This is a genomic window from Candidatus Krumholzibacteriia bacterium, from assembly GCA_030748535.1.
Taxonomy (GTDB): domain Bacteria; phylum Krumholzibacteriota; class Krumholzibacteriia; order JACNKJ01; family JACNKJ01; genus JASMLU01.
Genome location: JASMLU010000009.1, coordinates 1 through 57671 on the forward strand (window position 1 = coordinate 1; position 57671 = coordinate 57671).

A 57671-nucleotide genomic window follows, 5' to 3' on the forward strand; every position below is an offset into this window, starting at 1 on the left:
TGCCAGATTATGCCCTTGCCCACACCAGGCACAACGCCTTCACCCACATCTCCCTGTAGCGAGTCACAGGGAAGACCCCAGGTAAGACCACCGTTCGTGCTGGCTTCCATCCAGACGCGAAGCGTGTCGCCGTCGGCATCCGTGGCATCGAAAAACACAGCGACATTGCCGTTACCGTCTGGAAACTGCTGAAAACTGACATTGTCCACCACGGGTTCGGCCGCCCAAAGGGGGAGGGCCAGAAGCAGAAAGAGGATCGTCTTTTTCATGGCCGCCTCCTATTTGAGCAGCACGAGTTTAGTGCTGCGGATTTCGGTGTTTGTTTTTAGAAGAGCCAGATACACGCCACTGGCCTGGCCCTCTGCCTTCCAGAGAAACTCCTGCCAGCCACGCTCCAGAGTGCCCCGAAAGAGGCTCTCCACATGGCGGCCCGAAAGGTCGTAGATCTCCAGGCTCACGGGGCCGCTCTCGGGAATCGAGAAGCGAAGCTGTGTTGTGGGATTGAAGGGATTGGGCCAGGCGTTCCCGAGCGTCAGGCTTGCGGGAATGTCCAGGCTCTCCGGCCCGTCCGTAGAATCAAAGACGGCGCCATCTGCGCGGGAGAAATTGCCAAAGGCGTCCCGAGCTTCCACCCGCCAAAAGGTGCCGCTGGGCAAAGCGCCGGGAACCGTCCAGTGGTGAAGATAATTACCCGAGGGCAGCATCGGCGTGGAAAACTCATAGAGGACCGTAACCGAGTCCGCCTCCAGCACAAAGAGCTGCACAGCTTCGGGAGCCAGGGAAAGAGAGTCTTCGCTGATCGTCCACTCGAAGTCCACCTCGCCCTCGTACTCGTCGCCTTCTGCTGGTGAGATCGGGGTGATCTCCGGCGGACGGGTGTCCACCGTGCCCGGGGCGCTGACCCCGAATCCCACGGCGGCAAGAGCAAATACAGGAAAGAGCAAACACAGAAAGAGCAGGCGCATGGATCCCCCTTGACACAGCGGTCCCATCCGCATATCCGCTGGTCAGCGAAATAAGTGATAAGGGGATTGTAGCAGAAGCGGGCGGGGGGCTCAAGGGGCTCAGGGGCCAAGAAGGGCAGCCGGGATCACTGCAATTCCGTCCTTACGGCGGTAGGCCTGTGGGCCGCTACGGTTCCGCTCGGCTTGCAGGGCGAGCCCTGGGATACCATTTCGCCATTGTATCGCTTGGTAAAATCTGTCGAGTGCAAGAATTTATCGCGCCGTAACCGCGGCCAGCATATCAGGAAAGAGCTGTTACCCTTTTCAATTACGCATCGTGCGTAACGCACGATGCGTACACGGCGGTTCGTTCTAAGCCCAAATCCACTACTTCCCGATGCAAAAAGAGGAGAAGATGTCGGCCAGAACTTCTTCGCTGATCTCTTGACCGCTCAGTTCATCCAGCTCGGCGACAGCCTCCCGCAGAGAGCGGGCCAGAAGCTCGGACTCGACATCCAGGGCCGCGCCGGTGTCAAGAAGCTCGGAGAGAATCTCCCGACATCGAAGCAGGCGACCTTCCTGCCGCCGGTTCAGGGAGTATTCCACCTCGAGGGACTCCTGTCCCCCAGTGCCCAGCGCCAGTTGATAGAGTTTGTCCTGAAGTTTCTCCATTCCCGAACCGTTCAGGGCTGAAAGTTCCAACACATCCAGACCCGGGGGAAGGGAGCGGGAAAACCGGGAGGGGTCGAAGTCGGGAAGATCGGATTTGTTGATTACTATAAGATCGTTTCCGGGGCGCAGGGCAGACAACTGCGTCAGCGTAGACTTGCTCGCAGGCAGACAGCCGTCCAGCACCCAGACACGGATGCGAGAAAACTCCAGCAACTCCTCGCTGCGGCGCACCCCTTCCTTCTCAACGGGGTCGCTCACTTCACGAAGCCCGGCCGTGTCGTGCAGTCGCAGGGGCAATCCACGCAGGAGCCAGTATTCCCGCAAACTGTCCCGGGTGGTGCCGGCCTCGGAGGTCACAATGGCGCGCTCTTCTCCGAGAAGCGTATTGAAGATCGTGCTCTTGCCGCCGTTCGGCTCCCCGGCAAGAACGACATCCACGCCTTCCAACAGAAGCCTGCTTCCCTCTGCGCCCCCAAGGATTCGGTCCAGTTCTCTGGAAACCCGAAGCAGTTCGCCCTGAAGCTTCTCGCGGGACAGCAGTTCCACGGGGTCTTCCGGAAAATCGATTTCCGCCTCCAGGTCACGCAAAAGCGAAAAGAGGCGACGGCGGCAAGTGAGAAGAGCCGCACTCAGGCCGCCTTGTACCTGGGAAAGAGAAAGCCGCCGCGCTTCCCGACTTTGTCCCGCGATCAGTTCCGACACGGCCTCTGCCTGAAGCAGATCCATCTTGCCGTTGAGAAAAGCACGATAGCTGAACTCGCCGGGCGAGGCTTCGCGAACTCCCATCTCCTGGAGAACACGCAGAAGAACCTGTGCTCCCGCCTGACCGCCATGGATATGAATTTCCAGCATGTCTTCGCCGGTGTAGCTGTCGGGAGCGGGAAAACGCACGAGAAGTGCCTGGTCCATGGCGCGGCCCTCTGTGTCGTGCAAGACCGTGAGGCAGAGCTTGCGCGGAGGAAAATCGGAAAGCTGCCGGGCGGAGCCTGCCAGAGAAAGGAGTGCTTTCTCTGACAGGGATCCACTAAGCCGAATTATGGCGAGCGCACCCTCGCCGGGAGGAGTGGCAAGAGCCGCAATGCTCGTGCCCGGCTCGTTCATGGCCTAGCGATAGCGACGACGACGCGCGGGGGTCGCCGGCTTTTCAGAGGGCTTGTCACCATCTCCTCCACCCGAGAAGGGGCGAGCCATCTGCGCTTCGGGAATGGCGATTTTCTCCAGCGGTCCCTTCATGGGAGCCCCACCCTGGCTGTCCCGGGGAGCGCTGTCGCGCTCATCCCTGCGCGGACGACGGTCCTCGCGGCCCGAAGATCTCCGTTCGCCCGAACGCTCCTCCCGGGGACGATCATTCCTGCGGGAGCGATTCTCGCCGCGGGAACGGTCATTGCCGCCAGAGCGATTGTCACTCCGGGAGCGCTCGCGACCCTCGCCACGACGACCCCGTGAATCACGGGAACGGCCACCCTGATCAGGCTGGTTTCCCTCGGAGGAAACCCGTGTCGATTGAAAACCGGGGTCGGGAATACCATCGTAGGCCGAAGACTCCTCGCCCTCTTCGCCGAAGGCGATCACCACGCGGCGGCGATTGCCATCGCCCACGGTGTAGGTGCGAAGCTGTTCGGAATCGGAGACCTCCATGTGAACCACGCGGCGATCCTGGGCACTCATGGGTTCGAGGGAAATGCTCTTGTGCTTTTCGAGAACTTCCTGGGCCGCCTCGCGAGCCCTTTCCTTCAGAGCCTCTTCGCGACGCTCACGATAGTCGCCTACCTCGATCTCAATCGACATATTCTGGTTGGCGCGAGCCGTCAGGACCCTCTGCGTCAGGTGCTTGAGTGCGTCGAGAGTCTGTCCCCGGCGACCAATCAGAAGACCCTCGCCGTCCTCGGAGTTGATCTGGAAACGGATACGGTCCTCTTCCTGCTTGGTCTCCAGCTTGTACTGGATTCCCAGGAAGTCGACGAACTGGCGAAGGACTCCCTCGGCCTCGGCAAGATCGATCTCGCTCGTGGCCTCAAGAGAGCTGACACGAACCTGAACCTTGCTTCCCCCCAGTCCGAAAATACCGCTCTTGCCCTCATCCAAAACCACGATGCGGGTGTCCTCGCGAGCCAGACCCAGTTCCTTGAGACCCTGTTCAATGGCCTCTTTACGATTTTTTGCGCTAACAACGATGCTATCCATGTTTACCTCGAATCTGCGGTGATTACGGTGCCGCTGTCGTCCGAACCCCGGTGAATGTAGTATTGCTGGGCAACGGTCAGGATGTTGTTCACCAGCCAGTAGAGAACCAGGCCGGAGGGCATCCTGTAGAAAATAAATGTCATGAAGAAGGGCATGATCTTGTTCATGGCCTGTGCCTGTGTAGGCTGACCCACGCCGCCTCCCATTCCCGAGCCGCCGAGCTTCATCTGAAGAACCATGGACAGGCCCATGAGAATCGGGAGAAGGCTGATGGAGTTGTCGATGAAACTGCCAAGAAGGGGAATGTCGAAGGGAAGCCTATAGAGAACATCCATGTTCGACAGGTCGTCAATCCAGGCGACAAAGCCCGCGCCCCGAAGCTCTACCGCGCCCCTCAAGACACGGAAAAGAGCGAAGAAGACCGGCATCTGAAAGAGCAGAGGCAGGCAGCCACCCAGCGGGTTTACGCCATGCTCCTTGTAAAGCTCCATCGTCGCCTTTTGCAGTTTCTGTTTGTCGTTCTTGTACTTCTCCTGAAGCTTCTTCAGTTCGGGCTGAATTGCCTGCATATCCTTCATCGACTTGAAGCTCTTGTGCGAAAGCCGATAGAAGAGAAGCTTCGTGAAAACCGAAAGCAGGATGATGACCAGCCCGTAATTGGGAATGTAGTGGTAGAGCCAGCCCATGAGCCACTTGATGGCGAGAGAGATCGGGCGGATCCACTTACCGAGATCCACCATGTCTTCCAGCCCGTTGCCATAGGCCTTGAGCGGTTCCATCAGGATGGGACCAGCATAGACCTGAAAACCCTGGCTGATCCGGTTCTGCCCACCGCGAAGGTGGATGTCGGCGCGGAAGCCCAGTTTTTCCTCTTCGGAGCTTCCGGTCAAGGTTCCCCAGCCCGTGGGAGAGGCGTCGGGAATCAGGGCCGCCAGGAAGTACTTGTTCTTCGTGGCCACCCAACGAAGACTTCCCTCGGGAGACGGAATCCTTCGATCTCCCTTGAAGCTCCGCAGTCCCTTCTTCTCCAGCTTGTCGCCAAGAAGATAGAAGTTGTGGAAGGAGCGAAGGTCATCCTTGCGGTTCTTCTCCGTGGACTGGATTCCGGCATCCCAGGAAAGCCCGTAACTGCGAACTTCCGTGAAATTTCCCGCAAGTTCCGCATCCACCATCAGGCCAAAATCATAGCGGTCGGCATGGAAGGTGTAGGTCTTGAAGATCATCCCGCCGGAACCGTCCTCAAAGAGGAAGCGGATCGTGGCCTCTTCTCCCGGGGCCAGATACAGGGAATCCTGACCGGCGGGAAGCTCACAGGCAAAGGGAATGCTGCCGGTGTTGAGGCTTCCCCCGGAAAACTCCAGTTCCAGATCCAGAACAGGAGTCGCATCGGGGGCCAGAAGCTGAACATTACCCTCGGCATCGTTGTTCTCGTTATAGGCGTCAAACTCCAGCAGTTCGACCTGTTGGAGAACGGCTCCCGCGCCACTCAGGGTGTAGCGGCTCTTTGGAGTCTCCACAATGATCCTGCGGGCGGCCTCCTGGGGGAAGCTTGAGAAGTCGCTGGCAAACTCCCGGGGAGCTTCGATTGGGGGAATGCTTGATTCCCGTGTCTCCGGATAAGTCTCCGGAAGCGTCTGCTCCGTGGGGACGGGATTCTCTGGAGGGTCGGGAGAATGGCGGCTCAGCCAACCATAGTAGGCAATGAGCAAGAGGAAGATCAGCCCAAAGGCGATCCGGCTCTGTTTGTCCATGCGGGTCCTTTATGCGCCCCGGTCCATATCCTGTGGCTTTGGCACCGGGTCGTACCCTCCCTCTCGGAAGGGGTGGCATCGAAGGACGCGTTTCGTAGCGAGCGTGGAACCTCGAAGGAACCCGTGGGTAGCGACCGCCTCTTCCGCATAGGCAGAACAACTGGGAGTGTGGCGGCAGGAGGCGGGAAGCAATGGCGAAATGAGTGCCCGGTACGCTCGGATCATGGAGAGCAAAAGTCTGGCAATCATCTTCAAGCGGTCCCGGCCTCTTTCTGATACAGGTCCATTCGGGTTAGCAATTCTCTCAGTTCCCCGGTCATTCGGGATAGTTCCCGGTTTCCGGTTCTGGCGCGGGCAACGAGCACATAGGCTCCCGGTCGGTGAATCTGCTCCGCGCAGGCTCGAAAAGCTTCCCTCATCAATCTCTTGATGCGATTCCTCTGAACCGCATTTCCGGTCTTCCGGCTCGCAACGACGGCAAAGTGGAAAGTGTCTTTGCGTTCACTATAGAAAAAAATGAACTCTTTGCCGACGGACTTGCGTCCGGATCGGTATACAGCCTGAAAATCTCGGCTTGGCAGCTTCAGGAATTCTCGGGCGCCGCGCATTACCGGCTCCAGGCTGTCGTCAAACTAAACGGAAACTCGCTTGCGGCCCTTTGCACGCCGCGAGTTTAACACTGCACGCCCGGCCTTGGTGCTCATGCGCTTGCGGAAGCCGTGCTTGCGCTTGCGCTTGAGATTGCTGGGCTGGAAGGTACGTTTCAAAGCTAACCCCCTGAATTGGAAGTCATTAAAGCTAATGAAGGTAGGGGGGAATGTCAAGGCGGGAGAAAGAAATCCACAATCAGGAGGGGGGTTTTCGTCAAAAAAGGGGTTTCGGGCTGCTAAACCATCTGTAATCTATTGAAAACAGATGTTTTGTGATTTTTTCCACATTTTTTCGCCGGAGGTCTTGAAAGCCGGAATCGACTGTGCTAGCTTCGCCTTCTCCTGATTTTTCAGGGGGTTCCAAGGCCTTGGAATCGAGATTTTCCCTTCCGACACCCTGGTTTGACACCCTTGGGCCCCTGTCCTCTGTGGATAAGTCTGCCTAAAATGTGGATAATCTCTTGGAAGTCATTGGAATAAATAGAGTTTTACAGTTTTCCACATTTGGGGAAAATAAGGGGGTGTTCCTTGGCATTGAGTCCCAGTGAGTCCCGGATTCAGCCGTTGGGCAAGGCCGAGGTCTGGAAGCGGGTGCAATCCATTGTGGGTAGCAAGATTCACAGCCAGAGTTATGCGACCTGGATTGCCCCGACCCGCCTGGCAGATCTGAACGAAGACACGATTACGATTGAAGGTCCCAACCAGTTTTTTGCAGACTGGCTGACCCACCATCATCTCGATACCCTGCTCGACGCGGTTCAGGAGACGATCGGCTACCGCCCGGATGTGGAGTTTACTTTCCGGGAAGATTCCGGAGAGCGGGAATCCCGGCTCGATGCCAGTCGCAAGGACATGTTCCTTCGCCGCTACACCCATGATCCCCGGGCCAGTAAAGTGCTGAACCAGCGCTACTCCTTTGACAACTTCATCGTCGGGGGAAGTAACCGGATGGCTCATGCGGCCAGCCGGGCTGTCGCCGAGAGTCTGGCCAGAATCTACAACCCTCTCTTTATCTATGGGGGCGTGGGTCTGGGAAAAACCCACCTGGCCCAGGCGATCGGGCATGCCGTTCTCACAGAAGACCCCAAAAGACGGGTTCACTATGCCTCCAGCGAAAGCTTCATGAATGAGTTGATTTTTGCGATCCGCCGGGGAACAACTCTGGAGTTCAAGGACAAGTACCGAAGCACGGATCTTCTGATCATCGACGATATCCAGTTTCTTGCGGGGCGGGAAAGCACGCAGGAGGAGTTTTTTCACACCTTCAATGCCCTCTACGACAACAACAAGCAAATCGTTGTCACCAGCGATCGACCTCCGAAAGACATCAAGGAACTTGAGGAACGCCTGATCAGCCGTTTTGAGTGGGGACTGATTGCCGACATTCAGCGCCCGGATCTCGAGACCCGGATTGCCATTCTTCGCAACAAGGCCGACAAGGACAAACTCTCGATCCCCGAGCCAGTACTCACCCTGATCGCAGAAAACGTAAAACACAGCATTCGGGAACTGGAGGGAAGCCTGATTCGCCTTCTCGCCTTTTCCAACCTGACCGGACATCCGATCAATGAAGACCTGGTCAAGGAGACCCTCCACGAGTACGTGCGGAATCCGGCCCGGGAAATCAGCCTGTCGGAAATTCAGAAACAGGTTGGAAAGCGCTACGGAATTACCGTTGAGCAAATGAAGTCGGAAAAGCGGAGCAGCAAGATCGTCTTCCCCCGGCAGGTGGCGATCTATCTAAGCCGGGAACTAACCGGCGAAAGTCTGGTGAATATCGGTCGCTCTTTCGGTGGCCGGGATCACACGACCATCATACATGCCTGCCGGAAGATCGATCAATCACTCAAGAGTGATCCCGACCTGTTCCGGGATCTGAATGAACTGAAACAGGGTTTTCGCAGGCTTGGATAAATCCACAATGCAATGTGGATAGACTGTGCATAACATGGAAAAAGGTAGGGGCTGTGGATTTTGGTGGAAAAACGGGCGTACTTATCCACCAAAATCAGAGCTTCTGTGGAAAAGAAAAAAAGCGTAGGTCCCTGTGAAATCGAAGCTTGTCTTTCTTTCCCCAGCGTTTTACACATTATGCACAGGGCCTATTACTACTACTGTTTTCTTTCTTAGAAAAACAAGAAGAAGGAAGACCCGATTTCTGTGGAAAAGGGATCTTCCAGGAGGTAAGGCGTGAAAGTCTCTCTCTCTCAACCCGAGTTGAACCGTATCGCTTCCCTGGCCGGAAACGTGGTTCCTACAAAGTCCACCCTGCCGATTCTCTCTTCCATGCTCCTTCGGGCTGAGGGCGACAAGGTGACTCTTTCTGCGACCGACCTGGATCTGTCTATCACTCTGGTCGTGGACGCGGAAGTAAGTGAAAAAGGCGTGGTGGCCATTCCTGCCAAGAAGTTTTCAGAAATCGTCCGCAAGCTCGACAGCGTAGGCGTGAAAATAGGACTCCAGGAGAGCAAGCTGTCGATAGACTGCGGCCCCAGCCACTTCGTAATGGCCACTCAGGACGCAGGAGACTTTCCCACGCTTCCTGATGCCAAGGGCTTCGAGGCTTTTGCGGCCGATGCCGGTGTTTTTAAGGGGATGATCCGGCGCACCCGCTATGCGGTTTCCACAGACCTTGCGCGTCCGTCCATGAATGGCATCCTCATGGAAATCAGCAAGGAAAAGGTGAGGATGGTGGCAACGGACGGTCATCGTTTGGCCTCTGTTCAGCGCAAGGAAGTTCTTCCGGTCAGCGAAAAGCGCGAAGTGATTCTTCCAACCAAGGCTCTGGATCAACTCCTGCGTCTTCTGCCCGATGATGGAGAAATCCAGATGGGCTTCACCGAGAAGCAGGCATTTTTTCAGATGGACGGAGTTACGCTCTTTACCCGCCTGGTGGAAGGTCCCTATCCGAATTACAAGCAGGTGGTTCCCAAGGGAAATGACAAGGCGATGGTGGTCAACACGGAAAGCATTCTCGTTGCGACTGACCGGGTGTCTACGCTGGCAACCAGCCTTACAACCCGCCAGGTCAAGCTGAGTCTGGACACGGACAAGGTGGGACTGGAAGTCAACAGCCCGGACTACGGACGCGCCCACGAGGAAATTGAATCCGAATACCAGGGTGATTCCATGGCTGTGGGCTACAATTCCGTCTACCTTCTGGATGCCCTGAAAAACATAGGAAGTTCGGAGGTCCGTTTTCTTCTGGATCGATCCGACAATGCCGGGATTCTGGAGCCGGTGGAGGATCAGGACGAAGAACAATATTTTTGTCTTTTGATGCCCCTGAAACTCAGCGAGTAGTTTTCCGGTGAGATTTTCTCGACTCAGGGTGGAGGGATTCAGAAACCTTCAGCCCGATGAACTGACTTTTCACCCGGGGATCAACTGGATTTACGGCGACAATGGACAGGGCAAAACCAACTTTTTGGAAGCCCTGTCCTATGTTGTTTCCGGCCGTAGCTTTCGTCGCTCCCGCGACGAGGAACTTCCCGCTTTCGGGCAGGATCACTTTTTTCTTCAACTCCATCTGGAAGAAGACAATGGAGAAGTTTTCAGTCTGACTTCCTCCTGGAGCCGGACAGAGGGGAGAAGGCTTCGGAATAACGAGCAGACGATCAAGAACTTGTCTGATCTTGTTTCCCTTGTCGGCACGGTCATCTTCGGTCCCGATGATGTGGAACTTGTCAAGGGTGAGCCGGAACACCGTCGTCGCTACCTGGACTTCACCCTTTCAAAAACTGACCCTGCCTATCTTCGTGACCTTATGGCCTACCGAAGAGTGCTTCGTCAAAGAAACCAGCTTCTGAAGGTCAGGGGAAGTGAAGAAGAAATTAGTATATGGACAGAGAAACTAGTGGAACACGGAAGTCGGATACTGGCACGAAGGAAGAGTCATCTACCGGCTCTTGCAGAGATTCTGTCCAGGTCTTACCGTGAAATTGACGGCAATAGTCCCACAATCCAACTGAGTTACCGGAGTGAAACAGAGGGTCTGGGCGAGCAAGAGCTGGCTGACTCGATGAGGACACGTCTTGCAGAGCTGAGAAGCTCGGAAACCTTACAGAGACGCACTTTAGCGGGACCTCACAGAGACGATATGCTCATTGACATCAATGGTCGAAATGCCCGAAAATACGCATCACAGGGACAGAAGCGCTCTGTGGCGATTTCCCTGAAGCTGGCGCAGGCTGAGTTTCTTGCCAGGCTCCGGGAGGATCGCCCAATCGTATTTCTTGATGATGTATTTAGCGAACTGGATCCGGGTCGTCGGGAACGGCTTTGCCGTCTTGTAGGTCGACAGTACCAAACATTTCTGGCGACCCCGCGCGCAGACAGCGTGCCACTGGAATTGTTTCCCTCCCTGAAGCGTTTTTCTATTCAGGAAGGCCGACTGAGCCAGGAAACCTGAGCGGAGTATGATGCGCCGACGCAGCACTAAAATGGAAGAACCGGAAGCTCTGGCTTCCATTCTTTCGTCGGTCATGGACCGAATGGGGCTGACTCGTGCCTTTCGGGAAAGGGAAGTGGTGGAGCGGTGGCCCGACCTGGTAGGGGAGGACCTGGCCAGGAACTTCAAGGCTTTGAGAATCCACCAGGGAGTTCTCTACCTGCATTCGGAGAGCTCCGCCTGGAGCCAGGAACTGCACTTTATCAAAGCGAAGTTACTGTCTCGCCTGGAAGAAGAATACGGACCCGGAATGGTGAAAGACATCCGAGTGAGTGCCCGATGAAGAACACGACAAAGGAAAAAGACAAAACAAGCATGGACAAGAAGCAATACGGTTCAGACAGCATTCAGGTTCTCAAGGGACTGGAGGCCGTGAGAAAACGGCCCGCCATGTACATTGGCGGAACCGGCCCCAACGGTCTTCACCATCTCGTCTATGAAGTGATAGACAACTCTGTCGACGAGGCCATGGCCGGTCATTGCACGGAGATTCTTCTGGAGATTCTCGACGACGGTTCCGCGCGCGTTACCGACAATGGTCGCGGGATACCCGTGGACCTGCACCCCACGGAGAAAAAAAGTACACTGGAAGTAGTCATGACCACCCTGCACGCTGGAGGAAAGTTCGACAGCGACTCCTACAAGGTGTCCGGCGGGCTGCATGGCGTGGGAGTCAGCGTAGTCAATGCGCTGAGTGAATGGGCGACGGTTACGGTTCGCCGTGAAAACGAGGTGTGGTTTCAGGAGTATCGGCGCGGGGTTCCCGAAGGAGAGGCTCGCATAATCTCGGCCGGCGAAGGCAGCGATGCAGACGGAACCACGGTTCACTTCATGCCCGACCCGGAGATCTTCGACACCACGGACTTTGAGCTTCATGTGCTGCGCGTCCGGCTTCGCGAACTGGCCTTTCTGAACAAGGGGCTGAAAATCAGGATTCACGACGACCGCAGCTCCGAGAAAGAGGAGTTCTATTTCGAGGGCGGGATCGTCGAGTTTGTGCAGTTCATGAACGAGGGTAAGCACCCGCTCTTTAGTACACCCTTCTATCTGAACTCCGAGCGAGAGGGCGTACAGGTGGAAGTGGCCCTGCAGTACAACGAAGGTTACAACTGCACGATCCAGACCTTTGCGAACAACATTCACACTCTGGAAGGGGGAACCCACCTGGCGGGTTTCCGAAGCGCGCTGACCCGAACCCTGAACAACTACCAGCAACAGATCAGCAAGAACGGAAAGACCATTCTCGGGGGAGATGATGTTCGGGAGGGCTTGACGGCCGTGGTCAGTGTCAAGATTCCCGAACCCCAGTTTGAAGGTCAAACCAAGGCGAAGCTCGGCAATGGAGAGGTTCGGGGAATCGTGGAGAATCTCTTCAACACCCGCTTCCGCGAGTTTCTGGAAGAACACCCCAAGTCTGCAAAGTCCATTACCAGCAAGTGCGTGGCCACCGCACAGACTCGGGAAGCCATGCGCAAGGCCCGCGACATGGCACGAAGAAAGAGCGCTCTCGACAGCGGAAGCCTTCCCGGAAAACTGGCCGACTGCAGCGAGCGGGATCCCGAGAAAACAGAACTCTATCTGGTTGAGGGAGAAAGCGCCGGGGGCAGCGCCAAACAGGGGCGCGACCGCTCCTTCCAGGCCATTCTTCCCTTGAAGGGTAAGATTCTGAATGTGGAGAAAGCCGCGCCGAACAAGGTCTTCTCCAATGAAGAAGTTCGCACGATCATCACGGCCATCGGAGCGGGCATCGGCGAGGATTTCAATCGCGAAAAGACCCGCTACGGCAAGATCATCATCATGACCGATGCCGATGTGGACGGTGCGCACATCCGCACCCTGCTGCTCACTTTTTTCTATCGCAAGATGCCGGAGCTTCTCGAGGGCGGGCAGATCTACATTGCCCAGCCACCTCTTTACCGGCTCAAGAAGGGCAAGACCGAGGTCTATGCCCACGATGAAGAGGAAATGAAGGATAAGATGGAGGCTCTCGGAGGAGATCCCAGTAAGGTCTACCTTCAGCGCTACAAGGGTCTTGGTGAAATGAACCCCGGTCAGCTCTGGGAAACCACGATGGACCCGGCCAGCCGCACCATTCTACAGGTTTGCATTGAGGATGCTCTTGAAGCGGACCGTCTGTTTACCATTCTGATGGGCGATGAGGTCGAGCCTCGTCGTGCCTTTATTGAAACCTATGGCGACTCATCCATCGAACTGGATATCTAAGTAGAAAGAGAAGTCAATGTCTGACGGCGAACGCATTATTCCGGTAGATATCGAACATGAGATGAAACGCTCATACCTGGCGTATTCACTCTCGGTCATTATCTCCCGCGCCATTCCCGATGCACGGGACGGTCTGAAGCCCGTACAGCGGCGCATTCTTACCGCCATGAACGACCTGAACCTGCGCCCCGGCCGCCCATACCGGAAGTGCGCAAAGATCACCGGTGACACGGCCGGCAACTACCATCCACATGGAACCCAGGCAGTCTATGACACTCTGGTTCGTATGGCTCAGGACTTTTCCCTGCGCTATCCGCTCGTGGACGGGCAGGGAAACTTCGGTTCCGTAGACGGCGATTCCGCTGCCGCAGAAAGATACACGGAAGCCCGCATGACGGCGGTGGCAGAAGAGCAACTCCGCGACCTCGACAAGGAGACCGTGGACTTTGTTCCCAATTACGACGACAGCCGCATGATGCCGTCGGTGTTACCCTCTTCTGTTCCCAATCTTCTGATGAACGGGGCCTCCGGCATTGCCGTGGGTATGGCGACCAACATCCCCCCACACAATCTGGTGGAACTGGTGGACGGCTTGATGGCCTGTTTGTCCGATCCTGAAATCAGCACCCGGGAACTGATGACCCATGTAAAGGGGCCGGACTTTCCGACAGGTTCCATTATCTATGGTACTGGCGGAATCCGTCAGGCCTATGAAACCGGCCGTGGCAGGATTCTCGTAAGAGGTCGTGCGGAACTGGAGCCGGACGGCAAGAGTGGACGCGAGCGCATTATCGTCACCGAGATTCCCTATCAGGTGAACAAGGCCAGCCTGATCGAGAAGATCGCAGAGTTGGTCAAGGCCGGGAAGGTTCAGGGAATCCGGGACATCCGCGATGAATCGGATCGCAACGGCATGCGTGTGGTAATCGAGCTGAAGAAGGATGCTCAGGGGCAGGTAATCCTGAACCGGCTTTTCAAGCTGACCCCCCTGCAACAGTCATTCAGTGCGAACATGCTGGCGCTGGTCGATGGACAGCCGAAACAGTGTGGCATTCGCGAACTGATGAACACCTTTCTCGGACACCGCGAGGAAGTCATTGTTCGCCGTACCCGCTTCGAACTGAACAAGGCGGAGGAGAGGGCGCACATCGTTCAGGGCTTGCTGGTGGCCGTCGAGAACATTGACGAAGTGATCAAGGTCATTAAGTCCAGCGCCGATGTGGACGAAGCCCGCACCCAACTGATGAAGCAGTTCACTCTTAGTGAGGCTCAGGCTCGTGCGATTCTCGATATGCGCCTTGCCAGGCTGACAGGCCTGGAACGGGACAAGCTGGAAAACGAGTACCGGGAGCTTCAGGAGACCATCGACCGACTTCGCTCCATCCTGGGCGATCGCGAAGAGGTGCTGAATCTGATTAGGGAAGACCTCGGCAAACTCAAGGATCGCTTCAACAGTCCGCGTCGCACGGAGATCGCTCCGGGTCTGGAAGACTTCGAGGACGAGGACCTGATTCCCGACGAAGAGATGGCGATCACGATTTCCCATTCCGGCTATGTGAAGCGCACCCCTCTGGACACTTATCGCCGCCAACGCCGAGGCGGACGCGGGGTATCCGGCATGAGCAGCAAGGAAGAGGACTTCGTGGAGAAGGTGGAAGTCGCCTCCACGCACGACATCTTCCTGATCTTTACCAACTTCGGTCGCGTACACCAGATCAAGGTCTGGGAAATCCCCGCAGGCGGCAGAACTGCCCGCGGAAAAGCCTTTGTCAACATGCTGGGACTTCGCCCTGGCGAAAAGACCATGGCCCTGGTTCGTGTGGACGACTTTGATGCCGAAGACCGATGGATCGTCATGGCCACGGCCTCCGGCAAAGTGAAACGCACACCTCTGGAAGATTTTGCACGCCGACGCCGTGGTGGAATTGTCGCTCAGGGTCTGGGAGAGGGTGACCGTCTGGTGGGCGCCGATCTGGTAGGGGAAGGCGAAGACATTCTTCTGGCCAAGAGCGATGGCCGGAACATTCGCTTCGGCGTGGAGAAGATTCGCTCCATGGGCCGCAGCGCTCGGGGTGTTCGGGGTGTAACGATTCGCGGCGATGAAGAAGTGGTCACCATGGTGACCCTGCGCGATGACCGGAGCCTTCTTACTATTACAGAAAAGGGATACGGCAAGCGCACGCCCCTGAAAAACTATCCGGTAAAAGGCCGGGGGGGACTGGGAGTCATCGACATCAAGACCTCGGGGCGCAATGGTCGCGTGGTGTCGGTAATCCCGGTCAATGAGAATGACGAGTTTGTTTTGATAAGTCGTGGTGGTGTTCTGATTCGACAGGCCGTGAAGGATATCTCCCGGGTGGGAAGAAACACCCTGGGGGTTCGTGTGGTGAAGCTGGACGAAGGGGACCGCGTGGTTTCCCTGGCCCTGATTCCCCGAAATGGAAACACCGAAGGCGAGAACCCAAAGGAGGCGCCATGAGGGATGAAAGTACCGGAAACATCAAGGGAGGCGCCAGCGAGGCGACCGTCCGAAGGCTTTCCAACTACTTCCGCATTCTTGAGGACATCAAGGATGAGGGTGGGGAGACAATTTCCAGCGAAAAACTCGCCGCCCGTTGCGGCATTACGAGCGCCCAAGTCCGCAAGGACTTTTCCAGTTTCGGCAGCTTTGGTCGCAGGGGGCTGGGTTACAATGTGGAGGGTCTGAAGGATACCATCGGCAAGATTCTGGGAATCAATGAAGAGTGGAACCTCCTGCTTGTCGGTGCAGGCAACCTGGGTCACGCGCTATTCCAGTACGAGGAGTTTCACAAACAGGGTTTCCACATTTGTGCGATCCTTGACAACAACCCCGCCAAGATTGGACAGGAGTGGGAGGGTCGGCACATTCACGCCATGGAGGATCTGGACTCCATTGTAAAGGAACGAAAGATCCGCATGGGGATTCTCGCCATCCCCCCGCAATATGGGCAGAATGTAGCCAACCGTCTGGTGGATGCGGGAGTTGAGGGGATCCTGAACTTTTCCCCCACCAAGCTTTTCATGCCGGATCATATCTATGTCCGGAATGTAAACCTCGCCATTGCGCTGGAGAGCCTGAGCTATTCTCTGAGCAAGCACGAAAGACTGAAGCTGTTCTAAACCATGTGAGAAGACCCTTTGTCCTCTCTTGCACGGGCAGGGGCGGTCTTCCCGGATTGTCGCGGCCCGTCAGGGGAAGAGCGGGGTACTGCCCAGCCATCTTGATTTGTTTCAACGGGATGCGACTTATGAACATCCGATGTTCAATTATACACGCCCCCCACGCGCTCTACAGCTCCAGCACAATCTTCCCGAACTGCTCGCGGTCGGCCATGCGCCGATGCGCTTCCCGAAGCTCTGTAAAAGGCAGCACGCAATCAATGACTGCCCGAAGGTGTCCCTCGGAGGCAAGGCGTAAGATCTCCGGCAGACTGTCACGACGACCCATGGTGCTTCCCAGGATGGACAGGTTCTTGAAAAAGATCGGTCTCAGGTCGGCCTCGATCCTTGCACCACTCGTAGCACCGCAGGTGACAATTCTGCCACCGGAAGCAAGCGACCTCAGGCTTCCGGCAAAGGTTGCTTCCCCCGTGTGTTCAACCACGATGTCCACGCCCTTCTTAGAAATGCCGCGAATCTCTTTTGCGAAATCCGACTTGCAATAGTCGATCACATGCTTTGCCCCCAGTTCGGCGGCCTTTTCCAGCTTGGCCTCGCTTCCCGCGGTAGCGATGACCTCGGCGCCGAAGTGTTGGGCGATCTGGATGGCCGCGCTGCCCACGCCGCTGCCGGCTGCATGGACGAGCACGGTGTCTCCCTGTTTCAGGCCGGCCTTGGCGACCAGCATTTCCCAGGCGGTCAGGAAGACCAGCGTCATGGCGGCGGCTTCTTGAAAACTCAGGGAGTCGGGGATGCGGAGAGCGGTGTCGGCGGGGATGCGGAAGTATTCGCACTGCACGCCATCGCAACTTTCGCCGTAGATGCCGTAGCTGCGGCACCTATGATCCAGTCCGGACTTGCAGGCGGCACAGTTTCCGCAGGAGTAGCCGGGCGGCACTGCCACCCGGTCGCCGATCTCGAAACCCCGGACCCCTTCGCCAATTTCTGCGACAAGGCCGGCGCCGTCGCTTCCGGGAGTGATGGGGAGCGGAAAGACATGACCGGGAACTCCGCGGCGCACCCAGGTGTCGAGGTGGTTCAGGGCGACCGCTTTCATTTCAAGAAGAAGCTCGCCGGGTCCCGCTTTCGGGCGGGGAAGTTCCTCGATCTGCAGAACTTCCGGGCCACCGTGTTCATGGATTCGAACTGCTTTCATCTCAAGCTCCTCCGGGAAAATGCCGATAAATTCATGGTATACTGGAACTGTCCTGATGGCAAAGACAAGGCTTCTCATGAAACCGGTTCTTCTCCTGCTTCTCTGTTTCTGCCTGTTGCCGATCGCACTCGGCGCGGAAGAATCGATTCATGCTCGCGAGCTTCGCGAGTGGAAGGCCCGGGAACTCTCCGGCTGGCAGGGCTGGCAGGATCCGCAGAACCTTCCCGTGGCGCCTCTGGCGCGATCCCATCGCAATACCACCCACGAAGTTCACGGCTACCATCCCTACTGGATGGGCAACGCCTATGAGGACTACGACTGGGATCTATTGAGCACGGTGGCTTTCTTTTCCCTGGAGCTAAGCTCTACGGGCGATATCTCGAACAACCATGGCTGGCCCTGGACAGGGCTGGTGGAAACGGCTCACGACAACGGGGTTCGGGTGCTGCTGACGGCAACCATGTTTCTCTCCTGGGATTTGACCGTCCTGCTTTCGAGTGCAAGCAATCGCAGCAACGCGATTTCCCAACTTGTCTCCGCAGTGACGGAAGGCGGAGCCGATGGCGTGAATGTCGATTTCGAGGGCGTGGCCTGGGACCAGCGGAGTAACTATGTTCTCTTCCTGCAGGACCTTCGCATTGCCCTGGATGCCGCCTTGCCGAACGCCTATCTCTCGGTTGCAACGCCGGCCGTGGACTGGTCCGACGCCTACTGGTACAGCGCGATTGCCAGCTACAGCGATCACCTGATGGTCATGGCCTATGATTTTCACTACCCGGGAAGTTCATCGACGGGACCGGTCGCGCCTCTTGCTAACTGGGGAACCTACAATGTCACCTGGAGCATAAACGACTATCTCAACAAGGGTGTTGCCGCAAGCAAGCTGCTTCTGGGAGTTCCCTACTACGGCTACCTCTGGTCCTGCGCCAACGGAGAACCCGGGGCCCCCACCTATGGATGGGGAACGGCCAAGACCTTCGCAGAAGCCTATCCCGAAGCGCTGAACTACGGCCTGCTCTGGGACGGCGCCGGACAGACAAGTTGGTATCGTTACAATTCCGGTGGCTGGTATCAATGCTGGTTCGAGGACGACCGCTCTTTGACCTTCAAATACGAATTTGCCATCAATGAGAACCTGGCCGGCATCGGCATCTGGGCGCTCGGCTATGACGGAAGCCGCAGTGAACTCTGGACCGCCCTGGACGACGCCTTCGGCACCCTGGCCGACGCGGTTCCCCTTTCTGCACAGCTCAAGCTGGAAGCCTGGCCCAATCCCTTCAATCCCCGCACCCGCATTCGGGTAAGCCGCGAAGAGGCTGGACCATTGAATCTTGTAATCCACGACCTTCAGGGTCGCAGCGTACAGGATCTCTTTCACGGTCAAGCGGGAGAGGTGCTGGAACTGGACTGGCAGGCGGAGAACTTGCCGTCCGGTGTCTACCTCCTGCGAGGAAGCGCCGGGGGGCCGCTGTTCAGCAAGAAGCTGCTTCTCTTGAAGTAATCAGGATTGAAAAACATCTTCAATACTGGTCCAGGAGCGAAGCTGAACCCCTCTCGCCCCTTGGATCTCAGATTCCAGGCTTCTGTGAATGTATTTCATCTATGACAAATATAAACCACGACTTTAGATATGTCAGGGTCTGCGGCAACTCAGCGTAGCAAAACCACGCGTCCCCTTCGAACTCCCTGATCATCGCTCAGCCGGAGAAAATACACCCCCGACGGGGAGCCCTGTCCACTCCAGCGAAGCTCTTCCCCGGAGGAGAAACTCTCCTGGTGGACCCTTTTTCCCTGAGCATCAAAGACCTCCAGCGCAGAAGGCCCGGTCAGTCGGTCGCGATGGCCACAAGAAATCAGGACCTCTTCCCGAAAGGGATTGGGGTGGAATTGCAGGCTTTCGCGAAGCCCCGAGACCGGCGCGGCCGTCGGGTTTTCCAGCAGATCAAAGGGATAGTCGAAGACCTCCACAAGGAGATCTCCGTTCCAGTCGGGCGCGTTGAAGGAATAGGTCCCATTGACCAGGGGCAGGGTGATCGAAGTACCGCCCAGGTCGTCTGTGGGATCTCCCACTCCGATGATCTCGAAAATGTCGTACTTCTCGTCCCAGTCGATCTCTTCTGCCCAGAGATCCACACGCAGTTCCGTTTCCCCCTCCTCGACCATGGCGTCGAAGATGGAGTGGTTCAGGATCAGGGTGCTTCCATGATCGCCGAACTCGTAGATTGGTGAATTGGCGGCCTCCCGGTGTCGCTCTGTCAGCGGGTCGGTGATCTGCCACAGGTCTTCAGCAAGCGGCGACCAGACGCGGTTCTGGATTACGATTTCTGCGGGCGTAAAATCCCAGGCCCAGTCGTCCGGTTCGTGCATGTCTTCTACCTGCGTGCGGGTCAGGGTAACCCGCGCCCGCTTTCTTCCGGTAAGAAAAGAGGTCACAGTGGCCCAGGCGGCCGGGTAGTCAGCCAGCGAGTAATGGTCCACATCGAAGTAGCCCTGCATTGGTGTCAGACCCAGAAACTGCGAAGCGGGAAGCACTTCGTGAAAGTAGGAGTCGTAGAGACCGACCACGCCATCGTTGGGCTGAAACTCACCCAGAAGAAGCATGGCATCGGTCATGTAGCCGTCGTTTGCACTGTCGTTGACCGAACCCATCATACTGATCAGGATATTTCCATAATCAGGATTGTCCGCCTGCCAGCGAGGGGAGTGTAGGTGGGTCTCTACCCAGTCGTAGTGCAACTGGTCTACATCCAGGCTGGGAACCGAAAATTCTTCCCAGAGGAAGATCATGACATCGTTGGAAGCCGCCCAGTGCCCGCTGAGAACCCCTTCCGCAGAAAGCCATCGTGCAATCTTGCCCTCGCTCGCCAGTCCCTCGACATCTTTCTCGATGAGCCAGCGAGTGACAAAGCTGCCATAACTTCCACTGAAGAAATTGATCTGCTCAGCTCCAGAGATTTCCAGAATGCGCCGCGCGTACTTTGCCACAATCAGGGCGTAGCGGGGAACGCCGCCACCCCACTGGGCATTGATTGCATCGAGGTCGGCCAGATCGTCGGCATCGTAGTAGTCGGGCGGAGTGTCGCCATAGTAATGAGTGGAGGCAACGCAGTTGGGAAAGTTGATTCCTCCCGGCTGACCAATGTGAGGAAGCCCGGCCAGTTCAGCGAAGGGGGTCATGGAGTCTTCCCAATCGTCTTCGCCGAAGACCCCGACCTCACTCCAGCCGTCCGGGTTGAATCCGTGCACGAAAATCGTGGCAGTGCGGTTGGGGTCATGAGTGGCAAGTGCAGGAATAGCCAGTAGAAGACAGAGTGCTACGACACGCTTCATCAGAATCCTCCCATTCTGTTCAGCGTAATTGTAGCACAGCCACCGGGTCAGATCATGCGAATGAACTTGTTCTTAGAGCGCTTCTTGACTTTCCCAAACCAGATTGCCAGGGGAAACATGATCAGGAGCAAGCCCGCGAGACCCACAAAAGACGCCAGCACGGCGCCTTCGCGATAGTAGATCCCCAGGCGTTTTGTGAAGATCGCAAGCAAGGGAATGTGCACCGCGTAGAAGAAGAGCGGAACCCGACCAACGACCCCAAGGGGAGAAAGAATGTTGCTGCGCTGACTGATGAAGTCAAAGATCCCGACCATGAAGATCACGGCTCCCGCAAACCAGACCTGGTGAACCAGGTTGGGCGGGTACTTCTGGACCAGGAAGAAGGACCAGTCAAGAAAATCGGAGTAGGGAAAGATGTTTCCGAAACCGCGCCCCAGGCGGATCAGCCAGGCCAGGGCAACCAGACCTGCACCGATTCCGAGAGTGTTTCGTGCGCGCTTGACAGGATCCGTCCAGCGCTCAAACCAGAAGTGCGCCATCACCGAGCCCAGCACGGCGAGGGAAAACCAGGGCAGAATCGGATACTTGTTGTAATCGCCCGCGTCCCAGAACAACTGAACCGGAATGTGAATCCAGCTTTTGAGATCGTAGGGGATCGAAAGCAGGAAAGGTTGTGCGAGAAAGAGGCCGGCGGCCACGAGAAGCCTTTGCCACCACTTCCAGCGAACGATAAAGACCAGCAGGATCATTGCGCTTCCGATGGTCGCAATGATTCCAAAGTGGTTGAGGCGAAGGCGGCTGAAAGCACCCCAACTGGAGTTCACCCAGAAGAGCTGAACCAGGATCAGGAAGATCCCGCGCTCGATCAGTTCCCATCGTGCACGCCAGGGGCTCGTGCCGTGCTTGAGCCGCCGTTGGAAGGCCCAGTAGACCATCGCTCCGTTCATCATCAGGAAGCCGGGCGCACAGAGGTAGCCCATGTAGCGAAGCCAGAACTGTCCCGTGCTGGCAAAATAGGGGTCCATGGGATCCAGGCTGTGCCAGACATGGTTGAAGTAATAGTTACTGTGACCGAGAGCCATCATGACTCCGATCAAACCGCGAAAACGGTCGATAAAGGTAAAGCGTCCCGGCTTGGCCATCGTTCTCCTAGTGAAGTGTTCTCACGACTCTGAATCCTACCGTGTCGTCGGCGCTGTCCGGGTAGCGAGAACCGCGCGAAGCGGAACGGCAATCGCTGGCAAAATAGAACCAGCTTCCGCCGCGAACCACGCGCTGATCTCCGGTCCCGGGTCCCTGAGGGTCGAGCACCGGATCTTCTCCCAGCGCCCCGTACCAGTCCCAGCACCATTCCCAGACATTGCCGTGCATGTCGTAAAGCCCGAGATCGTTTGCATCCATCTGACCCACATCGTGGGTGCTTTCCCCGGAGTTTCCGCAGTACCAGCCAAGGTTGCCAAGCACCGGGTCAATGTCGCAACCGGTAAAGGTGATGCCGCCGCCCGAGAAAGCCTCTTCGCTTTCCGCCCGGCAGAGCCATTCCCATTCAGCTTCCGTGGGAAGACGCCAGCCCTCGGCATCCTGGTTCCAGCTAACCGAGGAACCGTCGATGCTATAGGCTTCCCCGTAGCCATCGGCCACAGAACGAAGGTTGCAGTACTCGACAGCCTCCAGCCAGGTCACGCTTTCCACAGGGAGATTGTCGCCCGTGAAAGCAGACGGGTTTTCCAGTCCCATAGCCACCCACTCCGCCTGCGTGACTTCGTAGGGAGAGGCAAGAAGCGTGTCGCTCAAGGACACCAGGTGCTCCACCTCATCGAGTTCACGACCGGACTCCGTCAGGGGGCTTCCCATGGTGAAGGTCATGTTGGTTCCCGCAAAAAGCCCGTCCACTTCTTCGCTGTCAAAGACATGGCCGGCGCCATCGTCGAAGTGGAAAGAGAAGCGGTGGGATCCGGGATCAAGAAGAGTTTCGTAGCGATAGAGAGCGCCCGTGTAAAAGTCGCCGGAGACGAAGCTCATGGAAAAGCTTGCCCCATCAATAAGGACTTCGTGCGAGACTGGCTCCAGGGAATCCTCATTCAGGTAGACCGCCTCAAAGATAAAGGTGTCGGTGATCTCGCCCGTCATCTGGTTGACCCCGGAAGAGGCTAGCACCATGCCGCTGAAAGTCTCTGCGGCATCGGAGGAAGCGATTGCGGACTGAAGTCCCGCATCGTCCAAAGTTCGGATGGCAAAGTAGGCGGTCTCACCGGGCGTGAAGCCGGAGATCGTCATACCTTGCGTCTCGCCGGGAAGCCCGGGAAGGGGTGCGCCTGACAGCGGAGTGGCGGCGTCCCATTCTACTTCACTGGCGATCGGGGAGGAGGACTGGCGGACATTAAGAGAACTGGCCTGTCCCTGGAAACCATCGTCCCCACCGGCCTGCCAGCTCAGGGTCAGGCTTTCAAAGCCACTGGCCAGAGCGGCGAGATTGACAACCGCGCCAGGAGACACCTGATCCACAAAGGCGGCGCCCTCGAGAACCAGCAGGCCTTCTTCCTGATCAGTGACCAGAATGAGACCGTCCGGAGTCAGGCAAAGATTGGTCGCATAGCTGCTCATGACATTGCCGGCATAGACCATGTTCGCCGGGTCGGAGACATCAATGACATGAACTCCACCCGTTGCGGCTGCAAGGAAAGCCAGGCCATCGCGCACGACAATGGAGCGACTGTAGGCGGCAAGGTCGAGTTCTCCCACGAGAACCGGGGTGCTGCCGCCGTCGATCTGGAAGGCCACGATGCCCATGGTTCCGTCGGCGATAAAGGCGTAGTCGCCATCAAGGGCCACGTCCAGAGCGTTCCCGCGCGTGTCGGCCCAGGAGACCATCTGCACGGCACCCAACTCCAGAACGCTGACATCCAGCACCGCGAGTCCCATTTCGTCGTCAGCGACATAGGCAAAGCCGTCCCGCACCTCAATGCCCATGGCCCGTCCCTGTGTGCCGGCGAAGACACCGTTGTATTCCAGCAGCCCGGGCACCTCCGGGTTTGCCTGAAAGACCCGGATTCCTTTCCAGCTTTCTGCAAGAAAAACCGTGAAAGGATCTTCCGGATTCTCCGGCTCCAGGACATAGAGCCCGTTGCCGTCCACGGCCGTGGTTCCCTGTTCGTAGGAACTCGTGTTTCCGGGATCCGTGATGTCATAAGAAGTGATTCCCTCGGTTCCCTCCACAACCAGCGCGATGTCGGTCATGGAGCCACCGAAGAAAGTGCGTGTGAGCGCAATGCTCTCGGCGTACTTCGTTGTGTTCAGGGTCATCATCAGCACCGGGTCAGAGGGCGTGGAGATGTCGACCACATGAAGCCCTGCCTGCCCGGCCGCGACAAAGGCATAGTCATCCATCACGGCGACGCCCTCATTCATGCTGGGAAGGAGAACCTGCCCCACCGGCTGGTAGGGAGAGTCCGGAGTTTCATAAAGATCCTGGATTCCACAGCCCAGCGTTAGAAGAACAGCAGGCAGGAAGATCGAAGTCAGTCGCTTTCTCATGGTCGTCCTTTAGAGGTCGAAGTTCAGGCCCATCCAGCAACGGGCATTGTCGTAATCCATTCCCTCGGAGATGTCTCCCGTGTAGGGGGAGTTCACCGTCCGATGGGTAAAGTCTGCTCCCAGTTTTGCGCCCAGACCCTTTCGGATCTTTTTGCTGAACTGGACTCTTAGGGTCGTGTAAACATCTTCGCGTCCCACATGGAAAGGGTCGTCCCAAAGGAGCTTGGGCGATGTGAAACGCGCAATTCTGCGGGTGATGCGGAAGGACAGGGAATCGAAGTAAGGGAGGCCCGGCTTCCAGCTTGCCTCCAACTGAAAACGGTTCTGGTCATAGGAATTGTCGTTGTCGTTGCCGGTCTCCGGCGTTTCCCCCACCATGTCGTAACGACGGGCTGTTGCGCGATTGAAACCATACTCCGGGGTCAGGCTCCATTTTTTGGACGGCTTCCAGTACAGGGTGATGCGCCCCCCGAGGTCATCGAGATCCTGTTCAATGTAAGGCTGGTTGTAATAGCGAAGCCCCCGGAAAACCCGGAAGGTTGCCGACACTTTCTTCGAGAAACGATGCCGGTAGTAGAGGTTGAAGTTGTTGCTCGTAAAGCGGAAAGGTACCCACTGCAGAGGTGAATCCGAAGGATCCGTGGGGGGGCGGTCGGTCAGGTGCCGGATGTATTTCTGCGGCGTGTAGTCGTAGCTCAGTTCCAGACTTCGGCCACCCGGGAAATACTGACGAAGGTAGAGGTACCAGGTCTCGTTCGACTTGATCGGATTGTGCAGATAGCGGTTCCGCTTGAACTTGAAACGAAAGCGGCTCTTGTTTTTCCCAAAGAACTTGCGATCCCAGCTCATGTCCAGCGCAGGAGTCATGATGAGGTCGTCATAGCTCTTGAGCGCATACTTCCAGGGCGCGGTTCCCTCGACGAACTCAATCACCAGATCGTCCGAATAGTGGATGATGTTGTCGTCGTAGGTGAAATCAAGGGAGCCTTTTTTCTTGAGCTTCCAGTCGCTGAGAAGCCGGCGAAGCGGGGAAATCAGCGGCTTCGGAAAAGGCTGTTCCGGTCCATCATAGTCCAGAGTGAAGAGCAGCCCGGCATCGCCATGAATCTCCAGAGTGAAAATCCCCTGGGGGATTTCCACTTCGATTTTCTTGCCGGAACTGGGGAAGCCGGCAACGCCCTCGGCAAAACGGTCCTTCTTCGTGGTCTTGAACTTGTGCTTCCAGTTCAGACCTTCGGGCAGGCCTGAAATGGACCACTCCGCCCGGCTCGCCTTCATTTCTGCCAGATGAAGCTTCGCAAAGCCCCTGATTCTTCCCGGCCCCTCAAGGGGAATTAAAAGCGGGCCTTCGCTCAAGGAGAGGTAGGTCTTCGCCTTCTTGCCGCGAAACACCTCCAGCGTGGGGGCTTCTCCGGAACTACGGAGAGGGTAGGCATGAAGTCCCGCCACAAATAACAGAGCCAGAAGCAGTGGCAGGCGGATGCGACAAAAAGCAAGATTCATCGGGATCCCTTCAGATCTGCTTCCGGAATCCGGATGCGAGCCGCCACACCGCAATGATCCGGCCCGGTGCAGTGGATTTCGTAACGATGAAGCCCTTCGGGAACCGACAGCCTCAGTTTCTTTCGCTCTCCGGGAAGAATCTCCGGGTTTTCCAGGTAGGAGGCCGAACTCAGTTTCTTCGTGTGATAGAAGAAGCCGGGAAGGCTTTCCCCGTCCTGCAGTATTTGCAGTTCGTAAGCCGTGGAACCGCTCATCTGTTGCTCGAAGTCCAGACGGGTGTTGATCTGAAGCGTCGTGGGACCGATGACCTCGAAGCGCAGGGGCTTGTCTGCGTTGAAGTGGTAGTAGGTGCTGGTTCGCCCGCTTTCAAACTGAAGTCGCCAGACCTTGTCGAACACTTCCGGCGCGAAGCTGACATAAGTTGGGCCCTTGCCGGAACTTTCCCGAAAGAGCCGCAGGGCAACCTGCCCGGCGATTTCGCCTGCGGGGAGAACTTCCAGCTCGTGCTGCCCCGTGGGAATGTCCAGATAGAGCTTGCGAAGGGCGCCCACCTCTCCTTCGCCCTCACAGAGGGCAAGGTTGGGAAGTGCGTTCGCACGAAAGAGGCGGCGAACTTCTTCCTGTCCGTCAAGGAAGACCCGAAGACCGTAGCGGGGGTCTTCCGGATCGCCCTCATGAAAGAGATACCGGGAAACCAGCTTGATGCGTTTCGGGCCCCGGAGCTTCAGGCGAAGCGGCTTGTCAGAATCCAGCACTCGGTAGGATAGCTCTTCGGAGCCTACGCGCAGGCAGACCTTCCCGCCGCCACCGCGGGTTTTCAGACTTTTCCAACTGGCACTTGCAGGGCCTGACATAGTCAGACCTGCGGCCAGAAGGATGAGGATTGCCCGAGTCATCATTCCCCCCTCATTACACCGTGTCCCCGTCCACTTTTCCCCGCCAACGCTCGAAGAGCCCCCTGCGGGCCTCCGGAGCGAGAACCAGTGTGCAGACCAGAGCATAGAGAACAAAAAAGAGTAGGGCCAAGTCAAGTCGGTAGCTGTCTTTCATGAAAACATTTCCGCTGCCCGGCTCCGGCATTTCTTCCGGGGCATAGGGAAGCCCCGCCAGATTCGCCAGGATCGACAGGTTCAAAAGCTGAAGAACCGGGATCCCTTTCTCGCTCATCAGGATCAGGCAGCCCTTTCGTGGCCAGTTACTCGGCTCCAGCTCAAAGCTGAGTCCTGCGGGAAGCAGGTTCCGGTTCTGGCTGCTTCCCAGGCTCGCCAGCCCTCCGCCGACATTGACATAGGCCTTGTAGGCCCGGCCCCGGCCTTCACTTTCGTAGAAAGTCATCCTCCGGGTGATTGCCTCTTCCAGGTTTGCCGAAGAGAGGAGGGGGAGCTGGTTTCTCGCGGCGGTTTCTGCAATCAGCTCTCGCCCGCGCGGGCTGAGACCGCGCCCCATGTCATCGCCACCACCATAACTCGCGGCGGCGGAGCGAAAACCGAAGAGCTTTTTATTGTAAAAGAGCTTTTCCATGTCCAGCCAGGTGAAGTCGGGGTTGGTGGCTCCCCAGTTGGAGGCACCCACGGAGGTGACAATCACCGGTCGAAGCCCCATGACCTCAATCGCCGCGTAAACGGCAATGTTCATTCCGGGAAAGGAGCCGCTGATGGCAATGGCGATCGGGTCCCCGTCCTTGAGCCGGGCTTTCCGCAACTCTTCGACGACATAGGCCGCGAAATTCGGGTTCAGGCTGGTAAGTTTACTCTCCAGGTTTCCGTAGGAGTTGGTAATCAGGCTGGTCTCCGGCCCGATCAATCCAGTTCCGGAAGGGTCGTTGGTCAGGTCAAGCTGCGCGTCTTCCATTCCCCGGTGCTTTTTCACGGATTCAAAAGCCCGTTTTGCCAGCCTTGCCGCCTCCATCTTGAGCTCATAGTCGCTCTGGCGAACCGGCCTTCGGGTCAGTTCCATGACTCCCTGAAGGCCCACCGCCAGAATGGCGAGTGCCAGAAGAACCATCTTGCGACGACGATCAGAACGCCAACTCAAGGGCACCTCCCCCTTGCGCGATAATCAGCGCAAGCCTTACGAGAAAGGAGGCCACCAAGAGAGTGCTCAGGGTTTCCAGAACACCCTGTCGGAACATCCAGTAGGCGAGGAGTCCGGGAATGATGTAGCCGATGGACTGAAGAACGCTCAGGTCTAGTGCGCCACCGAGCATGGTATTGAGAATCAGCAGATAGCGCGTTGCCCCGCCAAAGAGGAAGCCAAGCAGGACGCAGAAGACCAGGGTTCTTCGACCATAAAGAAGGATGAAACGGCTGAGAAGCTGGACAGAGGCAAAGGTGAGGAGCGATGCGAAGACGGTTCCCAGAAGTCGAAGCGGTTGGTCGAGATAAAGCGCGAAGTAGCCCGGAACAATCAGGCCTCCAGCCGCAAGGCCCAGAACCTCCGAGAAGATCAGGCTGACCACTAGACCCAGACCAATGGACTGATAGATCATGCCGCCCTTCCTTTTTCCAAGAGGCTCATCAGTTCCACGCCCGCGCCGCCGATATTGCCGATTCCCACAACCCGCGAGCGGGGGGGCGACCACTGAAGCACTTGCGACCAGACTTCCTCCGCAGACCTTCCCCCGAGATCCAGAATCTTCTCGCTATCAATCCTGCGTCGCCGGAGCATTTCAGAAAAGACCGCCGTTTGCTCCCCGATCAGGAGATAGCGATCTGCCCGGATCTCCCGCCCGAAGAGGGGGGCGAGATCCCGACTCCGGCGCATCCGGTCTGCCCGGATGTTGATGATCGCCAGAGTTTCTTCCTCGCGCTCTCCGAGCCGCAGGTGTTCCCAGAGGAAAACCGTAGACTCGGGGTCGTTTGCCGCAAAGAGATTCAGAAACTCGATCTCGCGATTCCCTTCCTTGAGAAGAAGAGGAATCAAGGCACCTGGATCCGGCTGCAACTTCCGCATGGAAGCAAGGGCCGTATCTCGGTCCACACCGAGATCCTGACAGACATCGAGAGCCAGAGCCAGATTGTCGGGCAGTTCCACATAGGAAAAGCCCTGCAGGTCTTCCCCTGACACGCTCTTTGAGTCGGCCGAGCGGAAAGAGGTCTTTCTGTCTCGGGAAACCTCTTCAAAGTGAGCCTCGAAGCGTTCTTCACAGGCAAAGAGTTTTGCCCGACGCGGAATCGTGTTGGAGAGGCTTTCGGCGACATTTTCCACGCGAGGGCCCATGGCCTCCAGATGGTCAGGACGCACATTGGTGATCACTCCGTGCGTGGCGTGGACAATGTGCTGTTCGCTGGTCCACTGCAGATCCGGGCGCACGGCCATGCATTCGAGAACCAGCGCATCCGCCCCTTCTTTGCGAGCCTGCCGGAAAACGGACAACTGCTCGCGGATATTCGGCCCACCGCGTCGGCGAATGGCTTCTTCCTCTCCGTCCACATGGATCATGCGGGCCGCAGACCCGGTGGTCTTGGCAAAGACCTTCATTCCGCCACCGCGAAGCCCCGCAGCAATCAGGCGCGTAACGGAACTTTTTCCCCGGCTCCCGTTCACATGGATGCGCACGGGAATCCCCTGCCGCACCCTACGGTGACGGCCGGTTTCCCAGAGCCCTGCAGCGAGCAGGAGCGCAAAGAGAAAGAAGATCAGTTCCACCCGCCCTCCTAGCGGACCACCACCAGCTTCCTGCTGCTTGTCTTGCCTGCGGAAGCCAGGCGGCAGAAATACAAGCCGCTGGCCACCGGATGTCCGGCATCATTTCGTCCGTCCCAGATTACAGAACGCTCTCCCTCCGGCAGTTCCCCCTTCTCCAGAAGGCGAACCCGGCGACCCGAGGGATCGTAGATGGCAACGCTGGCTTCGGCACTGCGGTCCAGGCTGAAGGAAATCAGGGATTCCCGAACCATGGGATTGGGGGTGCAGGATGAAATTCTAAAGCCCGGGCTCTCGAAATTACCCTGAAGCCCCAGATCACTTTCCTGTCCGAAGGGATGTAGAGCGACAATGCGATAGCCTTCTCCGGGAGTTTCATCGAGAAGCTCCCGCACGGAGGAGGGCAGTTCAGCGAGAAGTTCCTCTTCGCCGGATTCCGTCTGGCGATAGACTTTCCATCCATTCACCGGACGCGTGTCCTCGATGTTCCATTGCAGGAAGAGGGCATCATCCGTCGCCGTGGCCGAGAAATCCGAGAGCCTCAGTGGATCCCGCACCGGGTCGTCAGTAGAGAGCTTCAGGGCCAGGCCGGCTCCCAGGGGCGCCGAGCCGGGGGCATAGTGATTCGCGTAGCAGTACTGGATCCCCGTGCTCTCGTCCGGACTTTCCATCCCAACGCTCGAATAGTTGCGGAGGTAGTCATTGTCGGTAATCTGGCGATAGAGGAAGAGAATCTCCCCGTCGCCGCTTTCGCTGCTGGAGACCGCAGGGTCGAGAAGCTGCAACTGGAAGGTCTGGAAGGCCTCAATCTCACTGCGATAGTGGCGCATCTGGCTCCACTCAATCACATAGGCTCCGCTCTCTGTGTCGTGAAGCGCGTAAACCCCGTCGTGGAACTCGTGGTCGGTCACGCTGGTGTCCGGATCCACGGTAAAGTTGTCCCAGAAGGGTGCGATCAGCGAGTGGTTGCCGTGGCGATTGGGAATCGGCCAGTTGTAGAAGTCGACATTGACCGGACTGCTTCCCTCCATGGCATCGCTCAAGTCGAAGGAAATCCAGCCATTGTCGCTTACCCGAATCTGGGAGAAAAGCTCTCCATAGTAAGGGAAGTCGAAGGGAAGATCCAGAAGAGGGGTGTCACCCTCGAAAGTAAAGGAAATCGCTTCGCCCGAACCTCCGTAGCGAGGGCTCAGGGGCTTCCAGGAATAGACGGGCCTTTCTGCCGGATAATCGAAGTCCGCGCTGTCGTAAATGTAGTAGCCATAGTTGTCGGGTCCGACCGGCGCGCCCGCATCCATTTCACCGACAAGCAGCGTGAAGGAACTGGACAGCTCGTAGCCTTCTGCGCTCAGGAAATCCAGGCGGAAGGAAAGTCCGCTTCCTTCAGCAGCCGTTTCATCAAGGCTCAGTTGGAAGGGCTCTTCGGAGTTGCTTGCCGTTCCGCCGGACGGAAGTGCGGCGAAGCTGGCACTACCCTGATCCAGGCTGGCACCTTCGCTGAGAAGGTTGAGCGTGGCGGTTCCGCCGGCCGTGCCACCGCTTCCGGTGTTGGAAAGCGTGAGAACCAGGTCCAGGCTCTCTCCCGGCGACGCGACACCGTCATCGGAGGCCTGGATGTCCGCGACTTCCAGAACCGGAGCGCTGACCCCCAGTTCCAGATAATCCGAGAGAGCGCTCCCGGAAACCTCAAAGAGCAGGCGGGTTTCGTCGGCGGCTCCTGCGTCCAGGGTCCAGGCAAAGTCCGAGAGACTCCAGGCGGAGCTTCCCGCCGGGATGGCTTCCACAGAAACACTGCCCGTGTCGATTTCCACGAAGGGGCTGTTGCAGGAGAGGAGCAGGCTGCCGGTCTCACTGTCCTGCGTTCCCCGGTTTTCCAGCTTCACGGAAAGACTGTTCAGGCTGCCCGGGCTCACCGGATCGGAACTGGCGGCGTAGTCATCCAGAACCAGCAGCTCCTCGGCTACCTCGGTCTGCAAGTCCAGAATCGTGGGCGCAAAGCCCGGGGCCGTGACGGTCAAAATCAGTTCGTCGCCCGCTTCCGGACTGTCGGTTTCCAATACCAGGAGACCGGATTCATCGGAAAAGCCGGAGCTGATCAAACGATCGGAGGTGCTCAGGGCGATTCGAACGCCCTCTAGCGGCGTGCCGGATTGCGAGACGCCAATTACCAGGCTCTCACTGCCCTCACCAAGAACACTCGGGCAGGTCACCGTCATTGAGACCGGAGCCTGTCTCCAGTAATTCAACTCCGGGTCGCCGAGAAGGTTGTAGATATGAAAGTAAAACTCCACGGATTCCTCGTCGCCGTCCTCATGCATCTCATGGGGGAAGTAGTCCATGAAACGCAGCTTGCCGGCAAGAAGCAGGCTGCCGAGATCGCTGGAGGCTGGTTCCACAATCTTCTCGTAAACCGAGATCGCCATGGCATCGTTGAAGCGCGTGTGGCTCCAGTGTTCCCCGTTGCCGATAAAGGCGACGGCTCCCTTGGCCTCTTCCGGGCTTCCCTGTCGCAGGAACACTTCCCCGAAGCAGGGCTCGTCGTCGGAAAAGTCCCCGTTGAGGCAGACGAAACTCATGACCACGGGGTTCATCGCGCCCGTTTCCACTCCGGGAATGTCATCGACCGTGAAGTGGGGTGGCTCCCAGCCCGCGGTTCCATAGGCCCAGCCACGGTAGGTGACGATAGAGCAGCCCGTCTCCAGTGCGGAGTCCACGAAATAGACTCCATTGAACATGGGCGGGAAGAAGACAGTTTCCGCAGGGTCAAAGCCGATACTCTCCAACTGTTCACCGCAGAAGGTCACAGTGCTGATCGGAGTGTGCGAACCGTAGTTGCCGGCCACCATCAGTGAGCGGGTGAACCAGTCCGTGTTGTCCGTGTAGGGCTGGCTTTCATAGGCCACGGTCTTGTGAATCACGGCTTCTGCCTCATAGGCGCTTTCCACGGAGATTCTGCCGAGAAGCAGATCCGGTAACCAGTCCTCACCATCGAGGTGTGAGTAAGGAAGATCGGTCACATTGCCGCTGAAATCCCAGGAGGGAATGCGGTCCACATCGCCGAGCAGGAGCAGGTATTCCGGCGGGTTTTCCCAACTATCGTAGGCGTTTTGCAGCCATGCGAGAATCTGCTCATTGGAAGTTCCGGTGCTGTTCGTGTCCACCAGCACGGTTTCCAGCCCCTTCTGCCGCTTCCAGCGCAGCAGGGGACCTGCGGCCTCGACAAAATCCGGGGCAGCGATAATGACATAAGACCCGTTTTCCTCACTCCGATATTCTTCCGGCAGGCCGCTGACCGAGTCAGACAGGATGCGGTCAAAGGAGCGGGACGAGGAGGAAGACTGCCAATGTCCGTCATGCTGGACGGAGATCTCCAGCAGCCCGGGGCTCGCATCATGGATCCCGAATGTCAGGGTTTTTCGCCCCCTGATCGACTGCAGGGAGCCGAATTGTTCCAGCTTCGCCTGCCCGCGCCGAAGAGACAGCTCCGCGATTCGGGTGTTTCCAGGAAGAAGCAAACGCTGAACCAGGGGTCCGCTACTTCGATCGGCCGGGATGTCAAAAGTCAGGATACTTTGATCCGCAAGAACTTCCTCGTGGACCAGGGGGGAGCAGAGCGCCTGCTGATCGGCCGCAAGCCCGGCGACCGAGAAGGTCGCCAGGGCCAGCAGTCCGGTTCCAAGAGCAGACGCGAAACGCGTACGCCTCATTTTATCAGTATCATCCGCCTCGATTGCTCAAGACCCAATGCCTTGAGCGTGTAAAAGTACACACCACTCGGGACAAGTTGTCCGGACTCGTCCAGACCATTCCAGTCCACGCGGTGGTTGCCCGCGGGAAGGGATCCGGGAGAGAGATCCTTCACCAGTCTTCCGGCGATGTCATGAATCCGGAGACTAGCATGTCCTTGAGTGTCGAGAACGAAAAAGATACCGGTTTTTGGATTAAACGGGTTGGGAGCATTGCCGAGAAGTCTGGCGGCGGAAAGAGGTCCTTCGACCACATCCACCGAACAATCTTCCGGTTCGCTTCCCAGAGTTACTTCACAGTCGTTGTTGGCGGCCGCACAGGGGCTGTCGGCCTGAAGGTTGTACTCCACGCCCTCGGTACCGCAGAAGAGGGGGTCGGAGGAGAAGTTGCTTCCTCCGTCCGTTCCGCAGACGGCGTCGCCGCCGGGGTTTCCGTAGATATCGTTACAGCTGAGCAGGGGCGTCGAGCCGTAGAGGCAGGAGACGCCAAGCCCATTGTCCGCAAAGGCTATAATGGAGCGATAGATCGAGGGTGCCGCGTCGAACTGGCTGGCGATCCCGCCTCCGGTTCCTCCGCTTCCTGTAGAATTGCCCACGATCGTGCAGTAGGAAATTGAGGGAGCGGGCGTGAAGGAAGCATCAATGCCGCCACCCTCACCCCAGGCGCCAGGGACGCTGTTGCCAGTGATCAGGCAGCCGTCGATATCCGGGTTGGACTGGTTTGTGGAAATACCGCCGCCCACCGAGAAGTCATTGGAGGCGACATTGTTGAGAATCTTGCAGTTCTGTAGAAATCCCCCGGACTGGTCCAGGTAGGCAATTCCCCCTCCATATCCGAGAGAGAGGTTTCCGCTGATTTCCGTATCCGAAATCTGGGGGCTGGAGTTCATGACCGCCACGCCGCCGCCGGCCCCAAAGGCCGCGTTGATCGTATTGTCCGCGATTACGCAGTTCTCGACGACCGGGTTGCTCAGGTTGCGGATAATCAGTCCCGCACCGCTGGGCGCCTCGTTGTTGGAGATGTTGCAATTACGGACAATGGGGCTGCTTCCCTCTTCCACGGCCAGGCCGCCGCCCTGCTTGGCGGCGTTGAAGACCATGTCCGTGTCCTCAATTATAGGATGAGAGTCGTAGATACAGATGATGCCGCCATCGAGGTTCTCGAAGATCTTTACATCGCGAATCTCGACATCGTTGCCCACATGGCGAAGCAGGATCCCGGCGCCGTAGATTTCCGCAAAGGCGCCGGTAACCTGAAGGTTCTCAATGCGGCAATTCGAGACATTTTCCACGAAGATGCCTCTTCCGAGTCCCGCCACATCGATGATCGTGGCATCGGGACCGGAACCACGCAGGATTACGCCGGACTTCATGATGACACAGGCGAGTGCATCACCGTCAGTGGGATGGGTGCAGTCGCCATAGGTGCCGGGGGCCACCTCTACGGTGTCTCCTGCGGCACAGGCCTGTACGGCATCATGGATCAGGGTGTAATCACCGGGGACGTGAATTACACCGGCACTGACCGAAAGGACAGTTGCCAGAAGGAATAAGGCGGACAGCCCGAGTCTGCTCTTCATGCTCGTTCTCCCTGTTGCTCGTAAATGAGGTTTGGTCTTGAAAGCTCTCTATTGTAGCACAAAAGACCGCTGAATCCCAACAGGGACGCAGGTATGGGCGATTCTTTCGAGCTTCCGATTCCCAATCCCCCCAGCCTGTGGTATAATGATGAGCGTCGATACTCAAGTCTGCAACACCGGAGGACCCCATGGTCAGGAAACTCGGGCACTTCCTGCTCGGTATTATCATTGTGGCAATCCCCAGCCACGCGATTGAAACCCGGAACATTCTTCTTGAAGGCGAAGGAAAGGGACCGGTTCAGGTTCAGATTCTCGAGCGCAGTGAAGAAGGGCTCCGGATTGAGTTTGTTCTTCCCTCTCTTCAGGAAGAAGTTCTGGAGATCCAGGGAGAAGAGTACCGCCACTACTCCTTTGACGGAGCCAATGTGGACGGGATTCCCGGGCAGGCCGCACTGCCGATAATGACCCAGTTGGTCGCAGTCCCCGAAGGCAGGGGCCTGAGACTGAGAAGCATCTCCGAAAGCGTGGAGCTTGTGGGCCAGGGAAGACTGCTTCCCCTTCAGGCAGAAGGTGCGGAGAACTTTGAGGTGGACGGCGACTACTATGGTTCCCGTTCCTCAGGCACACAGGCGGGTCTGGAACTCGGCGAGCCGGCTGTGCTTCGAGACCTGCGAGTGGTTCCCCTGAGCTTCCAGCCCCTGAGCTACGACCCCTCCAGCGGTGAAATTCGTGTCACCTCCCGGATCGAAGTGGAGTTGGAGTTTCAGGGCCTTGACTCCCGGGCAGAGGTTCCGGTTCATCGCAATTTCATCCCGGAGTCCTTCGCAAACCTGTATCGCACGACCGTTCTGAACAGCGACCGCCTTCTTGACGGCGTGGAAGAGGGACCGGGAACCTATCTGATGGTCCACGCCAACAGCTCAGCGGTTCTGACTCGCATCCAGCCACTGATCGAATGGCGTCAGAAGCAGGGCTACAATGTGGAAGTCGTGTCCACGGCCCAGACGGGCAGCAGCGCGAGCAGCATCAAGAACTACATCCAGGATGTTTACGACAACAACGCCGTTCCCCTGGAGTTCGTGGTTCTCATTGGTGATGCCAATGGTTCCTTCCCGGTTGCCACCTGGTTTGAGGGTCTTTCCGGCTACGGCGGCGAAGGTGATCACTACTACTGCAACCTTGCCGGCAATGATGTCCTTGCCGATATCCACATTGGAAGACTGTCTTTTACCAGCACAGGATCACTGGAAGACATCATCGACAAGATCATGTCCTATGAAACCGACCCCTACATGGCGAGCACGACCTGGTTTGACCGGGCCGTGCTCTGCGGAGATCCCGGCTCTTCGGGAATCACCTGTATCTATGTGCACCAGTGGGCGCGGGATGAACTGCTGGAGGAAGGCTATTCCGATATCGACTCCATCTGGGGCGGCAACTTCCCAAGCCAGTTGACCAGCAACCTGAATCAGGGAGAGAGCTTCTTCTCCTATCGCGGCTACTGGAACATGAGCGGTTTCTCCACGGGTCACATTTCTGCGCTGAGCAACGGGACCAAACTTCCCTTTGCCGTGGTGATCACCTGTGACACCGGTTCTTTCAGCAGCGGAACCTCCCGGTCCGAGGCCTTCCTTCGAGCTCCCAACGGTGGGGCTATCGGTTGTATCGGGACAGCGACCATTGGAACCCACACCCGCTTCAACAACTGCATGTTCAACGGGATCGCTCACGGCTTCCTGAACTCCGGCGACTACCGAATGGGTCCTGCCCTGACCCGCGGAAAGCTGGAGATGTACAACAACTACCAGCTTTCCCAGCCCAGCAAGGTGGAGATCTGGTCCGTGTGGAACAACCTGATGGGAGATCCGGCTGTGGAGATCTTTACGGCCGAGCCTCAGGTGCTTTCCGTAAACCACCCCGGCAGTTTGCCCACAGGGGCGAATTCCGTACCCGTAACCGTCTTTGACTCCGGGATGCCTGTGAAAAACGCACGGGTCGCCCTGTTCAAGAATGGCGAAGTCCGGTCCACGGGCTGGACAAACTCCAGCGGGCAAGTGCTTCTCGGATTCGAGGGAGCCAGTGCGGGAGAGATGTTTGTCACCGTGACCGGGCACAACCTCTATCCCTACCAGGGAAGCCTGAGTCTGGAAAGCCAGTCGATCTTTGTGGGCCTTGAGTCCACGGACATCGACGACGACAACTCCGGGCAGAGTCAGGGAAACAACGACGGTCAGGTGAACCCGGGAGAAACCCTGGAACTCAGCCTGACCCTGAAGAACATGGGTTCTTCCACGGCCAGCAATGTCTCGGCAACGCTGTCCAGCTCCGACTCCTTTGCGAGCATCCTGTCAGGCTCCGCCAACTGCGGAGACATTCCGGCAGGTGCTAGCGTTCAGGCCGACTTCCTCGTGGAAGTGGGTTCCTACGCGCCGGATGCGCATGACATCGGGCTCAGCCTTCTGGTCCAGTCCGGATTCCAGACTTGGACATCGCTGGTAGCCTTGCCCGTAATGAGCGCCGAGTTTGAAGTGATCGCTTCCGGCTTCACCGGACCGGGCGAAGATCTGGATCCCGGAGAGAGCGGCGATTTCTTCGTGGAGCTTTACAATTCAGGCTCCGTTCCCAGTGGGACAATCACCGCAACACTGAGCACCGAGAGCCCCTGGGTGGGAATCTCCGACTCTCAGGCTGTGATTCCCTCGGTCAACCCCGGCGAGTCGGAATCCAATTCCGGTGACGGCTTTACGATCAGCATCGCAGACGAGTGCTTCGGTGGCCACCTGGCGGCCTTTGCCCTGACCCTGCAATACAGCAACGGGGCAACGGAAGTCGTGGAGCATGTCGAGCAGGTGGGAAGCGCCAGTTCGAATGAGCCGACCGGGCCGGACAGCTACGGCTACTACGCCTTCGACAACAGTGACACCAACTACCTCTATGCGCCGACCTACGGATGGGTGGAACTGAGTCCAGGTGCCGGTGGACCGGGAACAGACCTCAACCTGTCGGACAATGGCTGGGAGCAGGACGACACAAAGGTGGTGAACCTGCCCTTCGGTTTCCAGTACTACGGCGAGACCTTCAACCAGATCTCCGTGTGTTCGAACGGCTGGATGACGATGGGTACCACCTCGCTGGTGCATTACCGGAACTGGAACATTCCCAGTGCGGGAAGCCCGGAGAACCTGATTGCGCCCTTCTGGGACAACCTTTACCAGTCGGGCACCTACAGCGATGTCTACACCTGGTACGACACGGACAACCACCGTTTTGTCATTGAGTGGAACTCGCTTCGCAATGACTGGAACAACAGTTACGAGACCTTTGAGGTTTTCCTCTACGATCCCGCTAACTACGAGACGGCCACCGGCGACGGACGCATCGTTTTCCAGTATGCAACCGTGAGCAATGTGGACAGCGAAAACGGCTATGCGACGGTCGGGATCCAGAATGGAGACAACACCGATGGTGTTCTCTACACTTACTGGAACCAGTACGCGCCGGGTGCGTCCACGATCGCCAGCGGTCGGGCCATCGCCTTCGAGCCGATTTCCTCCATGGAGTTGGGCTACCTGGGAGGCGTGGTCACCAACGCCACTGCGGACACGCCGCTTCCGGGTTGTGAGATCTATCTCCCGGAAACCGGCCGCACACTCTACAGCGGCGATGATGGCGCCTACTGGGGTAGCGTGGAAGCGGGAACCTATACCGTGGTTGCGCGCCACTATAGTTTCGAGCCGGACACGACCTACGGTGTGGATGTGTCCATCGGGGAGACCGTGAACCGGAACTTCTCCCTGAACGATATTCTGGGACCGCGCATCGAGAACACCACGGTGTATCCCTACACACCGGACACCGCGGGCCCCTATGTCATTCAATCCAATGTGACCGATTATTCCGATGTGGCCTCAGCGAACCTGACCTACACGGTTCTTGGCCAGGGGGTTCCGGTCACTCTTCCCATGACTTCTGCCGGTGGCGGAGGCCTTGTGGAGGCATCGATTCCCGGTCAAAGCGAGGGCAGCCGGATTTCCTACTGGATTAATGCCTGGGACGAGGCGGGCAACGAGTCCGCTGATCCTGCAGGCGCCCCGGGCGATGCCTATGTCTTCTGGGTGACCACGCAGGTGGATGTCTTTGCCGATGACATGGAAAGCGACCAAGGCTGGAGTGTGGGAGATGCCGGCGACGACGCAGAGACCGGGATCTGGACCCGCGTGGACCCCAACGCTACCTGGTATGGCAGCGAGCAGGTCAACCCCGAAGACGATGCAACGGACGCCCCGGGCGTTCTCTGCTGGATCACGGGCGACGACGCTGCGGGTGCAAACCAGGGTGCTGCTGACGTGGATGGCGGCAAGACCACGCTCTTTAGCCCCGTCCTTGATCTCACGGATCTCAGCAATGTGGCCCTGAGCTATCGTCGCTGGTATACCAACGACACGGGCAATGCTCCCGGAGAGGATTACTGGGTGGTTCAGGTCACCGATGATGGAAGTAACTGGGTGACGCTGGAAGATACCAACGCCAGTGACCGGAGCTGGGCCTACAAGAGCTTCACTCTCGAGGACTACATTGACATGACCGCCAATGTTCGCCTGCGATTTATCGCATCGGACGAGGGCTCCGGCTCCGTGGTTGAGGCAGGCGTGGATGAGTTCTACCTTGTGGGCTTCGAGGTTCCCGATGTTACCGACGGTGCGGACTCATCGGTACCGCTCCGCACGGTACTGCTTCCCAACACGCCCAACCCCTTTAATCCGAAGACAGAGATTCGCTTCGGGCTGGAGTCGGAGGGTCCGGTGGAACTGGATATCTTCGATGCCAGCGGTCGCCGCATCACCCGTCTTGTGGATCACAGGATGGACGCGGGCTTCCACTCCGTTCAGTGGGATGGACGAAACAGTGAGGGCCGATCCGTCAGTTCCGGGCTCTACTTCTACTCACTGAAGACACAGACCGAACGCCTGCAAGGCAAGATGACGCTCCTCAAATAGTCGTCAAGGAATGCCCCCCTCCTTCGGGAGGGGGGCTTTTTTGTGCGCAGGACTTGACCCTGCATTCCACAGAGGGGATAGTGTTGCGTCCCCACGGAGGTTCTCATGAAAAGATTCGGGCTTCTTCTCCTTCTCCCCTTCCTTTTTGCCTGCGAGCAGACCGCTCTTCAGGAGTACCGGGCTGGCGAGTCTTCGCTTTCCCTGGACATCGGCTTCTATCGCTCGGTCAGCAAGAAGACCGGAAAGCGTCTGGGCAAGGCCGAGTACTTTTCGCCGGGGGAGAAGTCCCGGGTACACGGAATCGTCGATTTTTCAGGGCTTGAGGAGGGTCGTACTCATTCGATTCACCTGGTCTGGCTTCGTCCCGATGAGCACGAGATGTTCCGTCGTTATGCCGAGGTGATAATTGAGAATGACGGCGATTCCCGCCGCCATGTGATTCACTGGAAAAAGGCCGAGGACCTCAACTCATTCAAGGAGGAGATCCAGGGCGGCGACCAGTTATCCCTGCAAAGCAAGCTGAATATCGCGGCGGAAAAAGAGCGTGAGATTGGTCGCTACACTTTCCGCATCTATTTCAACCGGGAATTAATGGCAGAAAAGAACTTCCAGCTTTTGGAATCCGCCATCGAGCTGTCCGATGGCTCAGAAAATCCCGACGCCAACTTCTCGATGAAAAAGAAGTCCTCTCTGTCCGCACGGGCTTTTGCGGGCGGGCTTCTTCCCGGCGAGACCTATCGTGCTGAACTGCAGTGGAGGAAGCCGGGCGGCAAGAAGCTCTATTCCAAAGAATACGAAGTCCTGGCCGACGAGGACGGCGTGGTCATGGTCGAGGGAAGCCTGAATACTTCCCTGAAGAAGAAGCGCAAGCCTGGCGACTACTCACTTCGTTTTGTCCTGGAAGGGAGCCGGCTCACAGAGAAAGAGTTTACCCTGACCCGCTGAGGATCTTCTCCGTAAGTCCGATCAGCATTTCTGCACCGGTTTCCAGCGCACGCTCATCGAGGTCAAAGGAGGGGTGATGGTGGGGCGCGTCAAAACCCCCTGAGCCGGAGCCGACAAAAAAGTAACAACCCGGGACGAGCTTGAGAATGTCCGCCATATCTTCGCCACCCAAGGTCTTCCCGCCTTCAAGCAATCGGTCTTCCCCGACGACATCGCGCGCCACCTGTCGAACTTGCTCGCAGGCTTCTTCCTGATTGACCAGAGGGATGTTGGTCCGCAGGTATTCCAGTTCATAGCTGCAGGCGTGCGCCTTCAGGGTTCCCTGAATCACTTCCTCGATCTGGCCGGGAATCGTTTCCCATACATCAGAATCAAGACAGCGAACCGTCCCGGATAGCTGGACTTCTTCGGGAATGATGTTGAAGGAAGTCCCGCCCTGAAACTTACCCACGGTCAGGGCGACCGCTTTCAGGGGATCGCTCCTTCGGCTGACAATCTGCTGAAGGGCGCAGACCAGTGCCGAGGAGGCCAGAATCGGGTCAACGCACTCATGGGGGGCGGCGGCGTGTCCCCCCTTGCCCTTCACCTTGATGTGAAACTCATCGACACTGGCCATGACGGCTCCTGCGGCCACCCCCACCGTCCCCACCGGCATCTGGCTCCAGTAATGAAGGCCAAAGGCGATGTCCGGCCGGGGATTTTCCAGAGCGCCATCAGCGATCATGGCCGGCGCTCCGCCCAAGCCTTCTTCTGCGGGCTGAAAGAGTGCGCGGACAGAGCCGTGCAGAGTCTCCCGGTTTCTTTGCAGGTAGTTCAAGACCACAAGAAGCGTGGCCGTGTGCCCGTCATGTCCACAGGCGTGCATGATACCCGGATGAGTGGAACCGTAGTCCCTTCCCGCTACTTCCTGAATCGGGAGAGCATCCATGTCGGCTCGCAAGAGCAGCAGAGGCCCGGGCTTTTCTCCCTGGATGTGGGCGACGACTCCGGTCTTGCCTACTTCGCCGCGACACTCGATATTCTCATTATGAAGGGTGTCGAGAACCAGTTCAGCAGTCATCGTTTCCTGAAAGCCCAGTTCCGGAAAACGGTGGATCTGTCGCCTCAGGCGTCGAAGCTCTTTGCGGTCTTTTTCACTGAGTTTCACCCGATGAACTCCACTTCGATAGGCTGGGGCAGATAGCCCTCTTTGTGCGCGCGATCCAGGAAGAGACGGATCGACTCCCGCCCGCGCTTGCCGTAGTCCAGCGTCAGTTCGTTGACATACATACCCACAAACTCGTCGGCCATGTCGCGATCCAGTCCGCGTCCGAAGTCCAGAGCGTAGTCCACCGCTTCCTTCCGGTGCTCCAGGCTGTAGGCGATGCTGTTACGAAGGATGACATTCAGCTCCTCCATGCGCTCGCGCCCGAGATCCCGTCGCACGGCGTTTCCCCCCAGAGGAAGGGGAAGACCTCCGGTTTCATCACCCCACCAAATCCCGAGATCCAGAAGCAGTTGCAGCCCGTCGCGCTCGTAGGTGAGTTGTCCTTCGTGAATGATCAGCCCGGCTTCGAAGCGCCCATCCACGATGGCTTCGATGATCTCGTCAAAGGGAAGCACCTCATGTTCAAAGGGACCTATGGCCATTTGAAGGGCCAGGAAGGCGCTGGTCAGGGTTCCAGGGATGGCGATGGTTTTCGATTTCACCGTTTCCAGATCCAGGCCGGGGCGAGCCACGAGCATGGGACCGTAACCGTCTCCCATGCTGGCCCCGCTGGAAAGGAGCCCATAGTGTTCCTGAAGGTAGGCAAAGGCGTGAATCGAGACGGCCGAGATGTGCAGTTCCTGCTTCAGGCAGCGCCGATTCAGGCTTTCAATGTCCTGCAGAATGTGTGTGAAGCGATAGGGCCCGCTGTCCACAAGACCCTTGGCAAGTCCGTAGAACATAAAAGCATCATCGGGATCCGGGCTGTGGGCGAGCTGTATTTCCATCTTGTCCATTTTCACTCCTTGGGATGCACCTTGGATAACAAAGGAGAGCCGGTCCTGCAAGGGCTTCCCATTGCATCCGGGATCTGCTATTCATATTCGTACACGGAGGTATTTGTGAGCGAAAAGGATCTTCTTCTGGTTTGCGAAATGGAGGATCTGCCCGCCGGTGAAGCGAGAGGTTTCATCGTGGACGGCTTTACCCTGGTTTTGGTGAACACGGGAGACGCAGTTTACGCCCTGGAGGACTCCTGTCCCCATCAGGGCGCCCTCTTGTCTGAAGGTGAAGTGAGCGACACCCATCTCTGCTGTCATGAGCACGGTTGGGTTGTGGACCTTCTGAGTGGCGCCGTTCAGGAGCGGGGCTGGACCCAGGTTGCGAGTTTTCCCGTGGAAATACAGAACGGGAAGGTCTTTGTCCAACTGGCCTGACAAAGGAGGCCCTCATGTCAAAGGTAGGAGTTCTGCTTTCAGGGTGCGGCGTTTACGATGGCGCCGAAATCCACGAGTCCGTCATTACCCTGCTGGCCCTGGATCGGGCCGGCGCCGATGTGCTGATGGTTGCTCCCGATGTGGAACTGGAGGTGGTGGACCACCTCAGTGGCGAACAGAGCGGCGAGCGTCGCAATGTCCTGAAAGAGTCGGCCCGTATTGCCCGCGGGGAAATCAAGGCCCTGCGCGATCTCTCGGCAGATGACATTGACGCTCTGATTCTTCCCGGGGGCTTTGGCGCCGCCAAGAATCTCAGCGATTTTGCCACTCGGGGAGCCGAGGCGGTCGCCATTCCTGAAGTGGCCCGCATTCTTCGAGAGATGCGAGCAGCGGGGAAGCCTATCGGCGCAATCTGTATTGCCCCCTCAGTTCTGGCCGCCGCACTGGGCGAAGACGAGCCCGGCCTAAAGCTGACGATCGGAAACGATGAAGCCACGGCAGGGGTCCTGGAGGAATTGGGCGCCTCGCATGAAAACTGCGAAGTGCATCGTTTTGTCGTCGATGAAGAAAGAAAAATCGTAAGCACGCCCGCCTATATGTTGGCCGAACGCATCAGTGAGGCAGCAGAAGGAATCGAGCGTTTGGTGGTGGAAGTACTTCGACTGGTGGTTTCTGAATGAGTATCCACTCAAAGCCCCTAAGCGACTACCTTCAGGGTCTAGCCCTGCGCGACGAAGATCCGATTCTTGCGGAAATGCACGCACTGGCCAGGGAGAAAGGCTTTCCCATCATCGGCCCGGAGGTCGGTCGCTTTCTCTTTCAGTTGGCATCGCTTATGGGCGCGCAAAGGATTTTCGAACTGGGTTCCGGTTTTGGCTACTCGGCACTCTGGTTTTCCCGAGCCTTGCCCGAAAATGGCGAAATCTATCTGACCGACGGCGATCCCGAAAACACGAAGCTCTCGAAGGAATTTCTGGCGCGCGCCGGACAGGCGGAGAAGGCCACTTTTCTTGGCGGCTACGCCCAGGATCTTCTCCAGGTGACTCCGGGTCTCTTTGACATTGTCTTCTGCGACATTGACAAGGAGCAGTACCCGGAAATCCCCGATCTTCTGGGAAACCACCTGCGCGTAGGCGGCGCTCTGGTAATCGACAACCTGATCTGGGGAGGCGATGTGGCTGACCCGCAGAACCGGGAAATCAGTACCCAAGGCATCCGGGCCTTTACCGACAGGATCTGGAACAGCCCGGATTACCTCTGCAGCCTTCTTCCCATCCGCGATGGAGTGGGCCTTTGTCTGAGGTTGCGATGAATCCGGAAGAAACCCTGGCATTCATTCTGGACGGGAACGCTCGCTTTGCCCGGGGGGAAAGCAAACACCCACCTTCCCGCCAGGCGCTGGAACTGGATCAGAAGCCCCTTGCCGTGGTTCTCGGTTGTTCTGACTCCCGGGTTCCCCCGGAGCGGGTCTTCGACTGCGCCCCCGGCGATCTCTTTGTGGTTCGCGTGGCGGGGAACATTCTGGATGATGTGGTTCTCGGGAGCATCGAGTATGCCGCAGGGTATCTGGGCGTCTCCCTGATTCTCGTTCTCGGACACTCTTCCTGCGGTGCCGTGGCCGCCGCCCGGACAGGTCACGGAGAAGGGAACCTTTCCTTTATTGTAGGGGAGATCGAACCCGCGCTTGATGAGTTGCGGGAGGAAGAGCACGCGGCAGAAAAGGCCAATGCGCGCCGCTCCGCTCGGGGCCTGCCAAGCCAAAGCCCTCAAATCGAGCAGGCGATTTCATCCGGAAAACTCAAGGTGCAGGCGGCACTATTTGACCTGGAGACTGCACGGGTGGAACTGCTGGAACCCTAGGGAAGCAGCACTTCCGGCCGGTTCATTACCGCAATCACGACAAAGACAAGATCCAGAATCAGGAACAAGAGCAAGAGAAGCACGATCCAGATCCAGGGTCGCTCCCGAAGCCAGTTTTTCATCAGGGCCCCCTGAACTGAAGAACTACGTCACGGGACTTGCCGCTCAGGGAATTCCTGACATTGATTGTGTAGACCGTGTCAAGTTCCGGTCGCCTGAGTTTATTTCCCACAAAAACCCCTACTTCATCAACTCACCCTCTGCTGCCTTGCCCGGAATCTCCATGTTTTGAATACTGAGTAGGAAGGCGCTCAAGGCTTCCACACGGGTCGGGCCCAACTGGCTGCCCCAGGCCGCCATTCCCTTGGAGAGCACGCCCTCGGAGATCACGCGATGGATATCCGTGGGCTTGCCGCCGTGGATCCAATACTTGTCGGTGAGGTTGGGACCCACCAGTCCTTCGCCTTTCGTAGAGTGGCAGACCGCGCAGTACTGGGAATAGAGCTCAGCACCCAGGCTTACGGTTTCCGGAAGTTCCGCCATCAGGCGAAGGGACTCATCCGTGACTTCTTCCCCGGCGCTCTGGGCCAGAAGCATTTCCGTGGCGGCTTTCATTTCGTGCTCATACTTCTCGACCTGGAGATTTCCAATCCCGAAGGTGTGCATGAAGAGCCAGTAGGCCAGGGAGAAGACGACCGTTCCGTAGAGAATGGCAAGCCACCAGTTAGGCAGACGGTTGTCGTACTCCTGAATCCCGTCGTAGTCGTGATCTAAAATGACATCCTGTTTCTCAGTCATTCAGGCTACCTCCATTGGAATCATCCTCCAGGGGCAATGATGCGATGCGGTGAAGCTTGCCCTTGTCGCGCAGGCCCAGGAAGACCCAGACCAGCACGCCCAGAAAGACGAGCATAAACAGGCCGAAGGCCAGTTGCGGAAAGAGCATCAGGTCTGCGCGAGAGGCAAAGAACTCCTCTTTGAACATCAGTTTGCCTCCTGTGTTTCTTCCACTTCCGGTACGGGGGTGACATCGGCGGACAACTGGGGACCCCGACCAAGTCGCTGGAGGTAGGCAATCATGGCAACCATCTCGCTTTGCGGGTCGATCTCAACGCCCTGAGAGGCCAGGTCTTCTGTGATAATTTCGCCCTGACTGAGCAGGTAGTGTTCTGTGTTTCCGATATCCTCCATCGAGTAGGGAACACAGAGCTTGCGAAGCGCCTTCATACGGCCTGCCATCACGCGGGCAGAGACCTTGCGATCGAGCAGGTGATCGTAGTTGGGCATGTTCGAGCCCGGTGAAGTGTCCCGCGGGTTTTTCATGTGCAGGTAGTGCCAGAGGTTGGCATACTTCCCGCCCACTCGATGCAGGTCCGGGCCGGTCCGCTTCGAGCCCCACTGGAAGGGGTGGTCATAGCGGAACTCTTCGGCCCTGGAAAAATCTCCATAGCGAAGTGTCTCGTGGCGAAAGGGGCGAATCATCTGGCTGTGGCAGGAATAGCAGCCTTCCCGAATGTAGATGTCTCGCCCGGCCAGTTCCAGGGGGCTGTAGGGCTGCTGTGCCGTGGGGCTCTCCACCATGGTGCTGTCATTGAGAGCAACCATGGGAACCTCCGAGCGAATCATGACCATGGGAACAATCTCCACGACTCCACCAATGAGGATGGCTACGAGCGCGATAATCGTAAAGGCGAGAGGCTTGCCCTCCAGCATGCGATGCCAGCCGGGGCCCTCCCTCTTGCTGAGCCCAAAGCCCAGGATTGCGGCAATCAGAACCACGGTGCCTGTTGCCAGAACCGCTGCACTGGCGATCACGCCAGAGACTCCCAGCAGGACCGAGAGGACGATGATCAGGACGGAGTAAACCATCGGTGCGCCACGGAGGAGTTTCCAGGTGGAGACCGAGGGCTCTTTTTCCTGCACAGTTACTTCGACTTCCCCGTTGAAGGCTTTTCCACGGGCGACGGTCATGAAGACATTGACCATCATGATCAGGAAGCCGATCAGGTAAAGCGTTCCGCCAAAGAGGCGCATGCCGAAGAGGAAACGAAGGGAGCGAAGACCTTCGATGAAGTCCGGATATTTCAGGAAGCCGTCGGCACCGAGAGCGCCCCAGAAGAGACCGGTACTGACGCCGCCCACCCACATGGCAATTACATAGAGCAACATGCCCAGGGTGCCGATCCAGAAGTGAGCTTCTGCAAGCCCTTTGGAGTAGAGTTTCGTGTTCCAGAGCCTTGGAACCAGCCAGTAGAACATGCCGGCAATCAGGAACCCGTTCCAGCCCAGAGTGCCGCCATGGACATGGCCGATGATCCAGTCTGTGTAGTGCGCCAGGGCGTTGACACTCTTGATCGAAAGAAGGGGCCCCTCAAAGGTACTCATCCCGTAGAAGGTGATCGCCACCACGAAGAACTTGATGACAGGATCCGTGCGCAGCTTGTCCCAGGCTCCGCGCAGGGTGAGCAGTCCGTTGAGCATTCCTCCCCAGCTTGGCGCCCAGAGCATGATACTGAAGAGCATGCCCAGGGTTTGTGCCCAGTCTGGCAGGGCCGTGTACAAAAGGTGGTGGGGGCCGGCCCAGATGTAGACAAAAATCAGTGCCCAGAAATGAACGATGCTCAAGCGATAGGAGTAGACCGGTCGCTCTGCGGCCTTGGGCAGGAAGTAGTACATCAGGCCAAGAGCCGGCGTGGTCAGGAAGAAGCCAACTGTATTGTGCCCGTACCACCACTGAACCAGTGCGTCCTGAACTCCGGCAAAGAGCGGGTAGCTGTGGAGCCAGCTGGTTGGCAGGGCCAGATTGTTAACGAGGTAGAGAACGGCAATGGTGACCACCGTGGAAATGTAGAACCAGATGGCGACATAGAGGTTCTTCTCGTTTCGCTTGCCCAGAGTCCAGAAGAAGTTGACAGCAAAGACCCCCCAGACCACCACGACCGCCAGGTCAATGGGCCAGATCAGCTCAGCGTATTCCTTGCCCTGGCTTAGACCCAGCGGGAAGCTGATCGCAGCCGCTACGATAATGGCCTGCCAGCCCCAGAAGTGCAGCCAACTGAGAAAGTTGCTGGCCAGGCGGGTCTTCAGCAGTCGTTGCATCGAGTAGTAGATGCCAGCGAAGAGGGCATTCCCGACGAAGGCAAAAATCGCTGCGTTGGTGTGAAGGGGTCTCAGGCGACCGAAGCTCAACCAGCTGATGCCGAAGTTGGCCTGCCAGTAGGAAAGCTGGGCTGCGATGATGACTCCCACAAGCATTCCCACCACGCCGAAGATGACCGACGCAAGGGTGAAGGCCCGCACGATTCCGTCGTCGTAGACCACTGTGCGGGTCTGAACGGGGGCACTCATGAATTCTCCTTGGACTCGTTATTGGTGTGCTGCCCGGGCTCATCGTCCCGGGCAAGGGGCATCAAGCTCAATCGGTCGGCGTGCTCCGCGTCCCCTTCTTTCGGGGAGCGAAACAAGGGGATTGACCAGTCCCGCGATGCTCATGGCAACCGCGGCGAGATTGTAAACCGCGGCGAAGAGCAGGTTCAAGCGAATCATTCTTCGCAGGCTCAAGGCAGCTCTCAGCGCGCGCAAACAGGGCCGCGCGGTCTAGCGCAGAAGTTGCCGAAGCAAAGGCGGCATCGAAGGCCGGTGCATCGTTCAGTCCGTCACCGACCATGATCGTGTCATCGCGTCAAAGTTCCCGAACCCGCCGGGCTTTTTCTTCCGGGCTGAGTTCTCCCTCGGCACAGACTCCGGGAATCCCCAGCCTCTGGCTCATGGCTCCCTTGCGCCTGTTCAAGCAAGGGCAGGGTAGTTCGTGAAGCTCCCAAAGTCAATCCGGCTACAGCATAAGCCCACTGTTATCAATGGTTTGTAGAAATAAGGATATGATTGTCCTGAACTGCGCCTACCAGAATACCAGTTCTCCGATTCTCCAGTGGGAGACCCATCCCGAAAAGAGCCAGAAACTCGAAGGGCAGGGATTCGGCGCCGAGATTGGGAGTGCAGCAGTCCACGGTGACAGGGATAGCAGGGTTTCAGCAGTCTTCTTGACGATCTCCCGGACTCCGCTATGCTAAACCGATGGAAAGGTTGCTATGGCAGATCTAACTCTGAGTCTCTTTGGTCTTGATTTCAGGAACCCGCTCTGGCCGGCGGCGGGTCCGAATGTTCGCGATGGCGAAATGTGTCGTCGGCAGGCACGGGCCGGTGCGGGCGCCCTTGTCTGCAAGACCATCAGCAGCGAGGCCGCCCCGGTTCCCAAGTTCCACATGATGAACCTTGCGAAGAACCGTCGTGGCGGAATGCTGAACAGTGAGCTTTGGAGCGAGCTTCCCCCGGAACAATGGCTGGAGAAGGAGTACGCCATTGCCCTTGAGGGCGGGGTTCCGGTCATTGCCTCTCTCGGTTACACCGCAGAGGAAGTGGTTCGTCTCGGCAAGCTTGCCGAAAAGGCCGGCGTGGATGCCCTGGAAGTAACGGTGCATTACGCGAAGGAAGAACCCTGGCAGGTGATGAAGGCGCTTCGCGAGGCGGTCTCTCTTCCGATCATCGCAAAGATCAGCCCGCACGACCCGGCCACCGTGATCGACACGGCACGCAAGATGGAGCCTTTCGTGGACGCGATCGCTGCGATCAACAGCCTGGGACCGGCTCTTCGCATCGACATTGAAAACGCCGGCCGCGTGCTGGGAACAGAACTGGGCTATGGCTGGCTTACGGGGCCCCCGATCAAGCCTGTGGCCCTCCGCATTGTCTTTGACCTTGCCCGAACTGTGAAAGTACCGATCATCGGTGTCGGGGGAATTCGGACGGGCCGCGATGTGGTGGAGTTTCTCATGGCGGGCGCAAGCGCCGTACAAGTTTGCACGCAGAACATCTACGAAGGCCCGAAGCTCTGGAAGCGGCTGGAGAAGGAGCTTTCCACCTGGCTCGATGACCACGATTACGAAACGGCTCGCGAATTGACGGGGATCTACCCTCGCAAGATCGCAGAAAGCGCGCCGGAACTGGTGGAGGGAGTGGGGACCAGCGGACACGTTCCCATGGAAGGCCCGCCGCCGACGGTCATTCCCGAAAAGTGCACTCTCTGCAATATCTGCGTGGACTCCTGCGAGTATGACGCGCTTCTTGTGGACAAGGAGAAGAACCCGGACGCCGTGATCGTCTTCGAAGATCGCTGTTTTGTGTGCGGACTCTGCGTGACAGTTTGCCCCACGGCAGCCTTGGACATTCCTCTCGATGAAGAACTTGGACCCAGCGGAGCGATACGACCCTAGATGAAAACACTGATCCAGAATCCCGAACTGATTGCCACGCTCGACGGCGAAGATCGTCAAATTCGCGGCGGTGCGCTTCTCATAGAACAGGGTCGCATCGCCGAGGTCTTCGACACTCCGCAGGAGATCCCGGCTGACCGCATCATTGACGCGCGCGGGAAACTGATCACGCCGGGTCTGGTGAACACGCACCACCACTTCTATCAGACCCTGACCCGCAATCTGCCCACTGCGCAGGATGCGGAGCTTTTCGACTGGCTGAAGTTTCACTACGAAATCTGGCGTGGGCTGGACGAGGAGATGATCAGCGTCTCCACGCGCACAGCCCTGGCGGAACTGATGCTCTCCGGCTGCACGCTCTCGAGCGATCACCACTATGTCTTCCCCGAGAGCGCGGCTCCGGATCTCATCGACCGGCAGATCGAGGTGGCCCGGGACTTGGGCCTTCGTTTTCATGCGACTCGCGGGTCCATGAGCCTCGGACGAAGTGCCGGCGGGCTTCCTCCCGACGATCTGGTTCAGAATGAAGAGATGATTCTTGAGGACAGTCGTAGGCTTCTGTCTCGCTATCACGACCCGAGCGAAGGCGCGATGATCCGCGTGGACCTTGCTCCCTGTTCGCCGTTTTCCGTGAGCGAGGAAGCCATGCGGCAGACGGCCGCGCTGGCCCGGGAAAGCGGCTGTCGCCTTCACACGCATCTGGCCGAAACCAGGGACGAGGAAGAGTTTTGCCTGAAGACCCACGGCCTGCGTCCCTATGGACTCATGGAAAAACTTGGCTGGACAGGGAGCGATACCTGGTTCGCCCATGCGATTCATCTGGACTCTGCGGAGATTCAGCGCATGGCAGACTCGGGAACCGGCATGAGCCACTGTCCCTCGAGCAACATGAGACTGGGGAGTGGTATTGCACCGATCCGGGAAATGCTCGATGCGGGAGTTCCGGTGAGTCTGGCGGTAGACGGTAGTGCTTCCAATGACGGCAACCATCTTTTGGCCGAGGCGAGGCAGGCGCTTCTCTTGTCGCGGCTTCGTCCTCGTGACTTCTGGCTCAGTGCCGGCGAGGTCTGGCGCATCGCCTGCGAAGGCGGGGCAAGGGTACTCGGGCGAAGCGGCATGGGACGCATTGAAGTGGGAGCGCTGGCCGATCTGGCGCTCTGGGATCTGGAAACACTGGAACTGGCGGGAGCTAGCTCGGATCCCCTGGCCGCCATGCTCTTCTCTGCCTCTGCCCCCCGGGTTCACACGCTGCTTGTTGCCGGCGAAGTTCTCGTAGAGTCCGGCAAGCTCTGCGATTTCGACGAACAATCCCAGATCGCGGCACACCAAGAAGCAGCAGAAAGACTGAGGCAATGATCCGCTTCACCCTGAATGGAAAGCTCCGGGCGCTGGAAGCAAGAGAGGGCGAAACACTGCTCGACCTTCTTCGTCGTGCCGGGTGTAAGTCCGTGAAGTTTTCCGACGAGAAGGGCGAGGGCGGCGCGGACACGATTCTCCTCGATGGCGAAGCTGTCTCATCGGTAAACCTCCTGCCGGAAGCAGTCGAGGGGCGCGGGGTGGAAACCCTCGAAGGCCTTCTCGACGATGCCTGGATGCAGAAGTTGCAATCCCTTTTTCTTTCGGAAGGTGCGGTGCAGTGTGGCTACTGCACGCCCGCCATGCTGCTTTGTCTCGAGGCTCTTCGCCGCAAGAACCCGAGCCCGGATGAAGAGGCGATTCGCAAGGCACTTTCCCCGGTTCTCTGCCGATGCACCGGCTATGTCAAACCACTTCGAGCAGCAAAGGTCTGCTTTGCTTTGAGCGAGCCCCGGGAACCGGCGGACAATCCGAAATACCAGGTTCTTGGACACGACACAGAGCGCCTTGACGGACGCTCTCTTGTGGAGGGCCGTCCGGTGTTTGCAGAAGATCGCGAACTGCTCGATCCGATCCACCTGAAGATTCTCTTTAGCCCACATCCTCACGCCAGAATCAGGGAAGTCGATACCAGAGAGGCTCTCGCACTTCCAGGAGTTCTCGAGATTCTCGACTGGCGCGATGTGCCCCGCCGGGTCTACACCACTGCCGGCCAGGGTTTTCCCGAACCCAGTCCTTATGACAGTTACATGCTCGACAAGAAAGTTCGCCATGTGGGCGATCGCGTGGCGCTGGTTCTGGCAGAAAGCGAACAGGCGGCGACGGAGGCCCTGAAGAAGATTCGTGTCGACTACGAGATTCTTCCCGCATTCACGGAGGCCGGGGATGCCATGGAGGACTCTGCACCGACTCTTCACGAGGAGAAAGCGGAAGACCCTCAGGAAGACCTGCTCTTCTGGCCCGCTGATCGCGAACGCAACCTGGCGGCGGAAACAGAGCTGGAGATCGGTGACAGCGATGAGGGATTTGCAAAAGCAGAGACGATCATCGAAAGGGAATACCAGAGCCATTCCGTGCAACAGTGCTCCATTGAACCCCATGTCATGTCCTCTTGGCTCGATGGCGACGGTCGCCTGGTCATTGAGAGCGCAAGCCAGGTTCCTTTTCATGTTCGCCGGGTCCTGAGCCGCCTGCTGGATTTCCCCCTGAGCCGAATCCGTGTCATGAAGCCCCGCATTGGCGGAGGCTTTGGCGGGAAGCAGGAGATTCTCGGCGAGGAACTTTGCGCCCTGGTGACCCTGCGCACCGGGCGACCTGCCCGCCTTCGCTTCAGCCGGGAGGAGGAACTGATCTCGGCTCGCAACCGCCATGCTTCGGCGATTCAGTTTCGTGCAGGTTTCGACCGGAATGCAAAACTCTCTGCCCTTGAAATGAACATTCTGGAAAACACGGGAGCCAATGGCGCGCACTCTCTCACGGTCATGAGTGTCAGTGCCCAGAAGGCCCTGAGTCTCTATCCCTCTCCCGCCATTCGCCACCGGGGACACGCAGTGTACTCCAACCGTGTTCCGGCCGGTGCCTATCGAGGTTATGGCGTTCCCCAGGCCTACTGGGCCCTGGAGAGTTTCATGGATGAATGCGCCGGGGAACTCGGCGTGGATCGTATCGAGCTTCGCCGCCGCAATTTGCTGAAGGTCGGCGATTCTCTCAAGGTGATGGAAGTGATGGGGGAAGGTCGCGAAGGCTTTGCCACCAAATTGCAGAGCGGTGCCCTCGATGAAATTCTTCGCCAGGGGCAGGAGGCGATTGAGTGGGACCAGGCTCGTTCCGGCGAGGGACCCTGGAAGCGCGGTGTCGGAATGGCGCTCGTGATGCAGGGTTCCGGGATTCCTGGAATCGACATGGCCTCTGTCTTTTTGCGCATGAACGAAGATGGCAGTTTTCATTTGCAGACAGGAGCCACCGATCTTGGAACCGGCTCCGATACGGTTCTCGCCCAGATCGCCGCAGAAACTCTTGGCGTTGGAATCGACAAGATCCGGGTCATTTCTGCCGACACCGACACGACGCCCTTTGACACGGGAGCCTATGGTTCGAGCACGACCTATATCAGCGGCGGGGCCGTGAAGAAGGCGGCCGAGCAATTGCGGGAGGACATCCGTAGCTACGCAGCAGAGCTTCTGGAATGCGAAAGCGATGAACTGCGCTTTGGCGATCAGCTTCTTGAGGCTCCCGACGGCCGCCAGCTGACATTCGAGGAGATCGGCCGCCGGAGTTTCTACACGGATCAACAGAGGCAACTCATGGCCTGCGCCAGCTACAGCTCCCTGGACTCGCCCCCACCCTTTGCCGCCCAGTTTGCCGACATTTCGGTGAATGTGAAAACCGGCGAGATTCGCGTGGAGAAGTTCGTGACGGCCCTCGATGTCGGGACGGTTCTCAATCCTCCTATGGCCGAAGGCCAGGTGGAGGGCGCGGTGATTCAGGGAATCGGTTTTGCCCTGAAGGAAGAGGTGTCTTACGACGAAGGTGGCGCTCCCCGGGCGCGCACCTTCATGGAACACGGAATCTACCGCGCCGATGAAGTGCCGGAACAGGAAGTGATTTTTGTGGAAGACCCGGACCCCACGGGACCCTATGGTGCAAAGGCCGTTGCGGAAATCTGTATCAGCGGCCCCGCGCCCGCGATTGCGAATGCGCTCTTTGATGCTTGCGGAGTGAGGATTCGCGAGACTCCCCTACGACCCGACAATGTTCTCGCCGCTCTCGACAAGGTCCAGAAGAGATCGGATTAGAATTCGCTCCACCATTTCGCGACGATAGCTGGCAGAGCCGCGAAGGTCATCAATCGGACTACTGGCGGCGGCGGCCAGAGATGCGGCCTTCCTGATACCATCCGGACTCAGGCACTTACCCTCGAGAGCGCGTTCCGCTTCCTTCGCACGAATCACGGTAGCTGCGACGGAGCCTAGTGCCAGTCGCGCCGCAAGAACTTCCTTGTCCCGAAACAGCAGAAGACCTGCCACCGAGACCACGGAAATACTCATGGCATCGCGCGGAGCGAGCTTGAAGAAAAAGTCCCGACTCTCATCCGGAGGCCAGGGGAGTTCCACGGACAGCAGAATTTCACCGGCTTCCAGGCAGGTCTCTCCGGGCCCGACCGCCAGTTCTTCCACGGGCATTCGCCGGCGCGTGGTCACAAGCTGTGCTTCGTGAGTAATCAAGGGCGGAACCAGATCCGCCGCCGGAGAGGCGTTGACCAGGTTCCCCCCCAGGGTGGCGCGGTTGCAGATCTGCCGCCCGGCAAAACTGCGACACGCTTCTTTCAGCGCAGGAAAGGAATGAATCTCCCGACTGTCGGCCAATTCAGAAACGGTGAGCGCTGCCCCCAAACGGAGAAGGCCTCCTTCGCTCTCCACACCCTGAAGCTCCTTCAGGTTCTTCAGATCCACCAGAGTGCCGGGCCAGTCACGGTCGCATCCGAGATGCACGAGAAGGTCGCTGCCACCGGCAAGGGCCAGTGCATCCTCCCGGGCCAGCGCTGACTCGGCGTCGGCAAGAGTGCGAGGGCAGAGGTACTTCATTTCTTGTAGCCGGGTACCTTTTGGAGTTCGCCGAAGAAGATAGTGCGATCTTCTTCCTCTGCGATTGCGTCTCCCGCCTCTTTCGCCCGCAGAAGGAAGGCGGCGTGCTCCTCCTTGTTCCCGGAGAGATGGTGGGCCCGCGCATTCGCCTCCAGGGCAAAGGCCAGATCCCAGTCTCCAAAACCATTTTCCTCGCAAAGCGCGAGGCATTTCTCCGCATGGCGAAGTGCTTCGGAGGCAATGCCGATCTTGGCGTAGGCGCGGGAAACCAGATGGTGACCGCGGGCCAGATTCACGGTCTCTCCAACCTGGCTCCAGTGGTAGAGCGAGGCGTGAGCCATGTCTGTCAGCCGTTCCAGCGCATCCGCTTCCGGAGATTCCTGGTCGATGACAGTCCAGCTACGATTGTTGAGTTCAATGGCGAACCACTGGTTCGCTTTCTGCATTTGATCCTGTTCCACGGCCACCCCCTGAATGGCGATACAAAGTGCGAGTACGAACCATCTCATTTACCAGACTCCTTTTCCACCGCGTCCAGGATTTTTGCGTACCCCGTACACCGACAGAGATTGCCGGACAATCCATGACGAATGGCATCACGGCTTTCGGCGCGGGAACTGTCGATCAGGTCTGCGGCGCTAATGACCATGCCCGGAAAACAGTAGCCACACTGTACGGCATGGGTTTCCTCCAGTGCGGACTGAACGGGGTGATCCATTCCCTCGATCGTGGTCACCTCTGCTCCTTCACACTCCAGTGCGAGAACCAGGCAACTGTTGACCGGCTTGCCACTCAGAAGCACGGTGCAGGCACCGCACTCTCCTTCCGCACAGACTTCCTTGGTACCGGTGAGCGACAGCTTCTCTCGCAGAAGATCCAGAAGACGAAGGGTCGCGGGAACAAGGAGTTCATGCTCCTGTCCGTTTACGCGGATCCTGAGTTGCGACTTCAAGGCAGCCTCTCCAGGGCTTCGCGGTCCTTGAGTCCGTGGCCCGTGACCAGGCAAACCGCTTTTTGCGTCGAATCCTGTAGCCCGTCCTTGACCGCTCGGGACAGTCCGGCCAGCGAGGCGGCCGCGGCAGGTTCTGCAAGCACGCCCTCCAGTCGCGCAAGGCGGCTCATGGCTCCCAGAATCTCGGGGTCGCTTACGGTAATCGCAAAGCCCTTTGACTTGCGCAGTGCTCGCAGGGCCTTTGTGCCGTCGGCAGGCATGTCCACGGAAATCGAGTCGGCAAGAGTGTCGGAACTCACCGGCTGAATGTCCCGCTCTTCTTTCCAGGCATCGTGAATCGCCGCAGAGCCTTCGGCTTGTACGGCGACCAGCCGGGGCATGGAAGTCAGGATGCCGAGTTGAAGCAGATCCGAGAATCCCTTGTGCACGGCCCCCAGAATGGAGCCATCGCCGGTGGGGACATAGACCAGGTCGGGCGCAGTCCAGCCCAACTGCTCGGCGATTTCAAGGGCGACGGTTTTCTTTCCCTCCGTACACCAGGGGTTGAAGCCGGTGCTGCGAGAGATCCAGTTGTTCTTGAGGCAGTCCTCGGCGCAAAGCTCATAGGCGCGATCGTAGTTGCCATCTACCCTGACAAGCTTCGCACCGTGAGCCCGAATCTGTTCCAGTTTGGCCGGCGGCGCAGAGGCCGGCGTATAGACGACCGCCTTCATGCCGAGCCGGGCAGCCAGAGCGGACAGGCTGGCTCCCGCGTTTCCGGTAGAGGCCGTGGCCACGGTTTCCGCTCCCTGCTCGCGGGCTGCCAGAAGAACGGCCAGCGTCGCACGGTCTTTCAGGCTGGCGGAGGGATTGCGGGTATCGTCTTTCAGAAAGAGTCCCGGCGCACCGATTGCCTCTCCCAGCCTTCCGGCAAAGAGAAGGGGAGTGCCGCCGATGCCGTAAGCCATGGCCCCGAGTCCCGGCAGGGGGAGGAGCGGAGCGTAGCGGCCCATATGAAAGTCCGGGAAGGACTCGATCTGCTCCCTTGCCTTTCCCAGTGCTTCGAAGTCCAGAAGGAGATCCAGTTTTTCCCCACAGTCCGGGCAGACCGGGAGCAGGTTCTCCATGGGGAGGGTCTTCCCGCAGGAGACGCATCGGGCAGAATGATAGTGAACTTCTGACATGGCTTGAGCTTAGACCCCCTGCCCCGGAGTGGCAAATCTTTCTTGGGGGCAAAACCACCGATCCTGATAATTGTAATCTAAATTACCCGCAGACCTTTACAAGCCGTAAGGAAAGTGCAAAGATACAATTGAAACTATCGCCGGACGGGCAGTGTATTGTGACAGGAGGATGGGACTCTCAATCACTGGTTTGCTACGAAAGAAAGGAAGCGCCATGAAACATGTGCGAATGAGCATTCCGCTGATCTTCCTGCTCCTGATGTTCTCTGTTTCTGCAACTGCGGGTCTTCACATCTCGACCATCGATGGCAGCCTGAACTACTGGTATAACGCCAATGTCAACGGGGAATTCCCCGACATCACCACGAACGGAACCTTCCTCTGGGCCGACTGTGACTACAGCGTCACTCTGGATTTTCCCCCGATTGAGCACGGGGACTTCGAGTGGTATGTCGAGCCTTCGGCCAATATCTATGGCATGGTGCACGGCATTCCCATTGAACTGATCGTGGATGAAGACGGGATCTTTATCTATTCCAACGGAGAAATCTCCAAGGACAAGTACTGGGAAGAGTTCGGCTACTCCTGGGTCG

48 protein-coding genes (1 of these 48 running past the window's edge) are annotated in these 57671 nt (G+C 57.9%); 18 read left to right on the top strand and 30 right to left on the bottom strand.

The genetic code is table 11. The annotated features are described in order from the left end of the window. The 8 genes from QGH30_07985 to rpmH all read right to left on the bottom strand — a co-directional run. On the bottom strand, nt 1-269 hold a 269-nt coding region (locus QGH30_07985; GenBank protein MDP7022274.1), incomplete at its 3' end, for a hypothetical protein. Nucleotides 270-278: 9 nt separating this feature from the next. Beyond that, entirely contained in the window at nt 279-965 is a 687-nt protein-coding gene (locus QGH30_07990) for a T9SS type A sorting domain-containing protein (protein ID MDP7022275.1), read from the bottom strand. A gap of 366 nt (nt 966-1331) precedes the next feature. Then, nucleotides 1332-2717, bottom strand: coding sequence for a tRNA uridine-5-carboxymethylaminomethyl(34) synthesis GTPase MnmE (gene mnmE, locus QGH30_07995; protein ID MDP7022276.1), 1386 nt, complete (start codon nt 2715-2717; stop codon nt 1332-1334). 3 nt (nt 2718-2720) lie between these two features. Beyond that, the gene (gene jag, locus QGH30_08000) at nt 2721-3800 is read right to left on the bottom strand and encodes an RNA-binding cell elongation regulator Jag/EloR (GenBank protein MDP7022277.1); all 1080 of its coding nucleotides are present in this window, start codon (nt 3798-3800) and stop codon (nt 2721-2723) included. A gap of 2 nt (nt 3801-3802) precedes the next feature. After that, nucleotides 3803-5551, bottom strand: coding sequence for a membrane protein insertase YidC (gene yidC / locus QGH30_08005; protein ID MDP7022278.1), 1749 nt, complete (start codon nt 5549-5551; stop codon nt 3803-3805). Between the two features lie 9 nt (nt 5552-5560). Beyond that, nucleotides 5561-5800: a membrane protein insertion efficiency factor YidD gene (gene yidD, locus QGH30_08010; protein MDP7022279.1), complete on the bottom strand. Its 240-nt coding sequence runs from the start codon at nt 5798-5800 to the stop codon at nt 5561-5563. A gap of 2 nt (nt 5801-5802) precedes the next feature. Further along, complete coding sequence (rnpA, locus tag QGH30_08015; protein ID MDP7022280.1) at nt 5803-6159, bottom strand: ribonuclease P protein component; 357 nt, start codon at nt 6157-6159, stop codon at nt 5803-5805. Between the two features lie 24 nt (nt 6160-6183). Next, nucleotides 6184-6318, bottom strand: coding sequence for a 50S ribosomal protein L34 (gene rpmH, locus QGH30_08020; GenBank protein MDP7022281.1), 135 nt, complete (start codon nt 6316-6318; stop codon nt 6184-6186). A gap of 411 nt (nt 6319-6729) precedes the next feature. Here rpmH and dnaA point away from each other — a divergent pair, with 411 nt between their 5' ends. The 7 genes from dnaA to QGH30_08055 all read left to right on the top strand — a co-directional run bounded on the left by dnaA (nt 6730) and on the right by QGH30_08055 (nt 16015). Further along, the gene (dnaA, locus tag QGH30_08025) at nt 6730-8115 is read left to right on the top strand and encodes a chromosomal replication initiator protein DnaA (GenBank protein ID MDP7022282.1); all 1386 of its coding nucleotides are present in this window, start codon (nt 6730-6732) and stop codon (nt 8113-8115) included. Nucleotides 8116-8391: 276 nt separating this feature from the next. Continuing rightward, nucleotides 8392-9504, top strand: a complete 1113-nt coding sequence (gene dnaN / locus QGH30_08030) for a DNA polymerase III subunit beta (GenBank protein MDP7022283.1) — start codon at nt 8392-8394, stop codon at nt 9502-9504. 7 nt (nt 9505-9511) lie between these two features. Then, nucleotides 9512-10612, top strand: coding sequence for a DNA replication/repair protein RecF (gene recF, locus QGH30_08035; protein ID MDP7022284.1), 1101 nt, complete (start codon nt 9512-9514; stop codon nt 10610-10612). Nucleotides 10613-10622: 10 nt separating this feature from the next. Then, nucleotides 10623-10934 carry a DUF721 domain-containing protein gene (locus QGH30_08040; protein ID MDP7022285.1) on the top strand — a complete coding sequence of 104 codons (312 nt, stop codon included), beginning with the start codon at nt 10623-10625 and terminating at the stop codon, nt 10932-10934. A gap of 32 nt (nt 10935-10966) precedes the next feature. Further along, on the top strand, nt 10967-12874 hold the full coding sequence (gyrB, locus tag QGH30_08045) for a DNA topoisomerase (ATP-hydrolyzing) subunit B (protein ID MDP7022286.1): 1908 nt from the start codon (nt 10967-10969) through the stop codon (nt 12872-12874). Nucleotides 12875-12890: 16 nt separating this feature from the next. Next, nucleotides 12891-15353: a DNA gyrase subunit A gene (gene gyrA / locus QGH30_08050; GenBank protein ID MDP7022287.1), complete on the top strand. Its 2463-nt coding sequence runs from the start codon at nt 12891-12893 to the stop codon at nt 15351-15353. After that, on the top strand, nt 15350-16015 hold the full coding sequence (locus QGH30_08055) for a redox-sensing transcriptional repressor Rex (protein ID MDP7022288.1): 666 nt from the start codon (nt 15350-15352) through the stop codon (nt 16013-16015). Before gyrA ends, QGH30_08055 begins: the two co-directional genes overlap by 4 nt. A 169-nt stretch (nt 16016-16184) precedes the next feature. Here the strand turns inward: QGH30_08055 and QGH30_08060 are convergent, their stop codons facing one another. Further along, on the bottom strand, nt 16185-17210 hold the full coding sequence (locus QGH30_08060) for a zinc-binding dehydrogenase (GenBank protein ID MDP7022289.1): 1026 nt from the start codon (nt 17208-17210) through the stop codon (nt 16185-16187). A 55-nt stretch (nt 17211-17265) separates the two neighbouring features. Between QGH30_08060 and QGH30_08065 the strand changes: the two genes are divergently transcribed. Then, nucleotides 17266-18711, top strand: coding sequence for a glycosyl hydrolase family 18 protein (locus tag QGH30_08065; protein MDP7022290.1), 1446 nt, complete (start codon nt 17266-17268; stop codon nt 18709-18711). 149 nt (nt 18712-18860) lie between these two features. Here QGH30_08065 and QGH30_08070 read toward each other — a convergent pair whose 3' ends face one another. From QGH30_08070 to QGH30_08115, 10 genes are read right to left on the bottom strand one after another with little or no spacing between them, the layout of a single operon-like run. Next, entirely contained in the window at nt 18861-20540 is a 1680-nt protein-coding gene (locus QGH30_08070; GenBank protein MDP7022291.1) for a T9SS type A sorting domain-containing protein, read from the bottom strand. 47 nt (nt 20541-20587) lie between these two features. Beyond that, nucleotides 20588-21682, bottom strand: a complete 1095-nt coding sequence (locus QGH30_08075; protein ID MDP7022292.1) for a heparan-alpha-glucosaminide N-acetyltransferase domain-containing protein — start codon at nt 21680-21682, stop codon at nt 20588-20590. A gap of 7 nt (nt 21683-21689) precedes the next feature. Further along, nucleotides 21690-24074: an SUMF1/EgtB/PvdO family nonheme iron enzyme gene (locus tag QGH30_08080; GenBank protein MDP7022293.1), complete on the bottom strand. Its 2385-nt coding sequence runs from the start codon at nt 24072-24074 to the stop codon at nt 21690-21692. A gap of 9 nt (nt 24075-24083) precedes the next feature. Next, nucleotides 24084-25577 (bottom strand): hypothetical protein, encoded by a 1494-nt coding sequence (locus tag QGH30_08085; protein ID MDP7022294.1) that lies wholly within the window; start codon nt 25575-25577, stop codon nt 24084-24086. Then, nucleotides 25574-26473 carry a hypothetical protein gene (locus tag QGH30_08090; GenBank protein MDP7022295.1) on the bottom strand — a complete coding sequence of 300 codons (900 nt, stop codon included), beginning with the start codon at nt 26471-26473 and terminating at the stop codon, nt 25574-25576. Before QGH30_08090 ends, QGH30_08085 begins: the two co-directional genes overlap by 4 nt. 13 nt (nt 26474-26486) lie before the next feature. Beyond that, nucleotides 26487-27611, bottom strand: a complete 1125-nt coding sequence (gene pgsW / locus QGH30_08095; GenBank protein ID MDP7022296.1) for a poly-gamma-glutamate system protein — start codon at nt 27609-27611, stop codon at nt 26487-26489. Further along, on the bottom strand, nt 27595-28065 hold the full coding sequence (gene pgsC, locus QGH30_08100; protein ID MDP7022297.1) for a poly-gamma-glutamate biosynthesis protein PgsC: 471 nt from the start codon (nt 28063-28065) through the stop codon (nt 27595-27597). The genes pgsW and pgsC overlap by 17 nt, the downstream gene beginning before the upstream one ends. After that, nucleotides 28062-29225 (bottom strand): poly-gamma-glutamate synthase PgsB, encoded by a 1164-nt coding sequence (gene pgsB, locus QGH30_08105; GenBank protein ID MDP7022298.1) that lies wholly within the window; start codon nt 29223-29225, stop codon nt 28062-28064. The genes pgsC and pgsB overlap by 4 nt, the downstream gene beginning before the upstream one ends. Nucleotides 29226-29233: 8 nt before the next feature. Further along, nucleotides 29234-32929, bottom strand: a complete 3696-nt coding sequence (locus QGH30_08110; protein ID MDP7022299.1) for a C25 family cysteine peptidase — start codon at nt 32927-32929, stop codon at nt 29234-29236. After that, nucleotides 32926-34548, bottom strand: a complete 1623-nt coding sequence (locus tag QGH30_08115) for a right-handed parallel beta-helix repeat-containing protein (protein ID MDP7022300.1) — start codon at nt 34546-34548, stop codon at nt 32926-32928. Before QGH30_08115 ends, QGH30_08110 begins: the two co-directional genes overlap by 4 nt. A 188-nt stretch (nt 34549-34736) precedes the next feature. Here QGH30_08115 and QGH30_08120 point away from each other — a divergent pair, with 188 nt between their 5' ends. After that, entirely contained in the window at nt 34737-39545 is a 4809-nt protein-coding gene (locus QGH30_08120; GenBank protein MDP7022301.1) for a C25 family cysteine peptidase, read from the top strand. A gap of 105 nt (nt 39546-39650) precedes the next feature. Continuing rightward, on the top strand, nt 39651-40490 hold the full coding sequence (locus tag QGH30_08125) for a hypothetical protein (GenBank protein MDP7022302.1): 840 nt from the start codon (nt 39651-39653) through the stop codon (nt 40488-40490). Here the strand turns inward: QGH30_08125 and QGH30_08130 are convergent. Further along, nucleotides 40474-41637, bottom strand: coding sequence for an amidohydrolase (locus QGH30_08130; GenBank protein MDP7022303.1), 1164 nt, complete (start codon nt 41635-41637; stop codon nt 40474-40476). The genes QGH30_08125 and QGH30_08130 overlap by 17 nt on opposite strands. Then, nucleotides 41634-42464, bottom strand: coding sequence for an ABC transporter substrate-binding protein (locus tag QGH30_08135; protein ID MDP7022304.1), 831 nt, complete (start codon nt 42462-42464; stop codon nt 41634-41636). Before QGH30_08135 ends, QGH30_08130 begins: the two co-directional genes overlap by 4 nt. Nucleotides 42465-42578: 114 nt before the next feature. Here QGH30_08135 and QGH30_08140 point away from each other — a divergent pair, with 114 nt between their 5' ends. Genes QGH30_08140 through QGH30_08155 form a run of 4 tightly spaced genes read left to right on the top strand, consistent with a single transcriptional unit; the run spans nt 42579 to nt 44753 of the window. Next, complete coding sequence (locus tag QGH30_08140; GenBank protein ID MDP7022305.1) at nt 42579-42893, top strand: Rieske 2Fe-2S domain-containing protein; 315 nt, start codon at nt 42579-42581, stop codon at nt 42891-42893. 14 nt (nt 42894-42907) lie between these two features. After that, on the top strand, nt 42908-43573 hold the full coding sequence (gene elbB / locus QGH30_08145) for an isoprenoid biosynthesis glyoxalase ElbB (protein ID MDP7022306.1): 666 nt from the start codon (nt 42908-42910) through the stop codon (nt 43571-43573). Further along, nucleotides 43570-44205: an O-methyltransferase gene (locus QGH30_08150; GenBank protein ID MDP7022307.1), complete on the top strand. Its 636-nt coding sequence runs from the start codon at nt 43570-43572 to the stop codon at nt 44203-44205. The genes elbB and QGH30_08150 overlap by 4 nt, the downstream gene beginning before the upstream one ends. Continuing rightward, nucleotides 44202-44753 (top strand): carbonic anhydrase, encoded by a 552-nt coding sequence (locus tag QGH30_08155; protein MDP7022308.1) that lies wholly within the window; start codon nt 44202-44204, stop codon nt 44751-44753. Before QGH30_08150 ends, QGH30_08155 begins: the two co-directional genes overlap by 4 nt. Here the strand turns inward: QGH30_08155 and QGH30_08160 are convergent. The 5 genes from QGH30_08160 to QGH30_08180 all read right to left on the bottom strand — a co-directional run bounded on the left by QGH30_08160 (nt 44750) and on the right by QGH30_08180 (nt 48299). Next, on the bottom strand, nt 44750-44875 hold the full coding sequence (locus QGH30_08160; protein ID MDP7022309.1) for a hypothetical protein: 126 nt from the start codon (nt 44873-44875) through the stop codon (nt 44750-44752). The two genes, QGH30_08155 and QGH30_08160, sit on opposite strands and share 4 nt — an antisense overlap. Nucleotides 44876-44993: 118 nt before the next feature. Beyond that, the gene (locus tag QGH30_08165) at nt 44994-45551 is read right to left on the bottom strand and encodes a cbb3-type cytochrome c oxidase N-terminal domain-containing protein (GenBank protein MDP7022310.1); all 558 of its coding nucleotides are present in this window, start codon (nt 45549-45551) and stop codon (nt 44994-44996) included. Next, on the bottom strand, nt 45544-45738 hold the full coding sequence (locus QGH30_08170) for a hypothetical protein (GenBank protein MDP7022311.1): 195 nt from the start codon (nt 45736-45738) through the stop codon (nt 45544-45546). Before QGH30_08170 ends, QGH30_08165 begins: the two co-directional genes overlap by 8 nt. Beyond that, nucleotides 45738-48101 carry a cytochrome-c oxidase, cbb3-type subunit I gene (ccoN, locus tag QGH30_08175; GenBank protein MDP7022312.1) on the bottom strand — a complete coding sequence of 788 codons (2364 nt, stop codon included), beginning with the start codon at nt 48099-48101 and terminating at the stop codon, nt 45738-45740. Before ccoN ends, QGH30_08170 begins: the two co-directional genes overlap by 1 nt. A 39-nt stretch (nt 48102-48140) precedes the next feature. Then, nucleotides 48141-48299, bottom strand: coding sequence for a hypothetical protein (locus tag QGH30_08180; GenBank protein ID MDP7022313.1), 159 nt, complete (start codon nt 48297-48299; stop codon nt 48141-48143). A gap of 542 nt (nt 48300-48841) precedes the next feature. On the opposite strand from QGH30_08180, the gene QGH30_08185 reads away from it, so the two are divergent. Genes QGH30_08185 through QGH30_08195 form a run of 3 tightly spaced genes read left to right on the top strand, consistent with a single transcriptional unit; the run spans nt 48842 to nt 54174 of the window. Next, complete coding sequence (locus QGH30_08185; protein MDP7022314.1) at nt 48842-50023, top strand: 4Fe-4S binding protein; 1182 nt, start codon at nt 48842-48844, stop codon at nt 50021-50023. After that, on the top strand, nt 50024-51379 hold the full coding sequence (locus QGH30_08190; GenBank protein ID MDP7022315.1) for an 8-oxoguanine deaminase: 1356 nt from the start codon (nt 50024-50026) through the stop codon (nt 51377-51379). Next, nucleotides 51376-54174, top strand: coding sequence for a molybdopterin-dependent oxidoreductase (locus QGH30_08195; GenBank protein MDP7022316.1), 2799 nt, complete (start codon nt 51376-51378; stop codon nt 54172-54174). Before QGH30_08190 ends, QGH30_08195 begins: the two co-directional genes overlap by 4 nt. On the opposite strand, the gene QGH30_08200 is transcribed toward QGH30_08195, so the two are convergent. Genes QGH30_08200 through thrC form a run of 4 tightly spaced genes read right to left on the bottom strand, consistent with a single transcriptional unit; the run spans nt 54118 to nt 57078 of the window. Then, nucleotides 54118-54963 carry a xanthine dehydrogenase family protein subunit M gene (locus tag QGH30_08200; GenBank protein MDP7022317.1) on the bottom strand — a complete coding sequence of 282 codons (846 nt, stop codon included), beginning with the start codon at nt 54961-54963 and terminating at the stop codon, nt 54118-54120. The two genes, QGH30_08195 and QGH30_08200, sit on opposite strands and share 57 nt — an antisense overlap. Further along, a complete protein-coding gene (locus QGH30_08205) occupies nt 54960-55472 on the bottom strand; it encodes a hypothetical protein (GenBank protein MDP7022318.1) in 513 nt (170 codons plus the stop codon). Before QGH30_08205 ends, QGH30_08200 begins: the two co-directional genes overlap by 4 nt. Further along, nucleotides 55469-55915 carry a (2Fe-2S)-binding protein gene (locus QGH30_08210; GenBank protein ID MDP7022319.1) on the bottom strand — a complete coding sequence of 149 codons (447 nt, stop codon included), beginning with the start codon at nt 55913-55915 and terminating at the stop codon, nt 55469-55471. The genes QGH30_08205 and QGH30_08210 overlap by 4 nt, the downstream gene beginning before the upstream one ends. After that, entirely contained in the window at nt 55912-57078 is a 1167-nt protein-coding gene (gene thrC / locus QGH30_08215; protein ID MDP7022320.1) for a threonine synthase, read from the bottom strand. The genes QGH30_08210 and thrC overlap by 4 nt, the downstream gene beginning before the upstream one ends. 214 nt (nt 57079-57292) lie before the next feature. Between thrC and QGH30_08220 the strand changes: the two genes are divergently transcribed. Beyond that, on the top strand, nt 57293-57671 hold the beginning of the coding sequence (locus QGH30_08220) for a hypothetical protein (protein ID MDP7022321.1). Its footprint extends 446 nt past the window's final position; the window shows 379 of its 825 coding nt (coding positions 1-379); the start codon lies at nt 57293-57295; its stop codon lies off the right edge, out of view.

Excerpts from the sequence above, each read along its gene's own strand:
- QGH30_08160 (MDP7022309.1), bottom strand. The coding sequence starts at position 44,875 with ATGAAAAACTGGCTTCGGGAGCGACCCTGGATCTGGATCGTGCTTCTC.
- QGH30_08125 (MDP7022302.1), top strand. The coding sequence starts at position 39,651 with ATGAAAAGATTCGGGCTTCTTCTCCTTCTCCCCTTCCTTTTTGCCTGC.
- QGH30_08195 (MDP7022316.1), top strand. The coding sequence starts at position 51,376 with ATGATCCGCTTCACCCTGAATGGAAAGCTCCGGGCGCTGGAAGCAAGA.
- QGH30_08040 (MDP7022285.1), top strand. The coding sequence starts at position 10,623 with ATGCGCCGACGCAGCACTAAAATGGAAGAACCGGAAGCTCTGGCTTCC.
- QGH30_08205 (MDP7022318.1), bottom strand. The coding sequence starts at position 55,472 with ATGAGATGGTTCGTACTCGCACTTTGTATCGCCATTCAGGGGGTGGCC.
- QGH30_08070 (MDP7022291.1), bottom strand. The coding sequence starts at position 20,540 with ATGAAGCGTGTCGTAGCACTCTGTCTTCTACTGGCTATTCCTGCACTT.
- pgsC (MDP7022297.1), bottom strand. The coding sequence starts at position 28,065 with ATGATCTATCAGTCCATTGGTCTGGGTCTAGTGGTCAGCCTGATCTTC.
- QGH30_08080 (MDP7022293.1), bottom strand. The coding sequence starts at position 24,074 with ATGAGAAAGCGACTGACTTCGATCTTCCTGCCTGCTGTTCTTCTAACG.
- yidD (MDP7022279.1), bottom strand. The coding sequence starts at position 5,800 with ATGATTGCCAGACTTTTGCTCTCCATGATCCGAGCGTACCGGGCACTC.
- jag (MDP7022277.1), bottom strand. The coding sequence starts at position 3,800 with ATGGATAGCATCGTTGTTAGCGCAAAAAATCGTAAAGAGGCCATTGAA.
- ccoN (MDP7022312.1), bottom strand. The coding sequence starts at position 48,101 with ATGAGTGCCCCCGTTCAGACCCGCACAGTGGTCTACGACGACGGAATC.
- QGH30_08165 (MDP7022310.1), bottom strand. The coding sequence starts at position 45,551 with ATGACTGAGAAACAGGATGTCATTTTAGATCACGACTACGACGGGATT.
- QGH30_08090 (MDP7022295.1), bottom strand. The coding sequence starts at position 26,473 with ATGACTCGGGCAATCCTCATCCTTCTGGCCGCAGGTCTGACTATGTCA.
- QGH30_08190 (MDP7022315.1), top strand. The coding sequence starts at position 50,024 with ATGAAAACACTGATCCAGAATCCCGAACTGATTGCCACGCTCGACGGC.
- QGH30_08180 (MDP7022313.1), bottom strand. The coding sequence starts at position 48,299 with ATGATTCGCTTGAACCTGCTCTTCGCCGCGGTTTACAATCTCGCCGCG.
- gyrA (MDP7022287.1), top strand. The coding sequence starts at position 12,891 with ATGTCTGACGGCGAACGCATTATTCCGGTAGATATCGAACATGAGATG.
- QGH30_08065 (MDP7022290.1), top strand. The coding sequence starts at position 17,266 with ATGGCAAAGACAAGGCTTCTCATGAAACCGGTTCTTCTCCTGCTTCTC.
- QGH30_08155 (MDP7022308.1), top strand. The coding sequence starts at position 44,202 with ATGAATCCGGAAGAAACCCTGGCATTCATTCTGGACGGGAACGCTCGC.
- QGH30_07990 (MDP7022275.1), bottom strand. The coding sequence starts at position 965 with ATGCGCCTGCTCTTTCTGTGTTTGCTCTTTCCTGTATTTGCTCTTGCC.
- QGH30_08120 (MDP7022301.1), top strand. The coding sequence starts at position 34,737 with ATGGTCAGGAAACTCGGGCACTTCCTGCTCGGTATTATCATTGTGGCA.
- QGH30_08110 (MDP7022299.1), bottom strand. The coding sequence starts at position 32,929 with ATGAGGCGTACGCGTTTCGCGTCTGCTCTTGGAACCGGACTGCTGGCC.
- thrC (MDP7022320.1), bottom strand. The coding sequence starts at position 57,078 with ATGTCAGAAGTTCACTATCATTCTGCCCGATGCGTCTCCTGCGGGAAG.
- QGH30_08115 (MDP7022300.1), bottom strand. The coding sequence starts at position 34,548 with ATGAAGAGCAGACTCGGGCTGTCCGCCTTATTCCTTCTGGCAACTGTC.
- gyrB (MDP7022286.1), top strand. The coding sequence starts at position 10,967 with ATGGACAAGAAGCAATACGGTTCAGACAGCATTCAGGTTCTCAAGGGA.
- QGH30_08055 (MDP7022288.1), top strand. The coding sequence starts at position 15,350 with ATGAGGGATGAAAGTACCGGAAACATCAAGGGAGGCGCCAGCGAGGCG.
- QGH30_08185 (MDP7022314.1), top strand. The coding sequence starts at position 48,842 with ATGGCAGATCTAACTCTGAGTCTCTTTGGTCTTGATTTCAGGAACCCG.
- QGH30_08170 (MDP7022311.1), bottom strand. The coding sequence starts at position 45,738 with ATGTTCAAAGAGGAGTTCTTTGCCTCTCGCGCAGACCTGATGCTCTTT.
- QGH30_08060 (MDP7022289.1), bottom strand. The coding sequence starts at position 17,210 with ATGAAAGCAGTTCGAATCCATGAACACGGTGGCCCGGAAGTTCTGCAG.
- elbB (MDP7022306.1), top strand. The coding sequence starts at position 42,908 with ATGTCAAAGGTAGGAGTTCTGCTTTCAGGGTGCGGCGTTTACGATGGC.
- QGH30_08085 (MDP7022294.1), bottom strand. The coding sequence starts at position 25,577 with ATGAATCTTGCTTTTTGTCGCATCCGCCTGCCACTGCTTCTGGCTCTG.
- QGH30_08150 (MDP7022307.1), top strand. The coding sequence starts at position 43,570 with ATGAGTATCCACTCAAAGCCCCTAAGCGACTACCTTCAGGGTCTAGCC.
- QGH30_08135 (MDP7022304.1), bottom strand. The coding sequence starts at position 42,464 with ATGGAAATACAGCTCGCCCACAGCCCGGATCCCGATGATGCTTTTATG.
- QGH30_08075 (MDP7022292.1), bottom strand. The coding sequence starts at position 21,682 with ATGGCCAAGCCGGGACGCTTTACCTTTATCGACCGTTTTCGCGGTTTG.
- mnmE (MDP7022276.1), bottom strand. The coding sequence starts at position 2,717 with ATGAACGAGCCGGGCACGAGCATTGCGGCTCTTGCCACTCCTCCCGGC.
- rnpA (MDP7022280.1), bottom strand. The coding sequence starts at position 6,159 with ATGCGCGGCGCCCGAGAATTCCTGAAGCTGCCAAGCCGAGATTTTCAG.
- QGH30_08200 (MDP7022317.1), bottom strand. The coding sequence starts at position 54,963 with ATGAAGTACCTCTGCCCTCGCACTCTTGCCGACGCCGAGTCAGCGCTG.
- yidC (MDP7022278.1), bottom strand. The coding sequence starts at position 5,551 with ATGGACAAACAGAGCCGGATCGCCTTTGGGCTGATCTTCCTCTTGCTC.